The 56,190-nt window shown below is 71.4% G+C and carries 54 protein-coding genes (2 of these 54 cut by a window edge); 33 read left to right on the top strand and 21 right to left on the bottom strand.

Annotation, left to right across the window (positions count from 1 at the left end; all coding sequences use genetic code 11):
* Positions 1-577: the 3' portion of a class A beta-lactamase gene (gene bla / locus ABZU76_RS27645; protein ID WP_354874529.1), read on the top strand. Its footprint begins 314 nt before the window's first position; 577 of the gene's 891 nt are visible here — the last part of the coding sequence; its start codon lies off the left edge, out of view; its stop codon occupies positions 575-577.
* Between the two features lies 1 nt (position 578).
* Here bla and ABZU76_RS27640 read toward each other — a convergent pair whose 3' ends face one another.
* The 4 genes from ABZU76_RS27640 to ABZU76_RS27625 are packed head-to-tail and all read right to left on the bottom strand — an operon-like array spanning position 579 to position 3,237.
* Positions 579-944: an RNA-binding S4 domain-containing protein gene (locus ABZU76_RS27640; RefSeq protein WP_220239383.1), complete on the bottom strand. Its 366-nt coding sequence runs from the start codon at positions 942-944 to the stop codon at positions 579-581.
* A gap of 25 nt (positions 945-969) precedes the next feature.
* Positions 970-1,599, bottom strand: a complete 630-nt coding sequence (locus tag ABZU76_RS27635) for a TetR family transcriptional regulator (protein WP_354874527.1) — start codon at positions 1,597-1,599, stop codon at positions 970-972.
* Between the two features lie 46 nt (positions 1,600-1,645).
* Entirely contained in the window at positions 1,646-1,837 is a 192-nt protein-coding gene (locus tag ABZU76_RS27630) for a ferredoxin (protein WP_220239385.1), read from the bottom strand.
* On the bottom strand, positions 1,837-3,237 hold the full coding sequence (locus ABZU76_RS27625) for a fatty acid desaturase (protein WP_354874525.1): 1,401 nt from the start codon (positions 3,235-3,237) through the stop codon (positions 1,837-1,839). The genes ABZU76_RS27630 and ABZU76_RS27625 overlap by 1 nt, the downstream gene beginning before the upstream one ends.
* 410 nt (positions 3,238-3,647) lie before the next feature.
* On the opposite strand from ABZU76_RS27625, the gene ABZU76_RS27620 reads away from it, so the two are divergent.
* From ABZU76_RS27620 to ABZU76_RS27545, 16 genes are all read left to right on the top strand, one after another.
* Positions 3,648-4,379: a GON domain-containing protein gene (locus tag ABZU76_RS27620; protein ID WP_354874523.1), complete on the top strand. Its 732-nt coding sequence runs from the start codon at positions 3,648-3,650 to the stop codon at positions 4,377-4,379.
* Positions 4,380-4,455: 76 nt separating this feature from the next.
* Positions 4,456-5,247, top strand: coding sequence for a class I SAM-dependent methyltransferase (locus ABZU76_RS27615; RefSeq protein ID WP_354874521.1), 792 nt, complete (start codon positions 4,456-4,458; stop codon positions 5,245-5,247).
* A gap of 40 nt (positions 5,248-5,287) precedes the next feature.
* Positions 5,288-6,025, top strand: coding sequence for a TetR family transcriptional regulator (locus tag ABZU76_RS27610; RefSeq protein ID WP_354874519.1), 738 nt, complete (start codon positions 5,288-5,290; stop codon positions 6,023-6,025).
* A gap of 239 nt (positions 6,026-6,264) precedes the next feature.
* Positions 6,265-6,720, top strand: a complete 456-nt coding sequence (locus ABZU76_RS27605; RefSeq protein WP_354874517.1) for a Fur family transcriptional regulator — start codon at positions 6,265-6,267, stop codon at positions 6,718-6,720.
* Positions 6,713-8,947, top strand: a complete 2,235-nt coding sequence (gene katG / locus ABZU76_RS27600; protein WP_354874515.1) for a catalase/peroxidase HPI — start codon at positions 6,713-6,715, stop codon at positions 8,945-8,947. Before ABZU76_RS27605 ends, katG begins: the two co-directional genes overlap by 8 nt.
* Before the next feature lie 284 nt (positions 8,948-9,231).
* Positions 9,232-10,272 (top strand): LacI family DNA-binding transcriptional regulator, encoded by a 1,041-nt coding sequence (locus ABZU76_RS27595; RefSeq protein ID WP_354874513.1) that lies wholly within the window; start codon positions 9,232-9,234, stop codon positions 10,270-10,272.
* A gap of 142 nt (positions 10,273-10,414) precedes the next feature.
* Entirely contained in the window at positions 10,415-11,386 is a 972-nt protein-coding gene (locus ABZU76_RS27590; RefSeq protein ID WP_220239393.1) for a sugar ABC transporter permease, read from the top strand.
* A gap of 3 nt (positions 11,387-11,389) precedes the next feature.
* The gene (locus tag ABZU76_RS27585; RefSeq protein WP_220239394.1) at positions 11,390-12,217 is read left to right on the top strand and encodes a carbohydrate ABC transporter permease; all 828 of its coding nucleotides are present in this window, start codon (positions 11,390-11,392) and stop codon (positions 12,215-12,217) included.
* A 65-nt stretch (positions 12,218-12,282) separates the two neighbouring features.
* A complete protein-coding gene (locus ABZU76_RS27580) occupies positions 12,283-13,560 on the top strand; it encodes a sugar ABC transporter substrate-binding protein (protein ID WP_354874510.1) in 1,278 nt (425 codons plus the stop codon).
* A gap of 22 nt (positions 13,561-13,582) precedes the next feature.
* Entirely contained in the window at positions 13,583-14,764 is a 1,182-nt protein-coding gene (locus ABZU76_RS27575) for an ADP-ribosylglycohydrolase family protein (protein WP_354874508.1), read from the top strand.
* Positions 14,761-16,113 carry an ADP-ribosylglycohydrolase family protein gene (locus tag ABZU76_RS27570; protein ID WP_354874506.1) on the top strand — a complete coding sequence of 451 codons (1,353 nt, stop codon included), beginning with the start codon at positions 14,761-14,763 and terminating at the stop codon, positions 16,111-16,113. The genes ABZU76_RS27575 and ABZU76_RS27570 overlap by 4 nt, the downstream gene beginning before the upstream one ends.
* The gene (locus tag ABZU76_RS27565) at positions 16,110-16,994 is read left to right on the top strand and encodes a ribokinase (RefSeq protein ID WP_354874504.1); all 885 of its coding nucleotides are present in this window, start codon (positions 16,110-16,112) and stop codon (positions 16,992-16,994) included. Before ABZU76_RS27570 ends, ABZU76_RS27565 begins: the two co-directional genes overlap by 4 nt.
* Positions 16,991-18,976 (top strand): SUMF1/EgtB/PvdO family nonheme iron enzyme, encoded by a 1,986-nt coding sequence (locus ABZU76_RS27560; protein WP_354874502.1) that lies wholly within the window; start codon positions 16,991-16,993, stop codon positions 18,974-18,976. Before ABZU76_RS27565 ends, ABZU76_RS27560 begins: the two co-directional genes overlap by 4 nt.
* Positions 18,973-20,181 (top strand): CoA transferase, encoded by a 1,209-nt coding sequence (locus tag ABZU76_RS27555; protein WP_354874500.1) that lies wholly within the window; start codon positions 18,973-18,975, stop codon positions 20,179-20,181. The genes ABZU76_RS27560 and ABZU76_RS27555 overlap by 4 nt, the downstream gene beginning before the upstream one ends.
* Entirely contained in the window at positions 20,178-21,017 is an 840-nt protein-coding gene (locus tag ABZU76_RS27550; protein ID WP_354874498.1) for a CoA ester lyase, read from the top strand. Before ABZU76_RS27555 ends, ABZU76_RS27550 begins: the two co-directional genes overlap by 4 nt.
* Before the next feature lie 73 nt (positions 21,018-21,090).
* Positions 21,091-21,321, top strand: coding sequence for a hypothetical protein (locus tag ABZU76_RS27545; protein ID WP_220239402.1), 231 nt, complete (start codon positions 21,091-21,093; stop codon positions 21,319-21,321).
* On the opposite strand, the gene ABZU76_RS27540 is transcribed toward ABZU76_RS27545, so the two are convergent.
* The 3 genes from ABZU76_RS27540 to ABZU76_RS27530 form a co-directional block, all read right to left on the bottom strand.
* On the bottom strand, positions 21,318-21,734 hold the full coding sequence (locus ABZU76_RS27540; protein ID WP_354874496.1) for a DUF6010 family protein: 417 nt from the start codon (positions 21,732-21,734) through the stop codon (positions 21,318-21,320). The two genes, ABZU76_RS27545 and ABZU76_RS27540, sit on opposite strands and share 4 nt — an antisense overlap.
* 103 nt (positions 21,735-21,837) lie before the next feature.
* A complete protein-coding gene (locus ABZU76_RS27535) occupies positions 21,838-22,002 on the bottom strand; it encodes a hypothetical protein (RefSeq protein WP_354874494.1) in 165 nt (54 codons plus the stop codon).
* Positions 22,003-22,049: 47 nt separating this feature from the next.
* A complete protein-coding gene (locus tag ABZU76_RS27530; protein ID WP_354874492.1) occupies positions 22,050-24,014 on the bottom strand; it encodes a Na+/H+ antiporter NhaA in 1,965 nt (654 codons plus the stop codon).
* 113 nt (positions 24,015-24,127) lie between these two features.
* Here ABZU76_RS27530 and ABZU76_RS27525 point away from each other — a divergent pair, with 113 nt between their 5' ends.
* On the top strand, positions 24,128-24,628 hold the full coding sequence (locus ABZU76_RS27525; protein ID WP_354874490.1) for a CGNR zinc finger domain-containing protein: 501 nt from the start codon (positions 24,128-24,130) through the stop codon (positions 24,626-24,628).
* 45 nt (positions 24,629-24,673) lie between these two features.
* On the opposite strand, the gene ABZU76_RS27520 is transcribed toward ABZU76_RS27525, so the two are convergent.
* Together ABZU76_RS27520 and ABZU76_RS27515 are read right to left on the bottom strand one after the other, a co-directional pair.
* Positions 24,674-27,007, bottom strand: a complete 2,334-nt coding sequence (locus ABZU76_RS27520; protein ID WP_354874488.1) for an ABC transporter permease — start codon at positions 27,005-27,007, stop codon at positions 24,674-24,676.
* Positions 27,004-27,711, bottom strand: a complete 708-nt coding sequence (locus ABZU76_RS27515; RefSeq protein ID WP_354874486.1) for an ABC transporter ATP-binding protein — start codon at positions 27,709-27,711, stop codon at positions 27,004-27,006. Before ABZU76_RS27515 ends, ABZU76_RS27520 begins: the two co-directional genes overlap by 4 nt.
* A gap of 129 nt (positions 27,712-27,840) precedes the next feature.
* Between ABZU76_RS27515 and ABZU76_RS27510 the strand changes: the two genes are divergently transcribed.
* Positions 27,841-28,638 (top strand): histidine kinase, encoded by a 798-nt coding sequence (locus tag ABZU76_RS27510; protein WP_354874484.1) that lies wholly within the window; start codon positions 27,841-27,843, stop codon positions 28,636-28,638.
* Entirely contained in the window at positions 28,635-29,318 is a 684-nt protein-coding gene (locus ABZU76_RS27505) for a response regulator transcription factor (RefSeq protein WP_354874482.1), read from the top strand. The genes ABZU76_RS27510 and ABZU76_RS27505 overlap by 4 nt, the downstream gene beginning before the upstream one ends.
* On the opposite strand, the gene ABZU76_RS27500 is transcribed toward ABZU76_RS27505, so the two are convergent.
* The 4 genes from ABZU76_RS27500 to ABZU76_RS27485 all read right to left on the bottom strand — a co-directional run bounded on the left by ABZU76_RS27500 (position 29,315) and on the right by ABZU76_RS27485 (position 32,265).
* Positions 29,315-30,211 carry an LLM class flavin-dependent oxidoreductase gene (locus ABZU76_RS27500; protein ID WP_354874480.1) on the bottom strand — a complete coding sequence of 299 codons (897 nt, stop codon included), beginning with the start codon at positions 30,209-30,211 and terminating at the stop codon, positions 29,315-29,317. The two genes, ABZU76_RS27505 and ABZU76_RS27500, sit on opposite strands and share 4 nt — an antisense overlap.
* Positions 30,212-30,300: 89 nt before the next feature.
* Positions 30,301-30,999 carry an XRE family transcriptional regulator gene (locus ABZU76_RS27495; RefSeq protein WP_354874478.1) on the bottom strand — a complete coding sequence of 233 codons (699 nt, stop codon included), beginning with the start codon at positions 30,997-30,999 and terminating at the stop codon, positions 30,301-30,303.
* 88 nt (positions 31,000-31,087) lie between these two features.
* Positions 31,088-31,753: a GntR family transcriptional regulator gene (locus ABZU76_RS27490; protein ID WP_255637825.1), complete on the bottom strand. Its 666-nt coding sequence runs from the start codon at positions 31,751-31,753 to the stop codon at positions 31,088-31,090.
* Positions 31,754-31,764: 11 nt separating this feature from the next.
* Entirely contained in the window at positions 31,765-32,265 is a 501-nt protein-coding gene (locus tag ABZU76_RS27485; RefSeq protein ID WP_354874476.1) for a VOC family protein, read from the bottom strand.
* Positions 32,266-32,370: 105 nt separating this feature from the next.
* On the opposite strand from ABZU76_RS27485, the gene ABZU76_RS27480 reads away from it, so the two are divergent.
* The 3 genes from ABZU76_RS27480 (at position 32,371) to ABZU76_RS27470 (ending at position 37,474) form a co-directional block, all read left to right on the top strand.
* Entirely contained in the window at positions 32,371-34,533 is a 2,163-nt protein-coding gene (locus ABZU76_RS27480; RefSeq protein ID WP_354874474.1) for a thiamine pyrophosphate-dependent enzyme, read from the top strand.
* A 34-nt stretch (positions 34,534-34,567) separates the two neighbouring features.
* Positions 34,568-35,839, top strand: a complete 1,272-nt coding sequence (locus ABZU76_RS27475; protein ID WP_354874472.1) for a dihydrolipoamide acetyltransferase family protein — start codon at positions 34,568-34,570, stop codon at positions 35,837-35,839.
* A gap of 147 nt (positions 35,840-35,986) precedes the next feature.
* The gene (locus ABZU76_RS27470; RefSeq protein WP_354874470.1) at positions 35,987-37,474 is read left to right on the top strand and encodes a metallophosphoesterase family protein; all 1,488 of its coding nucleotides are present in this window, start codon (positions 35,987-35,989) and stop codon (positions 37,472-37,474) included.
* A gap of 520 nt (positions 37,475-37,994) precedes the next feature.
* Here the strand turns inward: ABZU76_RS27470 and ABZU76_RS27465 are convergent.
* Both ABZU76_RS27465 and ABZU76_RS27460 read right to left on the bottom strand, forming a co-directional pair.
* On the bottom strand, positions 37,995-39,080 hold the full coding sequence (locus tag ABZU76_RS27465; RefSeq protein WP_354874468.1) for a winged helix DNA-binding domain-containing protein: 1,086 nt from the start codon (positions 39,078-39,080) through the stop codon (positions 37,995-37,997).
* Positions 39,077-39,613 (bottom strand): DinB family protein, encoded by a 537-nt coding sequence (locus ABZU76_RS27460; RefSeq protein ID WP_354874466.1) that lies wholly within the window; start codon positions 39,611-39,613, stop codon positions 39,077-39,079. The genes ABZU76_RS27465 and ABZU76_RS27460 overlap by 4 nt, the downstream gene beginning before the upstream one ends.
* Before the next feature lie 61 nt (positions 39,614-39,674).
* On the opposite strand from ABZU76_RS27460, the gene ABZU76_RS27455 reads away from it, so the two are divergent.
* Entirely contained in the window at positions 39,675-40,649 is a 975-nt protein-coding gene (locus tag ABZU76_RS27455) for a WYL domain-containing protein (protein ID WP_354874464.1), read from the top strand.
* Here the strand turns inward: ABZU76_RS27455 and ABZU76_RS27450 are convergent.
* Positions 40,603-41,457, bottom strand: coding sequence for a lysozyme (locus tag ABZU76_RS27450; protein ID WP_354874462.1), 855 nt, complete (start codon positions 41,455-41,457; stop codon positions 40,603-40,605). The two genes, ABZU76_RS27455 and ABZU76_RS27450, sit on opposite strands and share 47 nt — an antisense overlap.
* A 233-nt stretch (positions 41,458-41,690) precedes the next feature.
* Between ABZU76_RS27450 and ABZU76_RS27445 the strand changes: the two genes are divergently transcribed.
* On the top strand, positions 41,691-42,578 hold the full coding sequence (locus ABZU76_RS27445; protein ID WP_354874460.1) for an RNA polymerase sigma-70 factor: 888 nt from the start codon (positions 41,691-41,693) through the stop codon (positions 42,576-42,578).
* Positions 42,579-43,051: 473 nt separating this feature from the next.
* Here the strand turns inward: ABZU76_RS27445 and ABZU76_RS27440 are convergent, their stop codons facing one another.
* The 3 genes from ABZU76_RS27440 to ABZU76_RS27430 form a co-directional block, all read right to left on the bottom strand.
* On the bottom strand, positions 43,052-45,442 hold the full coding sequence (locus tag ABZU76_RS27440; RefSeq protein WP_354874458.1) for an excinuclease ABC subunit UvrA: 2,391 nt from the start codon (positions 45,440-45,442) through the stop codon (positions 43,052-43,054).
* A 138-nt stretch (positions 45,443-45,580) separates the two neighbouring features.
* Complete coding sequence (locus ABZU76_RS27435) at positions 45,581-45,931, bottom strand: VOC family protein (RefSeq protein WP_220239425.1); 351 nt, start codon at positions 45,929-45,931, stop codon at positions 45,581-45,583.
* 160 nt (positions 45,932-46,091) lie between these two features.
* On the bottom strand, positions 46,092-46,739 hold the full coding sequence (locus ABZU76_RS27430; protein WP_354874456.1) for an FCD domain-containing protein: 648 nt from the start codon (positions 46,737-46,739) through the stop codon (positions 46,092-46,094).
* Between the two features lie 287 nt (positions 46,740-47,026).
* Between ABZU76_RS27430 and ABZU76_RS27425 the strand changes: the two genes are divergently transcribed.
* Positions 47,027-47,686: a hypothetical protein gene (locus ABZU76_RS27425; RefSeq protein ID WP_354874454.1), complete on the top strand. Its 660-nt coding sequence runs from the start codon at positions 47,027-47,029 to the stop codon at positions 47,684-47,686.
* A gap of 88 nt (positions 47,687-47,774) precedes the next feature.
* Positions 47,775-48,530, top strand: a complete 756-nt coding sequence (locus ABZU76_RS27420) for an SDR family oxidoreductase (RefSeq protein WP_354874452.1) — start codon at positions 47,775-47,777, stop codon at positions 48,528-48,530.
* Here ABZU76_RS27420 and ABZU76_RS27415 read toward each other — a convergent pair.
* A complete protein-coding gene (locus tag ABZU76_RS27415; RefSeq protein WP_354874450.1) occupies positions 48,505-49,044 on the bottom strand; it encodes a GNAT family N-acetyltransferase in 540 nt (179 codons plus the stop codon). The two genes, ABZU76_RS27420 and ABZU76_RS27415, sit on opposite strands and share 26 nt — an antisense overlap.
* 110 nt (positions 49,045-49,154) lie before the next feature.
* Here ABZU76_RS27415 and ABZU76_RS27410 point away from each other — a divergent pair, with 110 nt between their 5' ends.
* From ABZU76_RS27410 to ABZU76_RS27400, 3 genes are read left to right on the top strand one after another with little or no spacing between them, the layout of a single operon-like run.
* Positions 49,155-49,796, top strand: a complete 642-nt coding sequence (locus ABZU76_RS27410) for a GntR family transcriptional regulator (protein WP_354874449.1) — start codon at positions 49,155-49,157, stop codon at positions 49,794-49,796.
* 15 nt (positions 49,797-49,811) lie between these two features.
* Positions 49,812-50,714, top strand: a complete 903-nt coding sequence (locus ABZU76_RS27405; RefSeq protein ID WP_354874447.1) for an isocitrate lyase/PEP mutase family protein — start codon at positions 49,812-49,814, stop codon at positions 50,712-50,714.
* Complete coding sequence (locus ABZU76_RS27400) at positions 50,711-52,018, top strand: amidohydrolase family protein (RefSeq protein ID WP_354874445.1); 1,308 nt, start codon at positions 50,711-50,713, stop codon at positions 52,016-52,018. Before ABZU76_RS27405 ends, ABZU76_RS27400 begins: the two co-directional genes overlap by 4 nt.
* Before the next feature lie 100 nt (positions 52,019-52,118).
* Here ABZU76_RS27400 and ABZU76_RS27395 read toward each other — a convergent pair whose 3' ends face one another.
* Positions 52,119-53,741 (bottom strand): AMP-binding protein, encoded by a 1,623-nt coding sequence (locus ABZU76_RS27395; RefSeq protein WP_354874443.1) that lies wholly within the window; start codon positions 53,739-53,741, stop codon positions 52,119-52,121.
* 109 nt (positions 53,742-53,850) lie between these two features.
* Between ABZU76_RS27395 and ABZU76_RS27390 the strand changes: the two genes are divergently transcribed.
* From ABZU76_RS27390 to ABZU76_RS27380, 3 genes are all read left to right on the top strand, one after another.
* Positions 53,851-54,825: an NADPH:quinone oxidoreductase family protein gene (locus ABZU76_RS27390; RefSeq protein ID WP_354874441.1), complete on the top strand. Its 975-nt coding sequence runs from the start codon at positions 53,851-53,853 to the stop codon at positions 54,823-54,825.
* 380 nt (positions 54,826-55,205) lie between these two features.
* Positions 55,206-55,934 (top strand): DsbA family protein, encoded by a 729-nt coding sequence (locus tag ABZU76_RS27385; protein ID WP_354874439.1) that lies wholly within the window; start codon positions 55,206-55,208, stop codon positions 55,932-55,934.
* A 106-nt stretch (positions 55,935-56,040) separates the two neighbouring features.
* A protein-coding gene (locus ABZU76_RS27380) for a TetR/AcrR family transcriptional regulator (RefSeq protein ID WP_220239435.1) crosses the window boundary here: on the top strand, positions 56,041-56,190 show its start. Its footprint extends 429 nt past the window's final position; only the first 150 of its 579 coding nucleotides appear in the window; it begins with the start codon at positions 56,041-56,043; its stop codon lies beyond the right edge, outside the window.

The following is a 56,190-nucleotide window of genomic DNA, read 5'->3' as shown; positions in this document are numbered from 1 at the left end:
CCAAGCCGACGTCAACTCCGTCTCTCCGATCACCCAGGAGCACGCCGGCACCGGGATGAGCGTGCGGCAGCTGTGCGACGCCGCGATCCGGTACAGCGACGGGACGGCCGGCAACCTGCTCATGCGCGACGCCGGCGGGCCGGCCGGGCTCACCGCGTACCTGCGTGGCCTGGGTGACGCCACCAGCCGCATGGACCAGTACGAGCCCGACCTCAACCGCGATCCCCTCGACGACCCGCGTGACACCACCACCCCGCGGGCGCTGGCCGCCGACCATCGAACGATCGTGCTCGGCAACGCGCTCCCCGCCACCAAGCGCGCGCTCGTCGAGGACTGGCTGATCCGCAGCACCACGGGCGCGCAGGCCATCCGCGCGGGCGTGCCCGCCGAATGGCGCGTGATCGGCAAAACCGGTCACGGCGACTACGGCCGGGTCAACGACGTCGCCGTCCTCAGGCCACCGGGCGCAGCCCCACTGGTCTTCGCGATCATGTCGGACCGCACGGCCTACGACGACGAACCCCGGTACGCCCTGATCGCCGAAGCCGCGAAGTACGTCGCCTCTACGCTGCGCTGACTCAGCTCCAGCGCGAGCGGAAGTCGTCGAGCACCCGGCGTTCCCGTTTCGTCGGACGGCCCGCGCCGCGCTCGCGGTGCGCCACCGGGATCGCGGCCTCCGGGGGCGGCTTCGGTGTGCGGTCGATGATGCACTTCGCGGCTTCGGGCGCGCCGACGCGTTTCTGGATGACCTGGACGACCTCGACGACGCGGGTGGTCTGGCCGATGCGGGCGCGGACCTCGTCGCCGGGGACCACGGTGGTGGCGGGTTTGGCCGGGCGGTCGTTCACGCGCACGTGCCCGCCCCGGCACGCGGCGGCCGCGTCCGAGCGCGTTTTCGCCAGCCGTACGGCCCACAGCCAGCGGTCCACCCTGGTCGACTCCACGGGTCCATCATGCCCCAGTCGCGGGTCAGCCGCGGCGCATAGGCCGCGCCGCCGACGTGCCCAGCACGCGCCCGACCACCCAGGCCAGCGCGTCGGCCGTGCGGGCGGGCGTGTCGGACGGCTGCATCACGTGGCTGAGCACGGTGCGCACCACGAGGTCGATCACCACGGTGATCTGCTCGTCGTCCAGCGGCGGCCCGTACGTGCGCACGCGCTCGACCAGCATCGTCTTCGCCTCGGTGAGCAGCGAGCTCGCACGCGTGGTGAGCAGGGGCAGCAGTTCCGTGTCCGTGCCGTGGGTCGCCGACGCGATGGCGCGCAGCAGCGTGTTGTCGTCGGCGAGGTCGAGCACGGCGCGGATGGCCTCGTAGATCGCCTCGACCAGGTCGTCGGGGTGCCGGTCGAACGCGGTGCGCACCACGGCGAGGAAGCGGGCCAGCTCGTGGGAGATCATCACCTCGGCCAGCGCGGCCTTGGAGCCGATCTCGTTGTACACGGTCTGGCGGCTCACGCCCGCGGCCTCGGCCAGCCGCGCCATGGTGACCGCCGACCAGCCCTCGCTCGCGGTCAGCTCGATGGCCGCGGTGACGATCGGCTGCCGGTGCTGGCCGCCCTCGGGCGGTGCGGCCCGGAGTGCCCCGCTCATGATCGTCATCCTAGGCCGCCTCCCGTGTGGTCCCGGCGAGCTGGAGAACGCATCCTCAGTCCCGCACCTTCAGCGCGAGCACCGGGCACGCGTCGGCCGCGGCCGTCACGTCCAGGCGGTGCTGCTCGGCAGGGCTCTCCTCCAGAAGCACGACCGTGCCGTCGTCACCGACCTCGAAGAAGTCCGGCGCCATCGCCTCGCACATGCCGAACCCCGCGCACAGCTCGCGGTTCGCCTCGATCCGCATCACGCACCCACCCTTCCTGGAGCCACGAAATCGACCTTCTCGCGCACGCCGCAGTCGGGGCAGCACCACGAGTCCGGGATCGCCGACCACGGCGTGCCGGCCGGAAAACCCTCGCGCGGATCGCCGCGCTGTTCGTCGTAGACGTAGCCGCACCCGGGGCACATCCCGCCCTCGGCCGCGTCGCCGCGGGTGTCGACGGTGATCGGCTGCTCGGCCGTCACGCGGGTGCCGTACCGGGCCAGGACCTTGCCGCGTTTGCGCGGCCGGATGTTGGCGCGGGAGATGTCGCCGTCGAAGTGGGCCAGCACGCGCGGGTCCATCACCCGCCGCCACAGCGGCGGCACCAGCGCCAGCACGATCATCCCGGCGTACCCGGTGGGCAGTACCGGCGATTCGGCGAAGTCCCGCAGCGTTTGGTAGCGGCGCGTGGGGTTGGCGTGGTGGTCGCTGTGGCGCTGCAGGTGGTAGAGCAGCACGTTGGTCGCGATGTTGTTGGAGTTCCAGCTGTGGCTCGGGTCCACGCGCTCGTGGCGGCGGCGATCCGGCGGGCCCACGCGCCGGCGCAGCATCCCGTAGTGCTCCATGTAGTTCACGACTTCCAGCAGCGAGAAGCCCACCACGGCCTGGATCGCCAGGTACGGCAGGATCCCGACCCCGAGCCACACCAGCATCGCCGCCCACAGCACGGCCGACATCAGCCACGCGTTGAGCACGTCGTTGCCGATCCGGAACGGGTGCTTCGCACGCCGGGCGTAGCGCTTGCGCTCCAGCCGCCACGCCGACTTCAGCGAGCCGCCGACCGTACGCGGCCAGAAGCGGTAGAAGCTCTCGCCGACGCGGCTCGAAGCGGGGTCCTCGGGCGTGGCCACGCGGACGTGGTGGCCGCGGTTGTGCTCGATGTAGAAGTGGCCGTAGAAGCTCTGCGCCAGCGCGATCTTCGACAGCCAGCGCTCGTGGCTCTCCTTCTTGTGCCCCAGCTCGTGGGCGGTGTTGATGCCGATCCCGCCGATGCACCCGATGGACGCGGCCAGCCCGATCTTGTCCACCACGCTGAGGTCGCCGCGCCCGATCAGCCAGAACGCCGCCACGAACCCGACGTACTGGATCGGCAGGAAGAGGTAGGTGATCCAGCGGTAGTAGCGGTCGTTTTCCAGCCGTTCGAGCACGTCGTCGGGCGGGTTGCTGCGGTCGAGCCCCGCGACGAGGTCGATCACGGGCACGATCACGAGGATCACGATCGGCCCGATCCAGAACCACACGCCCCAGCCGGTGGCCGCGTGCAGCCCGATCGCCACGAACGCGAGTGAGGGCACCACGAGCCCGATCAGCCACAGGTACCGCTTGCGGTCCGTCCACGACTCGGTCGAACCGGCGGGCACCGTCCCCGCGACTTCGCTCATCTCGTCCTCCTCCGTCAACGACGCTGTCCGACGTGGTGGACAAGACGGTAGGTGATGTACACCTAGCTTGACAAGTTGAATCGAAATGTAAAGCCGCGAGCGCGGCCTGCTGCCGGGTTGTGACCGCCCTGTCCGCCTCGGGTGTACCGCGTTCACTGCGACCCGTCATCCGTTCGAAGTGAAATTCTTCGCGGCCCGTTCCGGTGCACCTGGGCTGAGTGCTCATTCGCGAGTATTTCGCCGCGTGGTTCCGGTGAATTGCCTCCGAACGCGTCAGTCCGGTTCTCGAATGTCGTAATTCGGCTTCGGTGGTGGCTCGGCCTCTTCGCGAGTGACCCGCATGGTCTATCGCCCGATTCGATTTCTCGCCGTCTAATCATTCAGCCACCTCCTCGAGGGAATGAGGTTTCATGTTCCGAAGAATTGTTGTCGCGGTTGCAGTTCTGGTTCTCACCGGGTTTGCCGTGACGCCTGCGTCGGCGCGGCCGGCGGCTCAACCGCCGGCGGCTGCCGGCACGAGCAGTTGTGCCGCGATCCGTGCCCTGCTGCCGATCGCGGGCGACGGGAACTATGTGCTGAACACCGGATCCCACCTCGTTCCCGTCTATTGTCACGACATGGCCGGCACGCCGCGGGAATACATCACGCTCACCGCCCCCAACTTCTCGCAATACACAGTCGGTGGCGTGACACTGGGCACGAATGTCCGCACCACGTTCACCCGGGTGCGGATCGACCCGGCGACCCTGCTGGTCGACATCAACGACGTCACGTTCGCCACCAGCACCGGATCTGCCGTGCAGCCGGGGCCCTTCGTCATCGAGTCCATGCCTTACGCGGTGGCCGGGTCGTGTGACCACGCGGCCAGTGGTGTCGGCCGGGTCGACCTCGGCGGCACAGCCTTCGTGCTGGCCGCCACGTGGGTCGTCGGCGGGTTCGTCCCGCAGGGCGGCGCCACACTCGGCGCCGACGGACGCAGCGCCGACCTCGCGGGTGGCGGCTACTGCGGCTCGATCACTCCGGCGCCCGCCATCTACAACCCCGTCAACCCCACCGTTCCCGACTTCCACCTCCAGCTCGCGTGCGGCCCCCACACGCTGGTCGACGTGCTGCTCGGCCGGGCGTGCGTGAACCTCACCTGAGCCCGCCGACCCGGGCGGGCCGTGCCACGCGGTTCGCCCGGGCGCGGGTGCCCGCCCGGCGGCGTAGGTTCGGACGATGAGCGACTGGTCGTCGGGAGAGGCCTACGAGCGGTACGTCGGCCGGTGGAGCCGCCGCGTCGCCGCGGCCTTCCTCGACGGCACGGTCGTGCCGCCCGGGGCGCGCTGGCTCGACGTCGGCTGCGGCACCGGCGCGCTGACATCGGCGGTGCTGGCCACGGCCGATCCCGCCGGCGTCCTCGGCGTCGACCAGGCCGCTCCGTTCGTGGCCCACGCCCGCCGCCTGGCCGCCGACCGGCGGGCGAGCTTCGTGGTCGGCGACGCGCAGGCGCTGCCCGTGGCCGGCGACGCGTTCGACGCCGCCGTGAGCGGGCTGGCGCTCAACTTCGTGCCCGACCCGCACCGGGCGGTCGCCGAGTGGGTCCGGGCCGTGAAGCCCGGGGGAGTGGTGGCCGCGTACGTGTGGGACTACGCCGAGGGCATGGAGCTGATGCGCTGGTTCTGGGACGCCGCGGCCGAGCTCGACCCGGTGGTTGCGGACCTCGACGAAGGTCGCCGCTTTCCGTTGTGCCGACCGGATCCGCTGAGTCGACTGTGGACGGACGCGGGCCTGGGCGGCGTGGTGGTGCGCGCGGTCGGTGTGCGCACCGCGTTCGCCGGCTTCGACGACTACTGGCTGCCGTTCCTCGGCGGGCAGGGCCCGGCGCCCGCCTACGCCGTGCGGCTGCCCGAACACCACCGCCGGGCCTTGCGCGACCTGCTGCGCGCCCGGCTGCCGATCGCCGCCGACGGCACGATCACCCTCACCGCGCGGGCGTGGGCCGTGCGGGGCAGCGTGCCGCACCGCTGACTCGCGGGAAATCCCGTTTTCTCAAGCTATTCTCGGTTTCGTGGGCGGACGGCGAGTCGACTGGGCGGCGTTGCGGACCCCGCGGGACGAGGCTCCCGCGGAGGGCCTGCGCGAGCGCAAGAAGCGCGAGACGCGCCGCCTGCTCGTCAACACCGCCACGGAACTCTTCCTGGCGCGCGGCTTCGACACCGTGCGCGTCGCCGACGTCGCGCAGGCCTGTGGCGTGTCGGAGAAGACCGTCTTCAACTACTTCCCGGCCAAGGAATCCCTCATCCTCGACCGGCCCGACGCGACCCTCGCCGCACTGCGCGCCGAGCTCGGCGACCCGGCCCGCACGCCCGTCGAGGCCGTGCTGCGCATCCTCGCCGGCGAGCTGGCCGCGGTCACCGGCTGGCTCGCCGACCAGCACGACCGCCGCGCCGCGAGAGCGGGGTTCCGCCGCTACGGCGAGCTGGTCCGCTCCACGCCGGCGCTGGCCGCCTACCAGCGTGACCTGCTCGACGAGCTCGCCGACGGCGCCGCGCAGCTGCTGGCCGTGCGCGCGGGCCTGGCCACAGCCGACCCGGAGCCGCAGCTCGCCGCGACGGCGCTCGTCGGGCTGTGGCGCGTGCAGTTCGGCAGCCTCGCCAAGCACGTCGACGCGAGTCGCACGCCGGCACGGATCCGCGGCGCCGTGACCACCGACGTGCTCCGCGCCGCCCGGCTGCTGGAGTCGGGCCTCGGCAGCTTCGCGCGCCCGCGGCGTCCGGCGGTGAAGGACACCTCGAAGGACGTCTGAACCGCCCGGCGAGTACGAAACTGGCACAGACCTCGCGCCGTGCGAGTGCGGCACCTGAACGTCCAGAGTGGGCGCCAACGGCGGAAACCCCCACGCTCACCCGGGGTTCGCGTGAAGTTTCTGTGACTGTAAATTTACGGCGACCCCGCAGCGTGTGACGGTGAGAGCGGGTCATCCGGTAGGTTCACGACGGCGAGTCATTCTTGATTGATTCCAGAAGCTGCGGCACACTGCCAGGCGTGCCAACGACTTCGGACTTCGAGCGCATGCTTCGCGGAGCGGCTCTGCGGGTGACGCGTCCTCGGATGGCGGTGTTGTCCGCGGTGCACGATCATCCCCACGCCGACACCGCGTCGCTCATCGGTGCCGTGCGCGCGGATCTCGGCGAGGTGTCCCACCAGGCCGTCTACGACGTCCTGGGCGCCCTGACCTCCGCGGGTCTCGTGCGGCGGATCGAGCCCGAGGGCTCGGTCGCGCGGTACGAGGCACGGGTGGGGGACAACCACCACCACGTCGTGTGCCGGTCGTGCGGTGCGATCGCCGATGTCGACTGCGCGGTCGGCGCCGCGCCCTGCCTGACCGCGTCCGACGACCACGGTTTCGTCATCGACGAGGCCGAGGTCGTCTACTGGGGCCTGTGCCCCGACTGCAACACCGTTACCCACACTGATTCCCGGAAGGATTCCCGTGTCTGACACCCCCAACGCCGAAGTCGGCGAGATGAACGTGGAGAGCGCGGGCGGGTGCCCCGTCCACACGGGGCGCTTCGCGCACCCCACCGAGGGCGGCAGCAACCGTGACTGGTGGCCGAACCAGCTGAACCTCTCGATCCTCCGGAAGCACTCGGCCGTGGCGAACCCCATGGACGAGGACTTCGACTACGGCAAGGAGTTCCAGACCGTCGACCTCGACGAGCTGGCGCGCGACGTCGACGCGGTCCTGACCACCTCGCAGGACTGGTGGCCCGCGGACTTCGGCCACTACGGCGGCTTCATGATCCGCATGGCGTGGCACAGTGCCGGCACCTACCGCATCGAGGACGGCCGCGGCGGCGCGGGCGCCGGCATGCAGCGCTTCGCGCCGCTGAACAGCTGGCCGGACAACGGCAACCTGGACAAGGCCCGCCGTCTGCTGTGGCCGGTGAAGAAGAAGTACGGCAAGAAGATCTCGTGGGCCGACCTCATGATCTTCACGGGCAACCGCGCCCTGGAGACCATGGGCTTCAAGACCTTCGGCTTCGCCGGTGGCCGCGCCGACGTGTACGAGCCCGACCAGGACGTGTACTGGGGCCCGGAGCGCACCTGGCTGGGCGACGAGCGCTACACCGGTGACCGCGAGCTCGAGGCGCCGCTGGCCGCCGTGCAGATGGGCCTGATCTACGTCAACCCCGAAGGCCCGAACGGGAACCCGGACCCGGTGGCCTCGGGCCGCGACATCCGCGAGACCTTCCGCCGCATGGCGATGAACGACGAAGAGACCGTCGCCCTGATCGCCGGTGGTCACACCTTCGGCAAGACCCACGGTGCCTCCGACGCCGACGAATTCGTCAGCGCCGAGCCCGAGGGCGCGCCGCTCGAGGAGCAGGGCCTGGGCTGGAAGAACAGCTTCGGCTCGGGCAAGGGCCGCGACGCGATCACCAGCGGCATCGAGATCACTTGGACCCCGACGCCGACCAAGTGGAGCAACTGGTTCTTCCACAACCTGTTCACCTACGAATGGGAGCTCGAAACCGGCCCCGGTGGCGCGAACCAGTGGAAGCCGGCGAACAACGCGGCCGCGAACACCGTGCCGGACCCCGAGACCGGTGAGCTCAACCGCGCGCCCGGCATGCTGACCGCGGACCTCGCGCTGCGCTTCGACCCGATCTACGAGCCGATCTCGCGCCGCTTCTACGAGAACCCGCAGGAGTTCGCGGACACCTTCGCCCGCGCCTGGTACAAGCTGACCCACCGCGACATGGGTCCGGTCCAGCGCTACCTCGGCGCGCTGGTCCCGGACGAGGCCCTCATCTGGCAGGACCGCGTGCCGGCCGTGGACCACGAGCTGGTCAGCGCCGCCGACGTCGCGGACCTCAAGGCCAAGCTGCTCGACTCGGGCCTCACCGTCGCGCAGCTTGTCTCCACCGCGTGGGCGTCGGCCTCGACGTTCCGCATCGGTGACAAGCGCGGCGGCGCGAACGGTGCCCGCCTGCGCCTCGAGCCGCAGCGCGGCTGGGAGGTCAACAACCCGGACGAGCTCGCGCAGGTGCTGACCACGCTCGAGGGTGTCCAGGAGGCCTTCAACGGCGCCCAGTCGGGTGGCAAGAAGATCTCCCTGGCCGACCTGATCGTGCTGGGCGGCGCCGCGGGTGTCGAGAAGGCCGCGAAGGACGCGGGCGTCGAGATCACCGTGCCGTTCACCCCGGGCCGCACGGACGCGACGGCGGAGCAGACCGACGTCGAGTCGTTCGTGCCGCTCGAGCCGAAGGCCGACGGCTTCCGCAACTACCGCGGCAAGGGCAACCGCCTGCCGAGCGAGTACCTGCTCCTCGACCGCGCGAACCTGCTCGACCTGAGCGCGCCCGAGATGACCGTGCTCGTGGGTGGCCTGCGCGTGCTCGACGCCAACTACCAGGCGTCGAAGCAGGGCGTGCTCACCTCGACGCCGGGTGCGCTGACCAACGACTTCTTCGCCAACCTGCTCGACATGGGCGTGGAGTGGAAGACGGTGTCGGAGGACGGCGAGGCCTTCGAGGGCCGCGACCGCGCCACCGGCGAGGTCAAGTGGACCGGCAGCCGCGTCGACCTGCTCTTCGGGTCGAACTCGGAGCTGCGGGCCGTCGCCGAGGTCTACGCCGCGGACGACGCCAAGGCGAAGTTCGTGAAGGACTTCGTGGCCGCGTGGGACAAGGTCATGATGCTGGACCGGTACGACCTGGTCTGAGCGTGACGTGGGGGCCCTCGGGCTCCCGGTGACGTCGGAGAAGGGGGCGGGGACTGCGGTCTCCGCCCCCTTTCTCGTGCCCGGAAAACCGCCGAACCGCAGGTCGCGGCTGTCGTGTGGACTCGCGGGTCACGGTGTGGTGTACCGCTGGTTGACACGGCGGCTCTGTGGGGTGCATTATCGTGATTAATCCCGTTGGAAACGTTTCCAACTCTCGGATCGCGAACTTGGAAACGTTTCCAAATCGTGAGCCGACACAGACCACTACCGAGGTTTGAGCGACGATGACGTCAACACGGGCCACGCTGATCCAGGTGGCCGAGCGCGCCGGGGTGTCCCTGGCCTCGACCTCCCGTGCGCTGCACGGGGTGGGCGCGAGCAGGGCGATGGTCGAGCGCGTCCGGGCCGCCGCCGAGGAGCTCGGGTACAGCGCCGACGCGATCGGCCGATCGCTGCGGATGAAGAAGACGTTCCAGGTCGCGTTCGCGGTGGCGGACATCGGCAACCCGGTCTACGTCGAGATGATGCGGGCGATCCACGAGGTGCTCGCGCCCCACGGCTACCGAGTGGTCGTCATGTCGACAGGGGACACCTCCGACTCGACGATCGAGCTGGTGCGCAGCCTGGGCAGCGGCTTCGTGGACGGCATGATCGTGAGCCCGCTGCGCACCGACGACGGCCTGATCACCGAAATCCAGCAGGCTCCCGTGCCGGTCGTGGTGATCGGGCGCGCGATGGACGACCGCGGCATCAGCTCCGTGTCCACCGACTCCGCGGGCGGGATCGGCGAAGCGGTGCGCCACCTGCGCGCCATCGGGCGCCGCCGCATCGGCTTCCTCAACGGTCCGGCCGACACCACGCCGGGTGCCTCGCGCCAGCGCGGTTTCGACGCCGCGGTCAACGCCGGTGACCTCGTGGCCGAGCGCATCGAGCGCGAGACCGCCGAGGACTTCACCGTCGGCGCCGGCCTCGAGGCCGCCCGCCGGATCCTGGCGCGCGTGCCCGAGGGCGCACCACAGCTCGACGCGCTCGTCGCGGCCAACGACCTGCTCGCCATCGGCGCCATCCGCGCCGTGCGGGAGCTGGGCCTGTCCGTGCCCGAGGACGTCGCCGTGACCGGCATGGACGACACCGAGATCGGCCGCGTCTTCCAGCCCAGCCTCACCAGCGTGTCCCTCGGCGCGAGCGAACGCGGGCGCGCCGCGGCCCGTCTGATGCTGCAGCTCGCCGACGACCCCGACCAGCCGGCCCAGCAGGTGTCGGTCGGCGCGGAGCTCGTGGTGCGCGAATCCACCACAACGGCCACCGAACGGGGTGAGCGATGACAGTGCGGCTTGTACACATGCGGCTTGTGCCCATGAAAAAAGGCCCGGTTGCGGCCCGGTCCTCCGCAGGCGAACGGCCGGCGCCCGGGACGACCGACCCGACTGTGACCACCGGGACGACCGGGACCGAGCGAGGTGACCGATGACGACCCCGTCGCTGACCGAGCCGAAGCGCGGCACCGCGCAGCCCCCGGCCCCGCGGTCCAAGAAGCGCGTGAAGCCGATGGCGCGCACGCGCCGGCGTGAGGCGATCGCGCTGGTGCTGCCGTCGTTGATCCCGATCCTGGTGCTGAGCGTGGCCCCGCTCGTGGTCGGCGTGTTCCTCGCGTTCACCAACGCCCGGCTCGTGCGCCACCCCGACTACAGCTTCGCAGGCCTCGACAACTTCGCGCGCCTCGGCGGCAACGCGTTGTTCTGGGACTCGCTGCGGATCGGCATGATCTGGACCGTCGGCGTGACGTTGCTGCAGCTCGCGGCGGCGATGGGCCTGGCGCTGCTGCTCAACTCCGGCCTGAAGCTGCAGGGGCTCACACGGGTGCTCGCGCTCGTGCCCTGGGCGATGCCGCCCGTGGTCGTGGCGATCATGTGGCAGATGATCTACTCCGCCAACGGCGGGCCGCTCAACGCGTTCCTCGGCGCGGTCGGTCTGCCGAGCGACATCAACTGGCTCGGCGACTTCTCCACGGCGCTGCCGGCGGTGATCGTCGTCGGCGTGTGGGTCGGGATGCCGCAGACCACGGTGACGCTCCTGGCCGGGCTGCAGCAGATCCCCGGCGAGCTGCTGGAAGCCGCGGCGGTCGACGGCGCGAGCGCGTGGCGGAAGTTCACGGCCGTGACGTGGCCGGCGATGCGCCCGATCGTCACGTCGATCACCTCCCTCAACTTCATCTGGAACTTCAACTCGTTCTCGCTGGTCTACGTGCTCACCGCCGGTGGGCCGGGCGGCAAGACGATGGTCCCGGTGCTGTTCATCTACCTGGAAGCCTTCAAGAACCGCGAGATCGGCTACGCCGCGGCGATGGGACTCGTCGTCGTGATCGTGGTGGTACTGATCCTCGCCGTGTACCTGCGGTCGCAGTTCCGCACCGAAGACCGCGCGGAAAAGGGGCGCTGAGCCATGCGCTTGCTCGTTCGTCCGGCCCAGTACGTGGCCCTGGCGCTGTACATTCTGTTCCTCGGGTTCCCCCTGCTGTGGCTGATGTCGGCCTCGGTGAAGTCCTCGGGTGAGCTCAACTCGCTCACGGTCAGCCTGCTGCCGCAGGAGTGGCACTGGGAGAACTACACCGAAGCCCTGACACGTCAAGGACTTCTGCACTCGGCGTGGAACAGCCTGCTCGTGGCGCTGGCCTCGACGGTGCTGTCGATCATCATCTCCGTGCCGGCGTCCTACGTGCTGGCCCGGCTCAAGGGCAAGGTCCGCATCGCCGGCGTCGGCTGGATCCTGGTGAGCCAGGTCTTCCCGGTGGTGCTGATCATCCTGCCGCTGTTCCTGATCCTGCGGACGCTCGGGCTGGCCGACAACCTCGTCGGGCTCACGCTCGTGCACACCACGTACATGCTGCCGTTCGCGTTGTGGATGCTGCAGGGGTACGTGGCCGCGATCCCCACGGAGCTCGAAGAAGCGGGCGCGATGGACGGCGCGAGCCGGTTCACCGTGCTGCGCACGATCGTCTTCCCGCTGCTGGCCCCCGGCGTGGTCGCGACGGCGATGTTCAGCTTCGTGTCTTCGTGGAACGAGTTCTTCTTCGCCTTGGTGTTGTTGCAGTCGCCCGAGAACTACACGCTGCCCATCACCTTGAACACGTTCGTGGGCGGCGAGGGCAGAACCGCCCTCGGACCGCTCGCCGCCGGGGCCGTGCTCGCCGCGATCCCCAGCATCGTCTTCTTCAGCATCCTGCGGAGGAAGCTCACCAGCGGGCTCATGGCCGGGGCGGTGAAGGGATGACCCCTGACCGCCCGAACCCCGCGAAACCCTTGATCCCCCAACAGAAATCCCCGAAAGGTCGGTCGATGAAGACACGACGCCTGCTGGCCGCGGCCAGCCTGATGGTCACCGCCTTGCTCGTCGCCGCGTGCGGCAGCGGCAGCGGTGACGCGAGTGGCCCCGTCACCCTCACGTTCCAATCCCTGTCCGACCAGCCGGCCGCGATCGCCGAGACGCAGAAGATCGTCGGCGCCTGGAACACCGCGCACCCCGACGTGCAGGTCAAGATCGTGCAGGCCGGCTGGGACAGCGTCTACGACAAGCTGATCACCCAGTTCAACGCCGGCACCGCGCCGGACATCGTGCACTACGAGGCGGCGGGCATCGAGCCGTTCGCGGAGGACGACTACCTCGCCGACCTCACGCCGTACCTGTCGCAGGCCAAGCACGACGACTTCCAGAAGGGCGTGCTGGACTCGGTGACGTTCGGCGGCAAGGTCGTCGCGTTCCCGACCGAGGTGCAGTCCTATGTGGTCTTCGCGAACAAGAAGCTGCTGCAGCAGGCCGGGGTCGCCGTGCCGACCGGCAAGACCATGACGTGGGACCAGCTGCGCCAGATCTCCAAGGCCACGACCAAGGGCAGCACCTACGGCCTCGGCTGGGGCCTGTCGAGCCCGACGGCGGCGTTCGTCGCTCTGGCCCCCGGCTTCGGCGGCAAGTACTTCCAGGGCACCGGTGACCAGGCCAACCTGACGGTGGGCGAGGGCGAGACGGCACTGCCGAAGCTCGTCGACGAGATGGCGTACCAGGACCACTCGATCCTCCCGGTCACGCTGACGCAGTCGGGTTCGAAGGCGCTGGCGCCGTTCTACGCGGGCCAGACCGCGATGACCGTGCAGGGTTCCTACCAGGCGGCCAACATCGCGAAGGACGCGCCGAAGGGCTTCGACTGGGTCGTGCTGCCGCCGCTGGCCGGCCCCGCCGGTCCCGCGCAGGCCGCCAGCCCGCAGACGCTGTCGGTGAACAAGGACTCCGCGCACGTCAAGGAAGCCGCCCAGTTCATCGACTACTTCACCAACACCGACAACCTGGCCGCCATGAACGAGGCCGACGCGCTGATCCCGCCCACCAACTCCGCGCGCCAGGCGCTGGCCACGAAGCTCGCCGGCAAGACCGGCTGGGACCAGATCCTCGCCTCGGGCCAGTACATCACTTCGGCGCCGTATCTGTTCGCGAGCAAGTACCCGCAGTGGAAGGACACCATCGCCACCCCGGCGTACCAGCAGTTCCTGGCCCAGAAGATCGACGCCAACGGCTTGACGACCCAGCTGCAGAACGGCTGGAAGAGCGTCACCACCAACTGAAGTAGAACTGGAGCGGATTCTCTTGACCTGGCTGGAAGACCGGGCCGTCGCGGTGATCACCGGCGCGGCCGTGGGTGACGCCCTCGGCGGGGCCGTCGAAGGGTGGACCCCCGAGCAGATCGAGGAACGCCACGGCGGCCGCGTGACCGGCATCGTGGGCCCGTGGTACCCGAACTGGCGCGACGCGCGTCCCATCGCGCCGTACCACAAGGGCGACGGGCACATCACCGACGACACCCTCATGACGCGGGCCCTCGTGGAGGTCTACGCGAAGCGCCGCGAACACCTCGACGCGTTCGCGGTGGCCGAAGACCTCGTGCCGTTGATGATCGGCGAACCGCAGTGGGTGCCGGAGCTGGAGTCCACGGCGCTGCTGCTGCAGCGCGTGTTCCTCGCGGAGAAGTGGATCGTCACTCGGCTCCACTACGGACACGTGGACCCGCGCGAAGCGGGTGTGGGCAACGTCGTCAACTGCGGTGCGGCGATGTACGTCGCGCCGGTGGGTGTGGTCAACGCGGGTGACCCCCGTGGTGCCTACGCCGAGGCGATCGACCTCACGGGCGCGCACCAGTCGAGCTACGGCAGGGAGGCGGCCGGCGTCCTCGCGGCGCTGGTCGCGGCCGCGGCCGCCCCGGGCGCGACGCTCGACGACGTGACGGCGTCGGCGCTGGAGCTCGCGCACGACGGGACCGCGGTGGCTCTGCGCGCGGTGATCGACGCCTTCGGCGGGACCACCGCGGCGCCGGTCACCGACGAGGAGGAACGCGGGCTGGCCCGCAAGGTGCGGGAAGTCGTGGCGCCGTTCGACTCCGTGGGGCCGGAGTACCGGCAGATGTCGCTGGACGCGCGGCGTCCGTCGCGGACCAAGTCCATCGAGGAGCTGCCCGCGGCGCTCGCCTTCGTGCTCGCGCACCGCGGCGACTTCCGCGGTGCAGTGCTCGCGGCCGTGAACTACGGCCGCGACGCGGACTCGATCGCCGCCATGGCCGGGGCGATCTGCGCGGCCCTCGGCGGCGCGGAGGTCGTGCCGGTGGAGTGGCTCGACCCGATCAGCGAGGCCAGCCGCATGGACATCGTCGAGACCGGCCGCGTGCTGGCCTCGGCGGCGGCCGACATCATGCGGGCCGACCGTGAGCGGGCGCAGGCTCGCGTCAAGGCGCTGGACGGCCTCGACGGGGCTCTCGCCGTGGAGGCGCGGGCGTGAGGCTGACCTGGGCCCAGCCCGAGGACCTGCTCGCCCACGAGCTCGTCCAGTCCTCCGTGGAGGGTCGCGACATCGCGGACGTGCGGATGCGCTGGGTGGCGGCGGGCGGCGACCCCGTCCCCGCTGTGAGCGGCGCCGGGCCGAACCCGGCGCCGCCCGCCCTGCGGGCCCTGGCGCGCACGCTGCTCGGCGAGCTCGCGGCGGTCCCGGCCGCGCCGGCGCCCGACGAGCCGGACGAGTGGGACGCGATCGTCGCCACGCTGCCGGCCGCGCCGGACCTGCCGCCGGACCTGCCGCCGGGCCTGCGCGACGGGCGGGTGCTCGGCGCGTGGACCGGGCGCGCCGCCGGGTGCCTGCTGGGCAAGCCGGTGGAGAAGATCCCTCGCGAGGGCATCGAGGAGATCCTGCGCGCCACGGGCCGGTGGCCGCTCGAGAAGTGGTTCACCGCCGTCGGCCTGCCCGAGGACGTCGCGGCGCGGTGGCCGTGGAACAAGCGCTCGGCGCCGACGTCGCTCGAGGAGAACATCCACGGCATGCCCGAGGACGACGACCTCAACTACCCGATGCTCGCGCTCACCCTGCTCGAGACGCGCGGGCGCGGGTTCACCACCGAGGACGTCGCGCAGCTGTGGCTCGACAACCTCCCGGCCGGCCGGGTGTTCACGGCCGAGCGGGCGGCCTACCGCAACATCCTCGACGCCCGCCCGGTGCCCGAGACCGCGACGCACCTCAACCCGTTCCGCGAGTGGATCGGCGCGCTGATCCGCACGGACGTGTTCGGCTGGGTCTCCCCGGGCGACCTGCGCGCGGCCGCGCGTCTCGCGTGGACCGACGCCCGCCTGAGCCACACCCGCAACGGTGTCTACGGCGCCATGTGGGCCGCGGCCCTGGCCTCGGCGGCGATGGTGTGCGACACGGTGGACGAGGTGCTCGACGCCGCGGCCACGGTGATCCCGCCGGGCAGCCGCCTCGCGGAGGCGGTGCGCCTCGGCCGTGCGGCTGCTTCGTCCGGTGACCTCCGCACCGGCCTCGACCGCCTCCACGCCGCTTACGGTGACCTGCACTGGGTCCACGTGCTCGGCAACGCGGCCGTGATCGCCTACGCGCTGGCCAAGGGCGCCGGTGAGTTCGGCCCGAGCGTTTCCATCGCCGTCACGGCGGGCTGGGACACCGACTCCGCCGCCGCCACGGTCGGCGGCGTGGTCGGCGCTCTGCGCGGCGTGCCCGGAATCGGCGAGCAGTGGGTGACGCCCTTGGACGGCCGCATCGCGACGTCGCTGCCGGGTGGCGAGCAGAAGATCACCGACCTGGCGGCTCGGACGGTCGCGCTCGCGGAGCGTGTGTCGTGAGGGGAAGTGTCGTGGTGGTCGGGTCGGCGAACGTCGACCTGGTCGTCGACGCGCCGCGGCCGCCGCGGGCCGGGGAGACGATCCTCGGCGGGCGGCTGCGGCGCAGCCCCGGCGGCAAGGGTGCGAACCAGGCGGTGGGTGCCGCGCTGGCCGGGGGAGCGCACACGACGTTCGTGGGCGCGCTCGGCGAGGACGAGGCCGGGGATCTGATCCTGCTGTCGCTGGGCGGCGCGGGCGTGCGGACCGACCTCGTCGCGCGGACGAAAGCGGCCACGGGCACGGCGTTCATCACCGTGTCGCCGGACGGCGAGAACGCGATCGTCGTCGCGCCGGGTGCGAACGAGCGCGTGCGGATCGGAGAGGTGGAGGCCGCGCGGATCGCGGCGGCCGACGTGGTCTTGGCACAGCTGGAGATCCCGCTCGCGGTGGTGCGCGCCGCCGCGGCCGCGCGCAAGCCGGGCGCGCTGTTCGTACTCAACGCCGCGCCGTCGCGGGAACTGCCGGCCGACGTCTGGGCCGCGCTCGACGTGCTCGTGGTCAACGAGCACGAAGCCGCCGACCTCGGCGGCCTCGAAACCCTGCTCGACCGCGTGCCCGCCGTCGTGGTCACGCTCGGCGGCGAAGGCTGCCTCGTCGCCGAACGCGCCCGGGAACCCGTGCGAGTGCCCGGGATTCGGGTGACCACAGTGGACACCACCGGGGCCGGCGACACATTCTGCGGAGTGCTCGCAGCCGGCCTCGCCGAGGGGCGGCCGCTCGCCGACGCCGCACGGCTCGCGTGCGTGGCCGGTGCGCTGGCAGTCACGCGGCCCGGTGCGCAGGCCGCCGTTCCCACCGCTGAAGAGGTCGCGGCTCTCGCGGCCGGAGAAAAGGTGCGATGACCACCCCGTTCGACCCGCTCGTGCCGCGCCCGATCGACCGGCCGGCCGAGGTTCCCCTGACCCCGCTCACCGCCGAGCAGCTCGCGGCGCTCGACGAAGCCAAGATCTTCGCCGCGCCGAGCGACCCCGCCGACCGGCCCGCATGGCGCGCCCGCCTGCGTGAGTGGCGCGAGGATTCCCGCCGGCGCCACGACTACACCGGCGAGGCCTACGAGCGCCCCGGTGCCGCGTGGGCGGCCCGGTGCCACACCGTCGCGCAGGTCTGGCTGTGGGACGAGCTGCTGTACTCCTTCGCCGAGCACAAGTTCACGCCTGAGGTGTTCCTCGCCGACGCCCGCGAGCGCTTCGGTGGCCTCGACGCCGTGGTGCTCTGGCACGCCTACCCCGTGATCGGCCTCGACGACCGCAACCAGTGGGACTACTACCGCGACGTCCCAGGCCTGGCCGAGCTCGTCAAGGCGCTGCACGACGCCGGCCTGCACGTGTTCGTGGACTACAACCCGTGGGACGTCGGCACCCGCCGCGGCGCGGACGACCTCACCGAGCTGGCGGACCTCGTCGCGGACTTCGAAGCCGACGGCGTTTTCCTCGACACGCTCAAGAAAGCCGAACCGGGTTTCGTCGAACGGCTCGAAGCCGCGCGCCCCGGGATCGTGCTGGAGGGCGAGTCGAAGCTGCCGGTCGAGCGCATCGCCGACCACACGGCGTCGTGGGCCCAGTTCTTCGCCGACTCGCCCGTGCCCGGCGTGCTGCGCGCGCACTGGTACGAGCGGCGCCACATGCAGCACCACGTGCGCCGCTGGCACCGCGACCACTCCAAGGAACTGCAGTCGGCGTGGCTCAACGGCGTCGGCGTGATGGTGTGGGAAGTCGTGTTCGGCGTGTGGGTCGGCTGGTCGGCCCGCGACGCCGCGACCGTGCGGCGCATGGTGACCGTGCAGCGCGCGGCCGGCGACCTGCTGCTGGGCGGCGAGTGGACCCCTCTTGCCGAGCTGACGCCCGAGGCTGAGGCCGCCGGCGTCTACGCGTCCGGCTGGGAGCTCGACGGCGTGACACTGTGGACACTCGTCAACCGCGGCGAGACGGACTACGCCGGTGAGCTGCTGCCCGCCGGGCCCGGCAAGGTCCTCGACCTGCTCGGCGGTGTGCCCGCCCGTGGCATCGGCGCGGTGCTGCACCTGGCGGAAGGCACTCCCGAACCCGCGTGGCTGCCGGAACTTCTCGACGCGGTGAAGTCCGCGCCGCACGACGCCCACTCCCGTTTCCCGCACCGGATCGCGGAACGAGTCAGTCCACAAAGGACCACTGGCGAACCCGAAGCGGACGCCGTCACGGTGCCGGCCGGGCCGTACGTGCTGACCGTCCGATACCAGGCTCGCGAAACCGGCATGTACCAGGGCGCGCCCTATGTCGACGAGTGGAAGCCCCTCCCTCCGCGGTTGCACGACGCCCGCACCCTCCAGCGTGACGGCTCGCTCGTGACCCCGGTCGCGGTGGCCGCCACCGAGGTCACCAACGCGCAGTTCGCCGAGTTCCTCACCGCCACCGGCTACCGGCCCGCGTACGGGCACCGGTTCCTCGCGCACTGGACCGACGGCGTACCAGGCAATCCCGATGAGCCCGTGACCTTTGTGGACCTCGACGATGCCCGCGCCTACTGTGCGTGGCGCGGCGGTCGGCTGCCCACCGAAGACGAGTGGCAGCTGGCGGGCGAGACCGGCGGCCTGACCGGTGACCATGCCGGGGAGCCTGCCGTGTGGAATTCAAGCCTGTGGAACTGGACCGAGAGCGAGCACTCCGACGGGCGGACCCGCTTCGTGATGATCAAGGGCGGCAGTGATTATCGGGCCGAGGGCTCCGAGTGGTACGTCGAGGGCGGCCGCCACGCGCCCGACGTCAGCGTGAAGCTGTTGCTGCCCGGTTTGGGTCTCGCGCGCGCCGCGACGGTCGGGTTCCGCTGCGCTTGGGAGGTGACGGCATGACGACGTCGCGGGATTCCGCCGGTGGCGCCCTGGCCGGGCTGCGGGTGGTGGACGCGTCCACGCTCTTCGCCGGCCCGATGGCCGCGATGCACCTTGGCGACATGGGCGCCGAGGTGATCAAGGTCGAGCACCCGAGCCGCCCCGATCCGTCGCGCACGCACGGCGTCGCCAAAGACGGGGTGAACCTGTGGTGGAAAACGCTCGGGCGCAACAAACGCACCATCACCGCGGACCTCAGCAGCGAAGGCGGGCGTGAGGTGTTCCTGGCGCTGGCCGCCGAGGCCGACGTGGTGATCGAGAACTTCCGCCCGGGCACCCTGGAACGCTGGAACCTCGGCTACGACGAGCTTTCCGCCCACAACCCGCGGCTCGTGCTCGCGCGCGTGACCGGGTTCGGCCAGTTCGGCCCGTACCGCTCGCGCCCCGGCTTCGGCACGCTCGCCGAGGCGATGAGCGGGTTCGCCGCCACCACGGGCGAGCCGGACGGCCCGCCGACGCTCCCGCCGTTCGGTCTCGCCGACGGCGTCGCGTCGCTGGCCACGGCCTACGCGATCATGGTCGCGCTTTCGGCCCGCACCACCAGCGGGCGCGGGCAGATCGTCGACACCGCGATCATCGAGCCGATCCTCGCGATGCTCGGCCCGCAGATCACGCGGTGGGACCAGCTTCAGACGGTGCAGCCGCGCACGGGCAACCGGTCCATCAACAACGCGCCGCGCAACACCTACCGCACCGCCGACGGGCAGTGGGTCGCCGTGTCCACCTCGGCGCAGTCCGTCGCCGAACGCGTGGTGCGGCTCGTCGGCCGCCCCGACCTGGCCGACCAGCCGTGGTTCGCCCGCGGCGCCGACCGCGCGCAGCACGCCGACGAGCTCGACGACGCCGTGGGCGGCTGGATCGCCCAGCGCAGCCGCGCCGAGGTCGTCGCCGCGTTCGAAGAGGCGCAGGCCGCGGTCGCCCCCATCTACGACGCCGCCGACATCGTCGCCGACCCCCAGTTCCGCGCCCTCGGCACCATCCACGAGATCGACGACCCCGAGCTCGGCCCGATGCGCATGCAGGGCCCGCTCTTCCGCCTTTCCGACAACGACGGCGTCATCGGCTTCACCGGCCGCCCCCACGGCGCCGACACCGACACCGTGCTGAAGGAACTGGGCTTCTCGGCCGAGCGCATCGCCGAACTGCGGGACGGGGGCGCGGTATGAGCGCGACCCCGCCGTTGACCTTCCTCTACGCCCCGGCCGACCGGCCCGATCGGGTGGAGAAGGCGCTCGCGTCGGAGGCCGACGTGGTGCTGGTGGACCTCGAGGACGCTGTGGCGCCGGCGCACAAGGAGGTGGCGCGCGAGAACGTCGTGCGGTTGCTGGCCGGCCTGCCCGAGGGGCGCCGGGTGCAGGTGCGCGTGAATCACCCCAGCACGCCGTGGCACGAGGCGGACGTGGCGGCGCTCGCGGGGCTGCCGGTGGCGGTCGGGGTGCGGATGCCGAAGGTGGAGGCGGCCGAGGAGGTGCTGGCGCTCGCGGCGGCGTTGCCGGGGCGGGAGCTGCACCCGTTGATCGAGTCGGCGCTGGGGGTGGAGCGGGCGTTGCAGATCGCGACCGCTTCGCCGCAGGTGGCGTCGATCGGGCTCGGGGAGGCGGATCTGCGGTCGGACCTGGGCGTGGACGACGAGGCCGGGCTCACGTGGGCGCGCAGCCGCGTGATCGTGGCGGCGCGGGCCGCGCGGCTGGCGCCGCCGGCGATGTCGGCTTACACCAACGTGCGCGACCTTGAAGGGCTGGCGGCGTCGTGCCGGGCCGGGCGTGCGCTCGGGTTCCGTGGGCGCACGGCGATTCACCCGGGCCAGCTCGCCACGATCCGCGCCGCGTTCCTGCCGAGCGCGGAGGAGGTGGCACGGGCCAGCGAGGTCGTCGCGCGCGTCGCCGACGCCACGGCGGCCGGAGTCGGGGCGATCGCGCTGGCCGACGGGACGTTCCTCGACGTCGCAATGGTCGAGCGTGCGCGCACGGTGCTGGCGCTGGCCCAGCCGGATCCCGCGTAAGCGATCTCGAAAACAGGAAAGCCCGCCCCGTCTTCGACTACTCTGGGCATCGACGAGTCCGGAGGGAGGGGCCATGACCGACGAGGAGCTCGTGGTCGAGTTCGCGCTGCGGCGCCTGGACAACCCCGACCTCGAACTGGAGGAGATCGCGGCGCTGGTCGTACGGCGGCTGGGGCCCGAGCGCATGCTGGAGTTCGCGTCGCAGAACCTCGCCACGCGCGGTGAGCTGCGCGCGGCGATCTTCCCCTCGGCCGTCGAGCACGTGCTCCGCGTGGTGCTGACCCTGCGTGGCCGCAGCGACTAGCCGCCCACCGCGGCGGCGGCCGGAGCCTTCCGGCGCAGCCACGCCCAGGGACTGCGCCCGCCCGTGAAGGCCCACAGCGCGATCACCGGGTCCGTCAGCGCGCACCCGAACGACGAGTCCGCCGCGAACGGCAGGATCGGCGCGCCCTTGAAGTGGTGGACGACGTCCCACGCCGTGTGCAGCAGCCACCCGATCCCGATGAACGTCCACGAGTCCAGCCCGCGGAAGGCGACCAGCGTCAGCACGGCGCAGAACACCAGTTCCCACACTCCCAGCCCGCCGCCGGACAGGTAGGCCGCGCCCGCGCCGGCGACCATGAGGGCGTTGAACTTCCGCCGGTGCGGCTCGGGGATCAGGGACGAGAGCAGCACGTACACCAGGCCGATCGCGATCGGCAGCAGCACTTCGGTCATGGTCGTCACGCTAGGAAGCCCGAGGCGCGCCCACTACCGGCCTCCGTGCCAGACAGCAGCGGATTCCCGCCAACCGACGGGAATCCGCTGCTGCGTACCGGGTTCAGCGCGGCTTCGGCGCGGTGTGCCGACGGTGTGGCCAGAAGGGCAGCGGAGCGCCCTGCCGGGTCACGTAGATGCCCGGGATGAGGCCGAGTGCCGGGCTCAGCGCGCCCGTGGTGTCGATCTCGGCCGGGGCGGTGGTCTTGGTGCTGGTGTGAGCGGACATGACTTCCTCCGGGTGTCTCGAGTGGACAGGTCTCTTGTGGACAGTGCTCAGGCCGCGGCGGCCTCGATCGCCGCCGCGGGGGCGAAAGCGGCCACGCGGCTGCGGGCGCCGGTGATCACGGTGGTCAGCGTCGCGAGGTCCTGCCGGCCGTCGTGGCGCTGGTCGTTGACGAAGAACGTCGGGGTCCCGGCCACGCCGCTGAGGTCGGCCGACTCGACGTCCCGCTCGACGTGGCCGGCGAAGCGGCGGCGCAGCAGGTCGTCGCGGAACCGGTCGACGTCGAGGCCCAGCTGCTCGGCGTAGCCGACGAGGGCGTCGAAGTGCAGGTCGGTCTGGTTGCCCAGCAGCAGGTCGTGCATCGGCCAGAACGCGCCCTGCGCGCCCGCCGCCTCGGCGGCCTCGGCGGCCAGCTGTGCGTGGGGGTGGATGTCGTGCAGGGGCAGGTGGCGCCACACGTAGCGGATGTCGCTGTTCTCAGCCAGCAGCTCGCGCGCGGTCGGCGCCGCCATGCCGGTCCACGGGCACTCGAAGTCGCCGTACTCGACCACGGTCACCGCGGCGTCCGCCGGTCCGCGCACGTGGTCGCGGCTCAGGTCGACCGGAGCGACGAGGTCGGTCAGCAGGGGAGCGTCGCCGAGCAGCGCGCGGGTCCGCACCTCTTCCGGCAGCGCGGCGGTGAGCTTCTGCACCAGGAAGGTCAGCAGCGTCGCGCCCGCCGCGGCGGCGAGGACACCGAGCTTCGCCTCCTCCAGCTCCCGCCCGGTGAAGGCGAGGTCGGCGATCAACAGCGACACGGTGAACCCGACGCCCGCCATCGCGCCGCCGCTCAGCACACCGGCCCAGCCGACCGGCGGCCGCAGCGCGCCGCCGCTGAGGCGGGTCAGCAGCCACGAGGTGCCGAACACCGCGACGGGCTTGCCCAGGACGTAGGCGAGGAAGATCCCGACGGTGATCGGCGCCGTGACCGCGCTCGCCAGCACCTCGGTGTTCACGGTGATGCCGGCGTTGGCCAGCGCGAACAGCGGGACGACGACGTAGCTCGTCACCCGGTGGAAGGCGTGGCGCAGCCGGGCGTTGGCCGACAGCGTCGCGCTCAGCCGTTTGCTCGCCGAGCTGGCCGTCTCCGCGGTGGGCTGCTCACGGAACAGGCGCACCAGCGTGGTCGCCTCCTCCAGCGAATCGCGCTTCGGCACGTACGCCGACGTCGCCAGCCCCACCGCCAGACCGGCCACGACCGGGTCGATCCCGCTGGTCAGCAGCGCACCCCACACCGTCAGCGCCAGCGCGGTGAACACGGGCTTGCGGTAGCGGTAGTCGAGCCTGCGGCTCGCCAGCACCCCGGCGTACGCGGCGGCGGCGATCCCGACGGCCATGAGGTCCACATGCCCGCTGTAGGCCAGCGCGATGACCACCAGTGCCACGATGTCATCCACCACGAACACGGTGAGCACGAACGTGCGGATCCGCTCGGGCGCGCCACGCCCGACCACGGTGAACACGCCCAGCGCCAGCGCGGTGTCGGTCGACATCGCAGCGCCCCAGCCGTGCGCGCCGGGCCCGCCGCCGTTGAGTGCCAGGTAGATCAGCACGGGCACCGCCATGCCGGCCAGCCCGGCGACGGCCGGAAGGATCAGGCGGCGCCGTTCGCGCAGGTCGCCGAGGTCGAACTCGCGCCGCGCCTCCAGCCCCACCACCAGGAAGAACAGCGTCATCAGGCCGCTGTTGACCCAGTCGCGCACCGGCAACGCGGCGCTCAGCGGCCCGATCCGCACGCTCAGCACCCAATTCCACACGGCGTCGTACGCGCCGGGCGCGAGGTTCGCCCAGGCCAGGGCCACCACGATCGCCGCGACGAGGATCCCGGCGCTGCCGGACTCGGTCCGCAGGAACGTCCGCAGCGGGCTCGACGACGACCCGGACATCGACATCCGGCCCATCGACATCTCGGACTGGCTCATCTCCGACATCGACATGGCTTCGCTGGTACGCGGGTGCATCGGCGTCACGTTCATGTCTAACCCTTAAAGTCGCTGGTGGTAGTTAGAACTCAAACATGGTAGAACTAACCTGTCAAGAGAGAGTTTGAGGGTTAGATCAATCGGAGGGCAGACCGGTGGAGAGAACGGTGGAGAACGACGAGACGCTGGTCCTCGACCTGCTCAACACCACGGCACTCGTCGACGGCACGCCGCACGACGACCTGGCAGAAGCGGCCGACGCCCTGCGCTGGCTGTCCGCCCACGGGCAACCCGCGACGGAGGGGGAGTGGCGCACCCTGCTCGACCTGCGCGCGACGCTGCAGGAGGTGGTGCGCGGCGACGCGGAACCGTCTTCGGTCGGGCGCTTCGTCGAGGGCGTCGGCTACCTCGCGACCCTCGGCGCCGACGGCATCGGCTGGACCCTCGACGCCCCCGCGGGCCGCGCCGCCGCGGCGCGCGCGGTCCTCACCTGGGACAGCCTCCGCGAGTCCGGCCGCCTGCGCCCGTGCGCCAACCCGGAGTGCTGCCTGTTCCTCATCGACCACAGCAAGGCCAACACCGCCCGCTGGTGCTCGATGGCCACCTGCGGAAACCGCCTCAAGGCGCGCCGGCACTACCGCCGCGACCGACAGTCCGAAGTGGACTGAAGCGGGCCCTCCCCCCCCCCCGGCGACAGGGCCCGCTCCAGGGCTTCATTCGTTGTGCAGCACCGTCGCGATCGGCAGCCGCGCCGCGCGTGCGGCGGGGATGAGCGCACCCAGCACGGCGATGACGACCCCGCCCAGCCCCAATAGCACGAGCATCGGCGCGCGGTAGACGTCGATCACGAACCCGAAGACGTCCGACTGGGCGGCGCGCAGCATGGCCGGCCCGACCAGCCGGTGCACGAAGAAGCCGAGCGGCAGCCCGAGTAGCCCGCCGACGATGCCCAGCGCCCCCATCGAGGTGATCATCATGACCGTCACCTGGCGCGGCGTCATCCCGATCGCCTTGAGCATCCCCAGGTCGCGGCGGCGTTCGTGGGCGTTGAGCACCACGGTGTTGAACACCCCCAGCGCCGCGACGATCGCGAGCACCAGCGTCAGGATCGACGCGCTGCTGACGAGGAGCACAGCCTGCGAAGACGTGCCGTCACGCGGGGGAGCGGCCTCCAGCCCGGGGTCGCGGGCGTGCACCGCGCCCACGAGCGCCTCGCGGTCGGCGTCGGGAGCCAGCTGCACGTCGTAGGTCTCCGCGCGGGTGCCCGGCGCGAGCACGTCGAGGGTTGACCAGTCGGCGTAGATCGTGTCGGCGTTGTTGGTCAGCGTGACCCCGACGAACGTCAGCTGCGTGCGATTTCCGCCCAGCTCCACCGTGATCGTGTCGCCGAGGGTGAGCCCGCGCTGGTTGAGGAACCGCGACGGCGCGGCGGCTTCCCCGGCGCGCGCCGCCCACCGGCCCTCGACGATCTCCGGGCCCAGCGCCGCCGAATCCCCGCGCGAGAAGACGACCGACGGGTTCTCCTGGCTGCCGAGCAGGTGCACCGTGCGCTCGGCCGAAGCGGCGACGCGGGCGGAACCGGGCACCGAGCGCAGCATCGCCTCGTCGGCGGAGTCGGTGAGCGCCGCGTCCGGGTGCGGGCCGGGCGCGTCGGCGGGCAGGGTGAGCCCACCGGTCAGGCCGGCGAGGAACTCGACGCGGTCGGGGTGCGCGGGCCGCATCGCGTTGTTGTACGCGTTCACCGACAGCGTGACGCCGATCGACAGCGTCACCGTCATGACGCCGAGCACGATCGCCGCCAGCGTCAGCGCGCTGCGCGCCGGGCGGGCGAACGGGACGCCGAGGCCGAGGCTGACCGAGCGCGGCAGCCGGGTGCCCGCGAGCCGGCGCTGCACGGTGAGCGCGCGCCCGAACCGGGGTCCGCTGCCGGCGCTGATCGCCGCGGTCGCCGGCAGCCGGCGGGCCCGCAGCGCGGAAACCAGCGCCGCCAGCACGACGACGAGCGGCAAGCCCACCAGCGCGACGACGTCGACCCACGCGTCGATCCCGGCGTCGCCCACGCCGAACGCGCTGAACGCGTCCGCGAGCAGCGGCTTGGCGACGAGGTTGCCGCCGATCGTCCCGACGACGCAGCCGAGGGCGGCGGGGGCGAGCACCATCAGCAGGTACACGGCCATCACCTGGTTCGGCGTGAACCCGAGCGACTTCAGCACCCCGATGTTGCGGAACCCCGACACCACCGCGCCGCTCACGACGTTGGCGACGATCAGCACGGCCACCGCGAGCCCGAGGATCCCGAACGGGACGAGGAACGGCACGTACAGGCCGACGTCGGAGTTGAGCCGTTCCTCGACGGTCAGGTAGGACTGCTCGCCGAGCACGGACCTCGCCGGCAACCCGGCTGTGACCGCGGTCTGGCCCGCGTCGACCTCCGCCGCCGTGGCGGCGTGGGTGAAGCGGTAGAGCACCTGCGCGGTGGTGGGCCGCAGTGCCGTCAGCTGGGCCGGCGTCACCCACGCGTCGGCGGAGGCGCTCACCGAATACGCGAATCCGACGACGGTGAGCACGGGCTTGCCCGGGATCTCGATCCGCGAACCGAGGGGCATGAGGTCGTCGGAGCCGCGCGGGAAGTTCAGCACGATCTCGCCGGGCGCGGTGGCCCATCGGCCCGCCCACACGTCGAGCCGGTCGACGGCGCCTTCGGGGTCCGCGCGCCCGACTGTGGTCAGGCTGCTCGCCCGCGCCGCGACGCTCTTCGCCGTGTCCAGCGTGACCTGCCCGAACGGCCCGGCCGACGCCTCGACGCCCGGCCGGGCGGAGGTGGCGGCGAGCTGCTCGCCCGACACCCGCGTGGTGTCGTAGGCGACGACGAGGTGCGCGCCGTTCTGCTCCGCGTGCGCCCGCTGGAACGGCCCCGACGCCGACACCAGCAGCCCGAGCGCGAGCACGATCGTGCCGGTCGACACCGCGACCACGACGCCGATCACGGCTGTCTGCACCCGCCGGCGCCGGACCGCGGCGCGCGCGACCCGCCACACCGCGCTCACGACGTGCGCTCCACACCCGAGGTCGCGGCGATCCGGCCGTCGACGACCTGGACCACGCGGGTGGCGCACTGCTTCGCGAGCCGCTCGTCGTGCGTGACGAGCAGCAGCGTCTGCCCGATCTGGTTGAGGTCGAGCAGCAGGTCCATCACCTGCTCGCCGGAGCGGCTGTCGAGCGCACCGGTGGGTTCGTCGGCCAGCAGCAGGGCGGGCCGGTTCATCAGCGCCCGGGCCACGGCGACGCGTTGACGTTCGCCGCCGCTGAGCTGCGCGGGGTAGATGTTGCGCCGGCCGGCGATACCGAGCTCGTCGAGTAGCTCCAGCGCGCGAGCGCGGGCCTGCGCGGCCGAGGTGCCGGTGAGCTGCGCGGCGAGGGCGACGTTGTCGAGCGCCGGGAGGTCGTCGAGCAGGTTGAAGAACTGGAAGATCATGCCGATGCGCCGGCGGCGGAACAGCGCGAGCCCCGTCTCGCTGAGCTTGCCGAGATCTTCGCCGTTGACCACGACGGACCCGGACGTCGGCCGGTCCAGCCCGGCCACCATGTTCAGCAGCGTCGACTTCCCGCTGCCCGACGGCCCCATCACCGCGACCGCCTCGCCGGCGCGGATCCCCAGCGAGACCCCGTCGAGGGCCACCGAATCGCTGTACTCCTTGCGCACGGCGGTCAGCTGCACCACCGGGTTCGCTCTGCTCTCGTCACTGGTCACAGCACGCAATCCTGAAGCAGCTTCGCCGCCGGGGCATCAGTCCGGGGAGGTAACCGCCGAACGTGGTCATCCTGGGGATGTAGGCGCCGGGTTGATGCGGCGGACGCGGCGGCCTGGGAGAGTCAAGGCGTGTGGGAACTCGGGGTCGCGGCCGTGGCGTGCCTGGTCGCGGTGGTGCTGGCCGTGCGGCTGATTCGCGCGCGGCGCGCGGCCGCCCGTGCGCTGGAGCAGCGCGGGTGGCTGCTGGAGCGGGAGCGGGAAAGCGCCGCGCAGCAGGCCGTCGACGCCGAACGCGCGCGGATCGCCCGCGAGCTGCACGACATCGTGAGTCACAACGTGAGCGTGATGCTCGTGCAGGCCGGCGCCGCGCGCCTGGTGGTCGAGACCGAGCCCGCGCTGGCGGCCGCGGCGTTGCGGGAGGTCGAGACCGCCGGGCGCGACACGATGACGGAGTTGCGGAACCTGCTCGGCCTGCTCGCACCGCCCGCCGACGGCGAGGAGCCACCCGACCTCGCGCCGCAGCCCAGCCTCGCGCGGCTGAGCCCGCTCGTCGACCGGATCGCGTTCGCCGGGCTGCCGGTGGAGGTGCGCGTGTCGGGCGAGCCGCGGTCGCTGCCGTCCGGAGTGGACTTGACGGCGTACCGGATCATCCAGGAGGCGCTGACCAACGCGCTCAAGCACGGTGACGGGGGGAAGGCCGAGGTGACGGTGCGCTACACCGACCACTACCTGCGGGTCGAGGTGGTGAACAGCGGGCCGAGCGTGCTCACGGGCGGTTCGGCCGCCGCGTCCTCCTCTCAGGGGGAGGGGCGTGGCTTGCTCGGGCTGAGGGAACGCGTCGCGGCCTTCGGCGGTGACCTCGACGCGCGGCGCCGCCTCGGGGGCGGGTTCCGCGTGCGCGCCCGGATCCCGCTGGAGCGCCCGTGACCGCCCCGCGCGTCGTCATCGCCGACGACCAAGGCCTGGTCCGCACGGGCTTTCGCATGATCCTCACGGCCGGCGGCATCGACGTGGTCGGTGAAGCGGCCGACGGGGTGGCCGCGGTGGAGCTGGTACGGGAGCTGCACCCGGACGTCGTGCTGATGGACATCCGCATGCCCGCCATGGACGGTCTCGAAGCCGCGCGCCGCGTCTTGGCCGACGACCCGCGCTGCAAGGTGCTGATGCTGACGACGTTCGACCTCGACAGCTACGTCTACCAAGCCCTCGCCGCCGGCGCGAGCGGGTTCCTGTTGAAGGACGTGACGCCGGAACACCTCGTGGCCGCCGTCCGGCTCGTCGACACCGGCGACGCGCTGCTGGCGCCCTCGATCACGCGGCGGCTCGTGGAACGGTTCGCCGCGGCCACCGCTCCCGCTCCGGCCGCGGCAGCTCCGCCGACGCACCGCGACCTGTCCGCGCTGACCCCGCGCGAGCTCGAAGTCCTGACGCTGCTGGGTCGGGGCCGGTCCAACACCGAGCTCGCCGCCGACCTCACCCTGAGCGAGGCGACGATCAAAACCCACGTCGCGCGCATCTTCGCGAAGCTGTCCTTGCGCGACCGCGCCCAAGCGGTGGTGGTGGCTTACGAAACCGGCCTGGTGTCGCCCGGGGACCCGCCGGCTTAGCCCTCGACCGCCTGCCGGACGGCCGGCACGACGTCTCGCGCGAAGCGCAGCACCTGGTCGATCGTCTGGTTCTCCGGCCAGAAGACGAACGTCGTGAAGGGCAGGTCGGTGGCCGAGCGCGTCAAGAACTCGGCCCACTGGGCCGCGTCGCCGCGCACGGGCTCGGCTCCGGCGGCGACCTGGAGGGTGCCGGGCGCGTCGGTGATCGTGCCGACGACCTGGCAGATCCGCCGCACGTCCGACGGCTGCCGGCCCGCGGCCGCCGCGGCCTCGTCCAGGATCGCGTGGGCCGGACCCCACTGCTCGTAGGGCAGGTAGGACGGGATCGGCGCGGCCCAGCCGTCGGCGACGCGGCCGGTCAGGGCCAGCGCCTTCGGTCCCTGCGCGCCGGTCCAGAGCTCGATCGGGTGCGCGGGCCGGGGCCCGGGCACGAGACCGTCCACTGTGTAGTGAACGCCGCGGTGATGGAGGGGCCGGCGGTCGGCTCGCCAGATCGCCCGCATGAGCTCGAAGGCCTCCTCGAGCGCGGCGTTGGCCTCGGCCCGCGAGCGCCGTTCGACGCCGAGGCGCTCGATCGCGTCCCAGTAGCCGCCCGCGCCGACGGCGAGCTCGAAGCGCCCGCCGGACGTGAGGTCGAGCGAGGCGGCGGCCTTGGCGAGCATCGCGGGCGGGCGCAGCGGCAGGTTCGTCACGTCGGGAAACACATGGATGCGGCGGGTGGCGGCCAGCAGAGCGCCCGCGAGCACGAAGGTGTCGAGGTACTCCGGCACGTACGGGTGGTCCTGGATGCCCAGGAACTCCAGCCCGTGCTCCTCCGCGGCCACCGCCTGCTCGCGATGCGCGCCGACGTCGAGCGTCGGCACGAGCGAGAACCCGAAAGCCAGGCGAGTCATGGCGGTACCTTCCGGTCGAGGTGGTCACGCATTCTGACTATCATCGAGAATGACCACTGTCGGGACGGAGCATACCGCGGGGAGAGGCTTTACTCCGGCGAGCCGAACGGTGCGTGCACCATCCAGACGCCGACAGCGGGCTCGTCACCCGCGTTGAACAGGCGGTGCGGGGTGGTCGAGTCGAAGCAGACGGAGTCGCCCGGGCCGATCTCGGTGGTGTCGAACCCGACGGTGACCCCGAGGCGGCCGCTGAGGACGTAACCGAACTCGTGGCCGGGGTGAGTCTGGCGCCGGCCTTCGGGGCACGACGCGCCGCCGACGTCGTAGGTGATCTTGAGGAAGTCGGCGCCGGGCACGTCACGCGGCGTGAGCCGCTCCCACGTGATGCCGCCTTCGAGCTTGAGCGTGCCGCGGGTCTCGCCCAGCTGCACCAGCGGCGCGCTGATCAGCTTCTGCAGCACCGGGAACTCGCCGGCCGCCACGGATCCGCCGTTGCTCGACGACAGGGCCGGCCGTGCCTTCTTCGGCTCTGGAGCCTCGGCCCGCTCGCCGGCGGGGTAGAACAGCTCGTCCACGGAAAGGTTCAGGTGCTGCACCAGCGCGTACAGCGACGCGACCGACGGCCGGGCCTTGCCGTTCTCGATCTGGCTCGCCAGGCTCACCGACACGCCCGCCTTGCGCGCGAGCTCGCGGGCGCTGATGCCCACCTCGGTGCGCGCCTGCCGCAGTCGTCCCCCGATCCCCGCGAGAACATCCGCCTGATCGCCTGCCGCCTGTGACGGTCGCACAGCATCGTCTCCCTCGAGGTCGAGGCGGTCACCTTCGTTCAATCGCAGTGGACACCAGGCCGGGTGTTCAGTGACCGTTAACCTCGCTTCAGGACGGGACGGGAACCGCGAACACCTCCGGGTGCCTCACCAGCTCCACCCGCGTCCGGCGGATGTGCAGCTCCAGGATGCGCTCGGCCGACGCGTGATCGCGCTGGCGCAGCGCCTCGATGAGCAGCCGGTGCTCCGCGCGGATGATCCAGCTGCGGCGTTCCCCGGCCAGCCGCGTGAAGGCCCGGCGGTAGTGCTGCGTGGTGTCCCACAGGCGGTTGAGGATCGCGGCGAGATCGTGGGCGTCGTGGTGGCGGTAGACCGTCCAGTGCAGCTGCCGGTCGAGCACGAGGAACTCTTCGACGTCGTCGGTCCGCTCGATGCGGTCCTCGAGCGCCTCCAGCTCGTCGATGTCCTCATCGGACAGCCGGGGCGCGGATTCGGCCAGCAGCAAGGGTTCCAGGCGCTCGCGCATCTTGTACGACAGCTCGCACTCGCGCACGTCCATGGACGTGACCCACGCGCCGGAGTTGGCGCGCAGGGTCACCAGCCCTCGGGACTCCAGGATGCGCAGGGCTTCGCGGACCGGTAGACGGCTGGTGCGCAGCTCCTCGGCCAGCTCGTCCTGGATGATGCGCGTGCCCGGGGCGAGGCGGCCGTCGAGGATCCGCTCTCGCAGCTCGTCGGCGACGCGCTGGCTCGCCACGCCCGCGGGTACGGCCACGCCGGTTCCTCTCAATCGAACGCCTCCGGACGGTGGTCGAAGGCCTTTCCGTTCGGATAGGACACTAGCTCACACTGCAGGCCCCACGGTGACAGGAAGTACACCCACCGCTGCCCTTCGCTCGCGCCGCTGCTGGCGGTCGGCTCCCCGAGCACGCGCAGGCCGCGGCGGTGCAGATCGGCGACGGCGGCGTCGAGATCCTCCACGTACAGCGCGATGTGGTGCCCGCCGACGTCGGAGTTGCGCGGCGGTACGGTGTTGCGCTCCGGCGCCTCGTACTGGAACACCTCGAAGATCGCCTTGCCACCGAGCCGATAGAAGTGCAGGCGCCGCATCACCGCTTTGTCGTCGACGCCGAGGTGCTCGCTCATCCAGTCGTCGTCGTGCTCGTAGGGCCCGAGCCGGTACAGGTATTCGCAGCCCAGCACCTCGGTGAAGAACTCGTGGGCCTGGTCGAGGTCCGGCACCGTGAGGCCGAAGTGGTCGACGCCCGTCACCCCGGGGATCGGCATGAGCACACCTCCAATGGATCCATTCGCTTGCTTTTCATGGCTACTTGACGGCATAGTCTCCGTCAAGCCTTTCGCAATGGATCCATTCGAAGATGAGGAGCCCTGATGGCCACTCACGAGTCACTGGTCGCCGGCGCGCCCTGGATCCGCCTGCGCGCCACGCCGGAGGACTGGGACGAAGCCGCACCGGACCTGCTGTTGAGCCTGCTCGGGCGGGCGCAGTGGATCCGGTCGTTCGAGGAGTACGTGCTGGAGCTCGCGGGCCGGGGCCTCGTGCACGGCCCGGCGCACTCGAGCATCGGCCAGGAGGGCGGCGCGGTCGGCTCGATCTCCCCGCTGCGCAGCGACGACTTCGTGAACGGCTCGCACCGCGGCCACCACCAGTTCCTCGCCAAGGCCTTCGGCCACGTCGCCCCGGAGCCCACCGGGTTGCCGGCGATCGACGACGAGGTGCGCACGGTGCTGCGCCGCACGCTGGCCGAGATCTGCGGCCTGGCCGAGGGCTACGGCAGCGGGCGCGGCGGGTCGATGCACCTGCAGTGGCGCGAGGCCGGCGCGATGGGCACCAACGCGATCGTCGGCGGGGGAGTGCCGCAGGCCGCGGGCTTCGCGTGGAACCAACGTCACACCGGCACTGACGCCGTCACCGTCACCTACTTCGGCGACGGTGCCGTGAACATCGGCTCGGTGCTCGAGACGTTCAACCTCGCCGCCGCGTGGAAGCTGCCCGTCTGCTTCTTCATCGAGAACAACCAGTACGCGGTGTCCACGCCGGTCGACACGGCCACAGCCGAGTCCCGGCTCTCCGCACGCGGCCTCGGGTTCCACATCCCGAGCTGGCAGGTGGACGGAATGGATCCACTCGCCGTGCACCTGGCGATGAGCGAGGCCGTGGCCCACATGCGCGCGGGCAACGGCCCGACCATCGTCGAGGCCGAGGTCTACCGCTACTTCCACCAGAACGGCCCGTACCCGGGCAGCGCCTTCGGCTACCGCACGAAGGAAGAGGAGAAGTCCTGGCGCGACCGCGACCCGATCGACCTGTTGCGCGGCCACGTCGTGCGCCGCGGCCTCGCCGACGACGACCAGCTCAAGGCGTTCGACGAAGAGATCACCCGGACGCTGCACGAGATCGGCGACAGCTTCCTCGAAGACGGCCCGGACGGCAAGCGCCGCATCAAGGAGTCCGCGTGGCCGGACCCGGCCTTCGTCGACGTCGGCGTGCGCGGAGATCTGTCCGAACTGGACGGAAGCCGTTACGAGGAACCCGAGTCCTTCAGCGGGGCGGTGAAGGAGCGCCGGTTCATCGACGCCGTCAGCGATGTCCTCGCCCGGCGGCTGGAGACGGACGAGCGCGTGGTCGTGCTCGGCGAGGACGTCGACCGGCTCAAGGGTGGCACCAACGGCGCCACCAAAAGGGCCATCGAAACGGCACCCGAGCGCGTGCTGGGCACCCCGATCAGCGAGAACGCGTTCACCGGACTCGCCGGCGGCATGGCCATCGACGGCCGCTCGCGCCCGATCGTCGAGTTCATGTACGCCGACTTCATGTGGGTCGCCGCCGACCAGCTGTTCAACCAGGTCGCCAAGGCGCGCCACATGTTCGGCGGGACCGGCAGCGTGCCGTTCGTGCTGCGCAGCAAGCTCGCCGCGGGCACCGGCTACGGCTCGCAGCACTCGATGGACCCGGCCGGGATCCTCACCACCGCACCGGGGCTGCGGGTCGTGGCGCCGTCGAACCCGTTCGATTACATCGGCCTGATGAACACCGCCCTGGCCTGCGACGACCCGGTCGTGGTGCTGGAACACGTGGACCTCTACGCCACCACGGGCACCGCGCCGGTCGACGACTTCGACTACCGCATCCCCGTCGGCAAGGCCGCGCTGCGCCGCACCGGTGACGACCTCACCGTGATCAGCTACCTGTCCATGGTCGGGCACTGCCTTGAGGCCCTGGACGAGACCGGCGTGAGCGCCGACCTGATCGACCTGCGCTGGCTCGACCGCGCGAGCCTCGACTGGGACACGATCGAACGCAGCGTCCGCAAGACCAACCGCGTGCTGATCGTGGAGCAAGGCGCCATCGGCACTTCGTACGGCGGGAAGCTCGCCGACGAGATCCAGCGCCGCCTGTTCGACTGGCTCGACGCGCCGATCGAGCGCGTCACCGGCGGCGAGGCGTCGCCCAGCATCAGCAAGGTCCTCGAACGCGCGGCGATCGCGCGGACCGAGGAAGTGACCGCGGCGCTGCGGCGCCTGTCCGACTGACCGCAACTGCGACCGGCAGCGAGGAGTTCCAACGATGGCAACGCTGTTGCGGGTGCCCGAAGTCGCCACGGGGTCGACCGAGGCCGTGCTGAGCGAGTGGCTGGTGCCCGAGAACGAGGCGTTCGACGCCGGCACGGCGCTGGCCGTGCTGGAGACGGACAAGGCAGCCGTGGAGGTCGAGGCCGAAGCCGGCTCGACCGTGCTGCGGCAGCTGGTGGACCGCGGGACGACGGTGGAGGTCGGCACGCCGATCGCCGTGCTGGGTGCCGTGGGAGAGGACGTGAGCGGGCTGCTGGCGGAGCTGGGAGGTTCGGTTGCGCAGAACGGTTCGGCCCGGTCCGAGCCGGCCGAGTCCGAGCCGGCGCCGGCCGCGTCGAACGGTTCGCGTGAGCGGATTTTCGCGAGTCCCCTGGCGCGCAAGATGTTGAAGGAAGCCGGGATCGGGCTCGAGGAGGTGGCCGGGACCGGGCCGAACGGGCGCATCGTGCGCAAGGACGTGGAGGCCGCGATCGCGCGTGCGGACCGGCCGGCACCGGCGACGCCGCAGCCCGAGCCGACGCCGGAACCGGCACGCGAACAGCTCGCGGCCGAACCGGCTCCCGTCCGCCGTGAACAGGCGGCAGGCGCGGCCTTCACCGAGATCCCGCACACCCGGATCCGCCGCGCGATCGCGAGCCGGCTGACGATGAGCAAGCAGACCGTGCCGCACTTCTCGGTCCGGCGCACCGCGCGGATCGACGCGCTGCTGGCTCTGCGCAAGCAGCTCAACGAGGTGTCGCCGGCGCGGATCTCGGTCAACGACCTGATCATCCGGGCCGTGGCCGTCGCGCACACCGAGGTGCCCGACGCCAACGTCATCTGGACCGAGGACGCGCTGCGCAAGTACGACTCGGTCGACGTCGGCGTCGCGATCGCGTCCGAACGGGGCCTGGTCACGCCGGTCGTGCGCGGGGTGGAGAAGCTGGCGCCGAGCGCGATTTCGCGCCAGGCCAAGGGTTTCGCGACCCAGGCCGACGAGGGCAAGCTCAAGCAGCAGGACCTCGAAGGCGGCTCGATCGCGGTGAGCAACCTCGGCATGTACGGCGTGGACGACTTCACGGCCATCATCAACCCGCCGCAGTCGGCGATCCTCGCGGTGGGTGCCGGGAAATCCGGTGCGGTCGTGGTGGACGGCGAGCTGACGGTGGCGACGCAGCTGGCGCTCACGCTGGCGGTCGACCACCGCGCGATCGACGGGGCGCTGGCGGCCTCGTGGCTGGGCGTGCTGGTCGACGCGCTCGAACAGCCGCTGCGGCTGGTCGCCTGACCCGGCCCGGTTCCGCCCGCCCGATGTTCCGGCGGGCGGAACCGGCTCCGGTCGATCACTTCGGCGGTGGCCGACTTCCGAGTGTCGACACTCGCGCTTCGCCCACGCGCGGTTTTCCGTTCAACGGGTGGCTTTAGCTTGCAGCGCATGCCTGCTTGCGATTTCACCCGCCGCGACCTGTTGCGCTGGACCGCGTATGCCGCCGCTGCGGCGGGTTCGACCACGTTGCTCGACCCCGCCCGCGCGCTGGCCGCGACCGACTCCCAAGGTGCCGGCCCGGTGACGCCCGTCAACCTCGAACTCGTGACGCTCGCGGAGGACCGCGCCGTGATCACGTGGTACACCGGCCGCGCCGGCACCGACGACGGGCTCGGCCGCATGGTCCCGGCCGACTCCGACGGCGAAGTCCGCTACGGCACCAACCCCAACCGCCTCAACCGGGTGGCGCACGACATCACGGGCCACACGCCGTACCACTACGTCGAACTGCACGACCTCGAGCCGGGCCAGACGTACTACTACCAGGCTCGTTCCAACGGCAAGCTCGCCGCGCCCACCGCGTTCACGCTCATCGCCGGCAACGCCGTGGGCACCACGGACCGCGGCCTCGGCACGACGGGACCGTTCGAGTTCACGACGCCGCAGCCACCCGAGGGCAGCCACGTGTTCTCGGTGGTGCTGTGCAACGACACCCACATGGGCGAGACGCAGGCCGGGCTCGTCGGCGGGCAGCCGCAGTACATCGGGATCTCGCAGGTGCCCGGGCTGCCACCGTACCCGGAGGTGATGCTGGAATCGCTGGTGCAGGACGTGAAGCGCTTCGACCCGCGCTACCTGCTCGCCGCCGGTGACATCTCCTCCGAGGCCGTGCCGACCGACCTCAGCCGTGCCGGGCACCTGCTCTCGCACTTCGGCCGCTACCAGGAGGACTACTTCGTCACGCGCGGCAACCACGACCGCGCGCACATCGGCGACGCGTACTCGACCTGCCGCGTCGGGCAGTGGCAGGGCAACGACTGCTTCCACGACGCGTACTTCCCGCACACCGAGCGCACGTACTTCTCCCGCGACCTGTCCGGCCTGCACGTGATCGGCCTCGACACCTACGACAAGCCCGGCAACGGCGGCGACGCCGGCGGCCTGTCGCCCGAGCAGCTCGACTGGTTCCGCACCGACCTCAAGAAGCACCGCGACCAGCCGACGCTCGTCTTCGGCCACCACCCGCTCGTGATGCAGGACTCGGCGTTCCCGATCACCGCGGGCAGCTCCGTCGACGCCACCCAGGCCGCGCAGATCCTCGACTGGTACTCGCAGACGCCGGGCGTGTTCCTGCACCACGCGGGCCACACCCACCGCAACCACCGCACGATCAGCCCGAAGGCGCCGCGCGTGACGCTGCAGGAAGTGGCCGCGGCCAAGGAATACCCGGGCGGGTTCTCCATCCTGCGCCTGCACACCCGCGGCTACGCGCTGAACTTCTACAAGTCCCGCAGCGCGCTCGCCCGCCAGTGGAGCGAGCGCAGCCGCCAGGAGATCATGGGCTACTGGCCGCAGTTCGCCTTCGGCAACACCGTGGGCGACCGCAACACCGTGGTCAAGCGCGACCTGACCGGGCTGAAGCGGCCGCACCACTGACGGGGTCGGTGCCACTGCCGGGTTTCCGGCGGTGGCACCGTCGTTTGTGGATTGTGGTTCAGTGTCGGCCGGGACCACCCCGGCTGCTGTCGCCACCGTGGTCGTCGTGCCGGCCGCCGTGATCGTCCCCGGGCTCATTGTGGCGTCCGCAGTCGTCACCCGGCTCGAGGTGACGACCGTGGTCGTCTCCGGGCTCGACGTGGTTGCGGTGCGTTTCCGGGTGAGTCGTGGAGGTCGACGCTGCGGAGGCAGTCGCCGCCGCGGTCCGGTCCTCGGGATGCGGATTGTCTTCAGCGGACACGAAAGCGGCCGGCCTGGCCGCGGGCTCCGGCGACCCCGCGGCCGCTCCGCCGCCCACGACCGCCGTCACAATCCCGGCTGCCGCCACCGTCGCCGCGGCCACCCCGACGACCCGGCGCCGGGTCCGCCGCGTCCTGTTCTGCGGTGAGTTCGTCATGCCCTCGATCGTCACGCGGCCCCGGGGCCGGTCACCATCGTCCGGTGGTCCTAGTACCGCGGGTCACCGGCTTTCGACCCGGACGCCGCGGTGCTCCCCGTCGGACAGGAACAGTGCCACCGCCGCACCTTCGTCGCACACGGTCGTGCGCTCCGTGCGAGTCAGCCGGCGCAGCGGCGTCACCACCACCGTGCCCTCCTCGACGGTCCACGTCGCCGTGACGTGGCCGTCCACGAGGAGGACGCGGGAGCCCGCGACGGAGAGGTTGCGGTGGGCGTCATCGACGATGCGGGTGCGGTCGGAGTAGCCGAGCAGCGCGTTGTCGAATGCGGGGAGGAAGCGGACGGGCGCCGGGGTGTCCGGGGCGGGGCGCGGGGCGTCGGGGAGGTCCAGCAGTTCGCGGCCGCGGTCGTCGCGGAAGGACACCAGTTCGTCGCGCACCGAGGTGACGGCGGCGGGCAGCCCGGCGAGGCCGGACCACACGCGCAGGTCGGCGGTGGCGGCGGGGCCGTAGGCGGCGAGGTAGCGGCGGACCAGTTCGGCGCCGACGACGTCGTCCGGGGGAGCCGGGACGTCGCGGCCCAGCCAGGCGGACAGCGGCAGGTACCGCACGCCCGCCTTCTGCCGCCACACCCCGCGCGGCGGCAGCTGCACCACGGGCACGAGCGCGGCGACCAGCATCTCGCCCAGCGCGCGTGGCCCCGGCGCGGGCCAGCGGTCCGCCACGGCCCGCGCGAGCTCGGGCATGGACCGCGGTTCGCCGTCGGCGAGGACGGCGAGGCCCGCCGCGGCGAGCTCCGCGAGGTCGACGCCGTCGAGCTCACGCCGGTAGACGCCGAGCACGCGCTGGCGCAGCATCGCGTCGTGGCGGGTGCGCCAGGCGAGGGCGTCGTCGGCGGTGACGAGGTGGACGGTGCGGCGCATGAGATGGGTCCGGACCACTTGCCGCCCGACGAGGAGGTCCGACAGTTCCGCCGGCTCGAACGCCCGCAACCGCGACCACAGGCCCGTGAACGGCTCCTGCGGCTCCTGCGCCTGCAGCCCGCACAGGTGCGCGACGGCGTCGAGCGCGGGCAGATCGGCGCGCTCCAGCAGCAGCTGGCGGGCGAGTGTCGCGCGGTTGAGCGCGCGACTGTCCAGCACGGTCACGACGCCTCGAGCGTTTCGCGCAGCAGGTCGGCGTGGCCCGCGTGCTGCGCGGTCTCGACGATCACGTGCAGCAGGACCCCGCGCACACTGCGCTCGGCTCCGGCCTCGTGCCACGGTGCCTCCGGCAGCGAGTGCGCCGCCGCCAGGTCGGGCGCAGCGGCGACGATCTCCTCGGTCCGCGCCGCGACCTCGTCGTAGCGCTTCAAGATCGCGGCGAGCGTGTCACCGGGCTGCATGCTGAACTCTGCCTGGTGCTCGATCGCCCACTTCGGATACTCGCGCGCGGTCCCGGCCGCGAAATCGGCCCACGTCACGCCGTCGGGCAGCTCGTAGCTCATCGCTGAAGCGCCTTCGACCGCGAAGCGCAGCCACTGCTCCTCCATCGACGCGACGTGCTTGACGAGCCCGCCGAGACACAGCTCGCTGACGGTGGGGCGCTTGCCCAGCTGCTCGTCGGTGAGGTCGCGGACGCTCGCCTTCAGCGTCTCCCGAGCGTGGGCGAGCTGGACGAGGAGTTCGGTCTTTTCGGTCATGACGTCATCGTCGCAGGGGTAGCGGACAGGAAGTGGCCGCTTCTTCCGTCAAGATGAAACCGTGCCGAAGACTTCCGCCCGCCTCCTGGCGTTGCTCTCGCTGCTGCAGGCGCGCCGCGACTGGCCGGGCGCGGCGTTGGCCGAGCGGCTCGCCATCAGCCCGCGCACCGTCCGCCGTGACGTCGATCGCCTGCGGGAGCTGGGATATCCGATCGTCGCGACCAAAGGACCCGACGGCGGCTACCGCCTCGATGCCGGCGCGCAGCTGCCACCGCTGCTGTTCGACGACGAGCAGGCCGTCGCGCTCGCCGTCGCCCTGCAGCTGGCGACCACCGCCGGCGCGGGCATCGAGGAAGCGGCCGCGCGGGCGTTGACGACGGTGCGCCAGGTGATGCCCGCCCGGCTGCGGCACCGGATCGACAGCGTCCGCGTGACCGCGCTGGCCCGGCCGGGTCCGCAGGTCGGCGGCGACGTCCTCGCCGCGCTGGGCTCCGCCGTCCACGCGAACGAGGTGCTGCGCTTCGACTACCCGCCCGGCCCCGCGCCGCGGCGCGTCGAACCGCACCACCTCGTCGCCCGCGGCGGCCTCTGGTACCTCGTGGCCTGGGACCTCGACCGCGGCGACTGGCGCGTGTTCCGCGCGGACCGCCTCACGCCCCGCACTCCGACCGGCCCGCGGTTCACCCCGCGCGACCTGCCCGGCGGCAGCGTCGCCGCCTTCGTCACCAGCCGATTCCAGGGCTCCGCCGGCGGCTGGCCCTGCCGCGGCTCGGTGCTCCTCGACCTGCCCGTCGCCGCGGTGTCGCGCTACGCCGCGGACGCCGTCGTCGAGGAGGCCGGCCCGGACCGGTGCCGCCTGGAGCTGGGCTCGTGGTCGTGGGCCGCCCTGGCCGCCGCCTTCGGGCGGTTCGACGCGGACCTGGAGGTCGTCGGACCGCCCGAGCTGGCGGAGGCGTTCGAGGTGCTCGCGCGCCGCTTTCACGCCGGGGTCAGGCCGCGGCGGACGGTCCGCTCGCCAGCGCCTGGACCCGGTTGAACGGGCCGTTGTAGTAGTTCTGGTCGCCCGGCAGGCCGCCGGTGCGGGAGAACTGCCAGATGCTCTGCTTGTCCCAGCCCGCCGGCAGCTCGCCGATCTGCGGTGCGTAGCGCGCGAGCCACAGCGGATCCGTGTCGCCGAAGCGGTTCGTGTTGCCGGTACAGCGTTTCCACCACGTGGTCGACGTGTAGATCAGTGCGCTGCGGCCTTCCTTCGCGAGGTAGGTGCGCGTGAAATCGGCGATCCAATTGGTCATGTCGGCCGGGCTTTTGCCGTAACAGGCGTCGCCGTAGGGGTTGTACTCGATGTCGAGCGCGCCGGGCAGCGTTTTGCCGTCCCCACGCCAGGCCCCGCCGTGCGCGATGAAGTACTCGGCCTGCTCCGCACCGCCGGACACGTCGGGCCGCGCGAAGTGGTAAGCGCCGCGGACGATCCCGGCGGCGTGCGCGCCGTCGTACTGCCCGGCGAACTGCGGGTTGACGAACCCCGTGCCCTCCGTCGCCTTGACATAGGTGAACCGCGCGCCCGACCCGCTCGCCGCCTTCCAGTCGACGGCGCCCGTGTGCCCGCTCACGTCGTGGCCGAGCGTCTGATCGACGTCGGCCCGGGCCAGGTCAGGACCCCCGTGCACCCCTTCGTGCGCCGCGATCTGCGCGCCCGCGTAGGTGTCCCCGGCGAGTGAGTAGTCGGCTGCCGGAGCGGCCGAGGCGGGCGCCGTCAGCAGCCCTCCCGGCACCAGCACCCCGGCGACGATCAGCAAAGCCCGCCGCCATCGGCCGCCACGGTCGTTTCCCGGCACTGTTCGCATTCCGGCTCCGATCCTGTCACTGGCAGGTCCGTGATCATCGTGCCTCCGGTGTGGACACTTCGCGAGCCTTCTGTCACTCGATCGTGGAATGCTCCACTGTGGACAGACAGTCGGTCCGGCAAAGTAGCACCACCTCACAGCGGCCATCGCGGTGGATGATCACCGGCCGGTTCCGGGGCGGGCGTAAGCTGGCTGCGTCAGTCGCACACGTCGTCGGAAGGGCTGCCGGGGGTATGGAAGAGAGCGGAAGCGCCACTCTCGACGATGCGGCCGAGGTCTTCGCGCAGGTGCGCCCGCGGCTGTTCGGCATCGCGTACCGCATGCTCGGCAGCGCGGCCGACGCGGAGGACGTGCTGCAGGAGGTGTGGCTGCGCTGGCAGAAGGCCGACCGCTCGGTGGTCGAGAACCCGGCCGCCTACCTCGCGACCACGACCACGCGCCAGGCGATCAACGCCACGCGCACCGCGTACGCGCGGCGCGAGACCTACATCGGGCCCTGGCTGCCCGAGCCCGTCGACACGACGGCCGACCCGCAGCTCGGCGCCGAGCGGGTCGCCGCGCTGGAGGTCGCCGTGCTGATGCTGCTGGAGAAGCTCACGCCGACCGAGCGCGCCGCGTACGTGCTGCGGGAGGCGTTCGACTACCCGTACTCGCAGATCGCCGAGATCATCCAGACCACCGAGGTCACGGCACGCCAGTACGTGAGCCGCGCCCGCAAGCACCTCGCGGCGGAGAAGCGCAAGCCCGTGAGTGAGGCGGAGCGGAAGAAGCTGCTCACCGCGTTCCTCGCCGCCGCGCAGGCCGGGGACATGCCGGCGCTGGAGCAGCTCTTCGCCTCCGACGTGGTGAGCTACTCCGACGGCGGCGGCGTCGCCCGCGCCGCGCGCTCGGCGATCTTCGGCCCGGCCACGCTCGCGAAGGTCATCCGCGCGTTCCAGCCGTTCTTCTGGACGGACGCCGACATCGTCTTCACCCAGGTCAACGGCGAGCTCGCCGCGGTGCTCAGCCGCAACGGCGCCGTGTATGGCGTCATCAGCTTCACCTCCACGGAAGACGGCATCGACAAGATCCTCTGGATGCTCAACCCCGGCAAGCTGACCGCCGCCCTGCCCACGGACTGACGGACTGACGCGCTGCCGTGCGGCGTGTCGTCCTCGGTCGCTGACCCGGATCGATCTGGCCCGTGCACCGCTGACCGCCCGAGCCCGAGTGCAACCAACCCCGAAGACAGACCGCGCGCCAGGAGACAGACCCCACCCTCCCTGGGGGGCCTGCCCGCTTTCAGCGTATCGGTCCGCACCGACAAAATCGGGTGGTGGAGCCGGCCAGGGGACTGGCCATCCACAACTCGCGTTGCTTGTGGACAACATCCGGAGCTGCGGGTTATCGGCTTGGTGCGGTCAGCTGGGTCACCTACACGAGCGCTTTTCGCCACTCCGCCGACAACTCTGGGCGCCGGCTCGTCACCCTGCCGACGCCGCGCTCACCGTGCACGTGGCCCGTGCGCCGGCTCGTCACCCACCGACGCCGAGCACGCCACCGTGCACCGGCTCAGGAACCCTCGCGCTGTCGAAGGGTTCCTGAGCCGCGTGGATCAGGCGCCGACGTAGTCCGCCAGGTGCTCGCCGGTCAGTGTCGCGCGCTTCGCGACGAGGTCGGCCGGCGTGCCCTCGAACACCACGCGCCCGCCGTCGTGGCCGGCGCCGGGGCCGAGGTCGATGATCCAGTCGGCGTGGGCCATCACGGCCTGGTGGTGCTCGATGACGATCACGGACTTGCCGGCCTCGACGAGTCGGTCCAGCAGGCCCAGTAGCTGTTCGACGTCGGCCAGGTGCAGGCCGGCGGTCGGCTCGTCGAGCACGTAGACGCCGCCGTCGGCGCCCATGTTCGTGGCCAGCTTGATCCGCTGGCGCTCGCCGCCCGAGAGCGTGGTGAGCGGCTGGCCGAGCGTGAGGTAGCCGAGCCCGACGTCGGCCAGGCGCTGCAGGATCTTGTGCGCCGCAGGGAGTTTCGCCTCGCCGTCGCCGAAGAACTCCTCGGCCTCGGCCACCGACATCGTGAGCACCTCGCTGATGTCGCGCCCGCCCAGGTGGTACTCCAGCACCTCGGCCTGGAACCGCTTGCCCTCGCACACCTCGCACGGCGTGGCGACGCCGGCCATCATCGCGAGGTCGGTGTAGACGACGCCCGCGCCGTTGCAGTTCGGGCACGCGCCCTCGGAGTTGGCGCTGAACAGGGCCGGCTTCACGCCGTTGGCCTTCGCGAAAGCCTTGCGGATCGGCTCCAGCAGGCCGGTGTAGGTGGCCGGGTTGCTTCGCCGCGAGCCGCGGATCGCAGCCTGGTCCACGGTCACCACGTCGTCGCCGCCCGAGACCGAGCCGTGGATGAGCGAGCTCTTGCCCGAACCCGCCACGCCCGTGACGACCACGAGCACGCCGAGCGGGATGTCGACGTCCACGTCTTGCAGGTTGTGCGTGTTCGCGCCGCGCACCTCGAGCGCTCCCGACGGTGTGCGCACCGACGGCTTGAGCTTCGCGCGGTCGTCGAGGTGGCGCCCGGTGCGGGTGCCGGACTTGCGCAGGCCCTCGACGCTGCCCTCGTACACGACCTCGCCGCCGCCGCTGCCCGCGTCGGGGCCGAGGTCGACGACGTGGTCGCCGATCGCGATCGTCTCCGGCTTGTGCTCCACGACGAGCACCGTGTTGCCCTTGTCCCGCAGCTGCCGCAGCAGGCCGTTCATGCGCTGGATGTCGTGCGGGTGCAGGCCGATGCTCGGCTCGTCGAACACGTAGGTCACGTCGGTCAGCGACGACCCGAGGTGGCGGATCATCTTGGTGCGCTGCGCCTCGCCGCCCGAGAGCGTGCCCGACGGCCGGTCGAGCGAGAGGTAGCCCAGCCCGATCTCGACGAACGAGTCGAGCGTGTGCCGCAGCGACGTCAGCAGGGGAGCGACCGACGGTTCCTTCAGTCCGCTCACCCACTCCGCGAGGTCGCTGATCTGCAGGGCGCACGCGTCGGCGATGGAGAGCTCGCCGATCTTCGACGAGCGCGCCTCCGCCGACAGGCGCGTGCCTGCGCACTCCGGGCAGATGGTGAAGGTGACCGCTCGCTCCACGAACGCGCGGATGTGCGGCTGCATCGCGTCGACGTCCTTGGACAGGAACGACTTCTGGATCGCGGGCACGAGGCCCGAGTAGGTGAGGTTGATGCCCTCGACCTTGATCTTCGTCGGTTCCTTGTACACCAGGTCGTTCAGCTGTTTTTTCGTGAACTTCTTGATCGGCTTGTCCGGGTCGAAGAAGCCGCTGCCGCGGAAGATGCGGCCGTACCAGCCCTCCATGCTGTAGCCGGGGATGGTGATGGCGCCTTCGTTGAGCGACTTGTTCTCGTCGTAGAGCGCGGTGAGGTCGATGTCGTTGACCTTGCCGCGGCCCTCGCACCGCGGGCACATGCCGCCGGTGATGCTGAAGGTGCGGCGCTCTTTCACTGTCCGCCCGGCGCGTTCGAAAGTCACCGCGCCGCCGCCGCTGATCGAGGCGACGTTGAAGGAAAACGCTTGCGGCGAACCGATGTACGGCTTGCCGAGGCGGCTGAAGAGGATCCGCAGCATCGCGTTGGCGTCGGTCGCCGTGCCCACAGTGGACCGCGGGTCGGCGCCCATCCGCTCCTGGTCCACGATGATCGCCGTGGTGAGGCCTTCGAGCACGTCGACGTCGGGCCGGGCGAGCGTGGGCATGAAGCCTTGCACGAAAGCGCTGTAGGTCTCGTTGATCAGCCGCTGCGACTCCGCGGCGATCGTGCCGAAAACCAGCGAGCTCTTGCCCGAGCCGGACACGCCGGTGAACACGGTCAGGCGGCGTTTCGGGAGCTCGACGCTGACGTCCTTGAGGTTGTTCACGCGCGCGCCGTGCACACGGATCATGTCGTGGCTGTCGGCGCCCTGCGGCGCGGACGAGGGCCGGGCCTTCGCCGTGGCCTTGGTCATCGGGTCTCCCTCTGCTGGGACGGGGGCCGCGCGTGCGGCGTCGACGGGGTCGGTGGAGCGGCTGGCGTCGATTCAACCAGCTCGACCGGGGCGCTCGTGGCCGGTCGGGCGCCCCGGTCGCCCGGAGCGGGCGGCGGCTCAGCGGTCCTGGACCAGGCCCAGCACGTTGCCGTCCGGGTCGGTAAAGGTGGCGACGAGGCGCCCGCCGCCGACGTTCTTCGGCTGCTCCCGCACCACGGCGCCCGCCGCGGTCACCTCGGCCAGCTTCGCCTCGATGTCATCGACGTGCCAGTAGGCCACGGGCGAGGGCGAGGCCTGCGGGCCGCCGTTCGGCACGAGGCCGATGTGCTGGCCGGCGGTGTCGAAGCCGACGTAGTACTCGCTGTCGGCCTGCGGCGCGATCCCGAGCAGCGCGGTGTAGACCTCCTTGGCCTTGCTCAGGTCGGAGACGGAGTGCAGCACGGTCTTGATGCCCTGCGTGGCGGACATGGTGGCTCCCGGGGTTCGTAGGTTCGAGCGGTTCGAGTGCGTGTCTTCGACGCTAACCGCGACGCCCGCGTGAGCGCTTCTCGATTCCTGCTCGGTTCACCCTCGCAACGGTGTGTTCCCGGGTGCGGACGGTGCGTGGACCGGCCACAGTGGACGCGCGTCAGAGGCCCTTCACGAGCACGTCGTGGGTTGCCTTGAGGTGGGCGGCGAGGCGGTCGGCCGCGAGGTCGGCGTCGCGGGCGAGCACGGCGTCGAGCAGGCCGCGGTGCTCGGCGTCGACGTCGCGTTCGCCGGCCGGCTCCGCGACGGACCAGCGGCGGTAGAGCTCGCCCTTGTCGCGCAGCCGGTAGGCCATCGCGAGGATGCGCTGGTTGCGGCAGCCTTCGAGCAGTGCGGTGTGGAACGCGCCGTGGGCCTTGCCGGCGGCGACGGAGGGCTGCGGGGCGTCCGCGCGCGGGGTGACGAGCAGCAGGTGGTGGGCACCGACCACGTGCGCCTCCCACGCCGCGTCGCCCTCGCGCACCGAATGTTTCAACGCGAGCGTCTCGATCTCCAGCCGGGCCTCGGTGAGGTCCCGAAGGTCCGCCTCCGACAGGGCAGCGACGCGGAAGCCCTGCATCGGCCGCTCCTGCACCAGGTCGCGCTCGGCGAGGCGCAGCAGGCTCTCGCGCGCGACGCCGACGCTGCACTCGAAGCGTTTGCACAGCTCCGCCGTGCGCAGCGGCGAGCCCGGTTCGCGCGCGCCGGAGAGGATCTCCTCGCGCAGGCTCAGGTACACGCGCTCGTTGCGGGTCTCCTTGTCGGGCACCTGCCCATCCTACGAATGTTCGAGCCCGGCGCCGGGGTGGCCACGCTCGTCCGATCAGGTCATTATTCGAGCATGAGGTTAATATTCGAATATCTGGCATAGCCTTGATCTTGACGGACACGAGGAAGGAACGGATCACCCATGACCGCCCAGGCTGACTCCCGGACCTACGACTTCGACGCGAACGTGGCGGGACGTGCGGCGCCTACTACCCGGACCAGAAGCGGCTGGAGCAGCGCAGCGACCTGTCCTACCGCCTGCTGCCGCGCGAGCGGGACCTGTCGGACGTGCTGTTCGCCCACATGACGCCGATCCGCGCGTTCGCGCTGGCCGACGCCAACGTCGCGTATCCGCGCGAGACGATGCTCGACCTCGAGCGCGCGGGCGTGATCGGCCGCTACGCCGACCACGCGGTGTCCATGGTCGGCTCGATCTCGCAGTACGACGAGCTCGCCACGGAGACCGCGCCGAGGATCGTCGACGAGTTCGCCGCGATGGGTGTGGACCTCGTGCTGGTCGTGCCGTTCTGCCCGCAGTGCCACGTTGCCGGCGGGGTCCTGGCGCGCGCGATCGAACGTCGTGGCCTGCCGACCACCAGCCTCACCACGCTGCACCGCGCGGCTTCGGCGGTCAAAGCCCCTCGTGCGACGTTCCTCGACTTCCCGCTCGGCTGCCCGTGCGGCCGGCCCCGCGAGGCCGAGCAGCAACGCGCCATCGTTCGCGCCGCGGTGGAGACCGGCGCCGCCGTGGACCCGGCCGACGAGTGGTCGCTGCGCCGGCTGCCGTTCCAGTGGGCTGCCGACGGCGGCCGGGACCGGGAAGCGCTGGTGACCGATCTGTACCGCGTCGACAACGAGATCCGGGGGAGCGTGCGGGCGAACCTCAACGCGCACGTCATGACGCTGGAGGGGCAGGAGAAGGAGTTCACGATCCGCTGCGCCTGCTGAGGTCTGTCCTCTGGGGACGGTGTTCGGCGACCGCTTCGGCCGCTGCCCGCTTGACCTGGAGCGCGCACCAGCTCCTAGCGTCGGCGGGATGGAAACGAAGGTGCTGGTGACGGGCGCGACCAGCGGCCTCGGACTCGCCATGGCGACCGCGCTCGCCGGAGCCGGGGCGCGCGTCGCGGTGAGCGGACGGTCGGGGCAGCGGGCGCGCGAGGTCGCCGCCGAGCTGCCGGGGGCGTTCGGGGTCGAGCTGGACGTGCGCGACGAGACGTCGGTGGCGCGCGCCGTCGAGGAGACGTGGTCGCGGCTCGGTGGGCTCGACCTGCTGGTGAACAACGCCGGGCTCGGCATGCGCACGGTCAACCCGCGGTTCATGACCGAGCCGCGGGGGTTCTGGGAAGTCCCGGTCGAGGGTTTCCGCCAGGTGGTCGAGACGAATCTGACGGGCTATTTCCTCGTGGCGCGCGAGGTCACGCCGAGGATGCTGGCCGCGGGCGGCGGGCGGATCGTGAACATCGCGGTGAGCGAGACGACCATGAGCAGGGCCGGGTTCGTGCCGTACGGCCCGTCGCGCGCGGGCAGCGAGTCGCTTTCGCGCGTGATGGCGGCGGACCTGCGCGGTACCGGCGTCACGGTGAACCTGCTGCTGCCCGGCGGCGCGACCGTCACGGGGATGCTGCCGGACGCGCCCGCCGGCCACCGCTTCCTGGAGCCGGAGGTGATGGGGCCGCCCATCGTGTGGCTGGCCTCGGCCGACGCGGCCGGGGTGCACGACGAGCGCATCGTCGCCGCGGAGTTCGAGGAGTGGCTGAGCGAGCGTGTCAGGCGCGGAACTGCGCCGGAGTGAACGAGAAGACCGCGTACTCCCGGCCCGCGTGCGTGAAGTCGCCGACGTGTTTCATGCCGAGGTGCGTGTGGACGGCCAGCGACTTCTCGTTGGCGCGCTCGACGAACAGCACGCCCGCGGTGTGGTCGGCGAGGTGTTCGGCCACGGCGGCGAGCAGCAGCCGCACCACGCCCTGGCCGCGGTGGGCCGGCGCGACCGTGACGGGGCCGTAGAGGAACACGCCCTCGGTCAGGCCCGCGGCGCGCGCGACCTCGACGGTGCGCCCGGGCGGGCCGTCGCCGGCCGAGCCCGCAGGTGACGTCAGGGCGACGCCGGCCGGTTCGCCGTCGTCCTCGGCGAGGTAGACGCCGGTGGTGGTGTCGAACCCGGAGAGCTTTTCCTCGTCGAAGCTGCCCTGCACGAAGCCCTGCGCGGCGCGTGCTTCAGGGGGCAGGTCGAGTCCGCGGGCGCCGTCGAGCAGCGCGAGGACCGCCGGTCGGTCCGCCGGTCCGGACTTGCGCACCAAGATCGTCACGGCTCCACCCTAGCGAGCGTGGCCAGAGCCACGCGACAATAGTGTCGCTTACATTGTTGACAATCCAGGCGACAGGCTCGTATCCTGGGTGGCAGCACGAAGGGACGGCCATGAAGAGCGAAGAGGTCGAGCTGCACCTGCGGGAGCGGCTGTTGCGCGGGGACTTCACGCCGGGCAGCCGGCTGCCGGAGGTGAAGCTGGCCGCAGAGCTCGGCACCACCCGCAACGCCGTCCGGTCGGCCCTGCTGGCGCTCGAGTCGCGCAAGCTGGTGGAGCGGATCCCCAACGTCGGCACGGTCGTGGCGAAGGTCGACTTCGGCCGCCTGGAGGAGATCTACGACGTCCTCGAGGTACTGGAAGGCCTCGCCGCGCGGCTCGCGGCACAGCAGGCCGAACCGCAGGACTGGAAGGCGCTGCAGGAGCTTTTCGCGCCGAGCCGGCTCGACGACGCTGCCGCCAGTGGTGACCTCGAGACGTTCCTCGCGGCCATCGACGCCTATCGCGACACCGTGATCCGCTTGGCGGAGCAGGATTTCCTCGCCGAGACCCTCGCCGGCATCCAGGACCAGGCGCACCTGCTGAGGCGCCGGATCCTCATGACCCCGGGCCGGATGGAGGAGAGCCTCGCCGAGCACCGCGACATCATCGAAGCCCTCGTACGCGGTGACGCCGTCCGAGCCGAAGAGCTCAAGCGCCACAACATGAAAACCGCCCGCAAGCGGTTGCGCCGCTACCGCGATTTCCTCGTCTGACGAGAAGGAAGTTCCATGCCGAACACACCGCACGAGCGCAGGAAGGCGTTCAAAGCCCTCCTCGCCGGACCCGGGCCGCTGGTGCTGCCAGGAGCGTACGACGCCTTCAGCGCCCGCCTCGTCGAAAAGGCCGGTTACCCCGCGACCTACCTGGGCAGTTTCGCCGCCGCCGCGTCGGCGTTCGGGCTGCCCGACGTCGGGCTCCTCACCTTGAACGAGATCGCCGAGCAGGCGCGCCGCGTCGTCGACGCCGTCGGCATCCCCGTGCTCGCCGACGCGGAGAACGGTTTCTACGACGCCCCGAACGTCTGGCGCGCCGTGAAGGTCTTCGAGGACGCGGGCGTTGCCGGCGTGCACATCGAGGACAACCTGGGTGGCAAGCACACGTCGATGCCCGCCGGGCTGCTTTCGGTGGAGCAGATGGCGAACAAGGTGCGCGCGGCGGTCGACGCCCGCACCGATCCCGACTTTCTCGTGATCGCCCGCTCCGACGCGGCGTGGGTCGAGCACGACCTCGAAGGCTGCGTGCGCCGGCTCGAGGCCTACGCCGCGGCCGGTGCGGACCTGGTGTTCGCGCCCGCCATCCCGGCGACCGACCTCAAGCGCGTGCGGGACCGGATCCCGGTGCCGGTGATGGTGCCGGGGGATCTGCTCGACGTGCCGGGTTCGGACGAGCCGTCGAGCACGATCGCGCAGTACGGCGAGGCCGGTGCCGACGTGGTTCTGTTGTGGTACACGGTGATCGGCGCCGCGTCGAAGAACGTCACGGCGGTGCTCGGCGCGCTGCGGGAAGGCAACGACGTGGCCGCGGTGAAGCACCTCGTCACCGAGCAGCACGCGTTCGAAGCCGTCATGGGCTACGACGAGTACGAAAAGCGCAGTGCGCGGTACGCGAGTGCACAGGAGGCGCCGGCGTGAGCGGCGAGACCGTCTACACGGGAGCGCGCCTGATCACCGGCGAGCAGGTGCTCGACGACGCGGCGCTGGTCGTTCGCGACGGGGTGATCCGGCAGGTCGGCGCGGCGGCGGACATCGTGGCGGAAGGCACGGTGGCGGACGGCGCGGTGGCGGACTGCACCGTGGTTTCCTTGCGCGGCAAGACGGTGATCCCCGCGATCGTGAACCCGCACGGCCACATCGGGTACATGCGCGGCACCACGTCGGACGCGAGCTTCTACTCGCGCGCCAACGTCGTCGATCACCTGCACCGGCTCGCGTACTACGGCGTCAGCACGTTCCAGTCGCTCGGCACCGACCGCGACGACACCGAGCTCGCCGTCCGCGACGACCAGCGCGCCGGCACCCTCGGCGAGCGTGACGTCGCGCAGCTGTTCACGGCGGGCGCCGGAATCGTCGCGCCGACCCCGGGCGACACCAATGGCGGGCCGTTCTTCGCCGCCGACGCTGTGCACGAGGCGACCGGCCCCGACGAGGTGCGCGCGTTCGTGCGCGGCCTGGCCGAGAAGCGGGTCGATGCCGTGAAGTTCTGGCTCGACAGCCGCCACGGCACCAAGGAGAAGCTCGGCCCGGAGATCTACGAGGCCGTGATCGACGAGGCGCACGCCCACGGCATCACCGTCGCCGCGCACATCTACACGCTCGACGAGGCGAAGGCCGTCATCCGCGCGGGCGCCGACATCATCGCGCACCTGCCGCGCACGGGCACCGACGACGAGCTCGTCGCGCTGCTCAAGGACAACAACGTCGCGGTGTTCACGTCGATGGCCATCCAGCGCCCGCCGGGTGAGGACTGGCTGGACGAGCCCGCGTTCGCAGACATCCTCCCGCACGACGCGGTGGAGACCCTGCGCGCGACGATCCGCGAGAAGGCGCCGGAACCGCTGTTCGACACCGGCGCGGCCTACCGCGGCATGGAGAAGACGCTCGTCGCCCTGGCCGACGCGGGCGTGCGGCTGGTGTTCTCCGCCGACACAGGCCTGCTCGCGCAGATCATCGGCTTCGCCGAACACCGTGAACTGGAGGCTCTGGTGGCGGCCGGGTTGTCGCCGCTGGCGGCGCTGCGGCTGGCCACGGAGGTGTCGGCCGAGCTGCTGAGGCTGGCCGACCGCGGTTCGCTCACGGTGGGCAAGCGGGCGGACTTCGTCGTCCTGGACGAGGATCCGCTGCAGGACATCACCGCGACCCGCCGCATTGCCGACGTGTACCTCGAAGGCACTCGTGTCGACCGGGAAGGGCTGCGCAAGGGCTGGCAGCACGCCTGACCGACGCGATACGCGGAAGGCCGGTGCCCCGACGGGTACCGGCCTTCCGCCGTGGACAGTCCTGGGGGACGGCGTGGTCCGGCCATGCCGTCCACTGTGGTCAGCCGCCGATCTTGCGGGCGCTGTCCGCCCAGTACCGGTCTCGCAGGCGGCGCCGCATGATCTTGCCCGAACCGGTCTTCGGCAGCTCGTCGACGAATTCGACCGAGCGGGGCTTCTTGTAGCCGGCCAGGTGTTGCGCGCACACGGCGATCACATCGTCCGCCGTCACCGCGAACCCGGCGCGCACCACCACGATCGCCTTCAGCGCCTCGCCCCACGTCTCGTCGGGCACGCCGACCACGGCGACCTCCGAGACTCCCGCGACGGTCGACACCACGTTCTCGATCTCCGTCGGGTAGACGTTGAACCCGCCGGTGACCACCATGTCCTTCTTGCGGTCCACCAGGTACAGGTAACCCTCGTCGTCGAACCGGCCGAGGTCGCCGGTGCCGGTCCACCCGTCCGGACCGAGGATCGCGGCCGTCGCGTCGGGCAGGTGCCAGTAGCCCATCATCGTCTGGTCACCGCGCACGGTGATCTCGCCGATCTCGCCCTGGCCGACTTCGGCGCCGGTGTCGTCGACGAGCTTGACCTCCACGAACGGGCTGACCCGGCCCGCCGACCCCAGCCGCGCCGGGATCCCGCCGGCCGGGTCGAACGCGTGGTCTCGCGCCGAGAGGCACGCGATCGGGATCGGCAGCTCGCTCAGCCCGTAGAACTGCACGAACACGTCGCCGAACACCGCACGGGCGCGGGCGAGCCGGTCCGGGGCGATCGGCGAACCGGCGTACACCACGGTGTGCAAGGAGGAGTAGTCGCCGGGCCGCTGCTCGGCGGAGAGGACGAGCAGGTTCAGCATCGTCGGCACCATCGGGAGGATGGTCACGTGGTGGGATTCGATCAGTTCCAGCACCACCGCGGGGTCGAACTTGGCGCAGGTGAGGTGTGTGGCGCCGCGCACGAAGTACGCCGGCGCCACGTATCCGCTCAGGTGGCTCAGCGGCGCGACGTGCAGTACGAGATCGTCGTCGGCCGCCGGTGGCAGCTCGAGGAGTTCGTTGCGCACCATGGCCGCCCAGGCGGCGTGGCTGAGCGTTGCGCCTTTCGGCAGGCCGGTCGTGCCGCTCGTGTAGAGGATCGCCGCGGGGTCGCCGGCGTCGGGCTTCACCGGTCGAGCGGGTTCGGCCGCGCGCAGTTCGTCCAGTGTGGTGTCGCCCGGGCCGCCCGCGACCGCGACGACGTACCGGAGGTGGGGGAGTTCGGCGCGGATCCCGGCGAGCTGCCCGGCCCACGCGGCATCGGCGAACACGACGGACGCGGCGCAGTCGTTGAGGATGTGGACGACTTCGCGCACGTGCAGGCGGGTGCTGAGCGCCGTGCGCACGAGTCCGCTTGCGAACAGGGCGTGTTCGGATTCGAAGAACTCGAGTCCGTTCGCCAACAACAGCACACCGCGGTCACCTCGGTGCAAGCCCAGCGCGGTGAGCCCGCCGGCGACGCGATGCACGCGGTCGCCGAGCTCGCGGTAGGTGAGCGCGGTGTCGCCGTCGCGCACGGCGACGCGCGAGCCGAACTGGCGATAGGCCCGTTCGTAGAGCTCCGCGATCGTGACCCGCGCGCAGACCGGCCGGTGCACCAGACCGTCCGCGCCGGGGATTTCCGTGGCTGTTTCGTCGAGCATCGTCGCCCAACCTCCTCTGCCGATCATGCGTTGGACTGATCGGTCTGAATAAGTCTCTGAGCACGTAATTATGCTTGTACCGATCGGTATAAACAAGTACTGTCCATTCATGGAAACCGGCGAAGTGCGCGCCCTCGTGGTCACGGAACCCACTGGCCCCAGTGGCCTGCGGCTCGGCACACTGCCCGCGCCTGGAGCCGACGCGGAAGTAGTGGTCGACGTGCGCGCCGCGGGCGTGACGTTCCCCGATCTGCTGCTCACCCACGGGCGCTACCAGGTGCGGCCCGACCCACCGTTCGCGCCGGGACTCGAGGTCGCCGGGACGGTGCGCCGGGCCGCCGCCGGATCGGGCTTCGCGCCGCGCGACCGGGTGGTCGCCTTCACTGGCCACGGAGGCGGCTACGCGGAGGCGGTCGGCGTCCCGGCCGCGAATGTCGTGCCGCTGCCGGGGAACCTCGATTTCGCCGAGGGTGTCGGGCTGATGGTCAATTACCAAACCGCGTACTTCGGCCTCGCCGAGCGCGGCCGGCTGGAGCCGGGGGAGACGGTGCTCGTCCACGGTGCGGCGGGCGGCGTCGGCACGGCGGCGGTGCAGGTGGCGCTCGCGCTCGGGGCCCGTGTGCTGGCGGTCGTGAGTGACGACGCCAAGGCCGCGGTCGCCCGCCGCGCCGGCGCCACGGAGGTACTCCGCGCCGACGGGTGGGCCGAGCAGGTCCGAGAGCGCACCGGCGGGGTTGACGTGGTGCTCGACCCCGTCGGCGGCGACCGCTTTGACGAAAGCCTGCGGCTGCTGCGCCCCGGCGGCCGGCTGCTCGTCGTCGGCTTCACCGAGGGGCGGATCCCGCAGGTCGCCGTCAACCGCCTGCTCCTGCGCAACATCTCGGCAGTCGGCGTCGCCTGGGGCCACTACGCGGCCCACGATCCCGGCCTGATCCACCGTGTCGGCGCCGCGCTCGCGGTGCTCACGAGCACCGGCCGCGTCCGCCCGGTGCTCGGCCGCACCTATCCCTTCGCCGACGGCGCCCAGGCCCTGCTGGACCTCGAATCCCGCCGGACGAAGGGGAAAAGCGTCTTGACGTTCTGACAGGCGTGCGCAGCGCCCCACGAACTTCGCCTTCCCGGCGCCGTTCTCGAGGAACGACTTCATCCCGATCGCGCGGTGTTCGGTGGCGAGGAGCGCGGCGACACCTCCGATTCAAGATCGGGGCCGGAGCGAAGGTCGGTGTCGAGACCGCCGCCGAACGCGAAACCGGTGATCGCGCTGACGGTCGGTTTCGGCACCGTCGCCAGTGCACCGAGCGCCGCGGAAACTCGGCGAGCGCGTCGGACGTCGCACCTGCCTGTATCAATCGGTACAAGGACGCGTCGGTCTGGGGAGCGGACTTCGGCTGTGTCTTGGCCCATGGCGCCTCGGCCCGGAGTGGACCGGGTGGTACGGGAGCGTCCGGCGGGTACGCTCACCGCATGAGCGACCCCGATCTGCACTTCTACTTCGACCCCGTCTGCCCCTTCGCCTGGATGACGAGCAAGTGGGTGCGCACCGTCGCGCGGCTGAAGCAGTACGACGTCGAGTGGCGGTTCATCTCGTTGCGCCTGCTCAACTCGCACATCGACTACGCGGCGCACTTCCCGCCGGAGTACGAGGAGTCGCACACGTCGGGGCTGAAGCTGCTGCGCGTGGCCGCGCGGATCCGCCGCGACCACGGACCCGAACCGATCGGCGCCTTCTACGAGAAGCTGGGGCAGGAGACGTTCGAGCAGGACGCCGTCCCCGGTGGCACGGCCGCCGCGGTGCACCGAGGCGTGCGCGACCTCGCGACCATGGCACTCGACGCCTGCGGGCTTCCGCACGAGTACGCCGACGCGCTCGAGGACGACACCTGGGACGCCGTGATCCAGGCGGAGACCGACGTCGCCCTGACGCTGACGGGCAAGGACGTCGGCACGCCGATCCTGCACTTCGAGCCGCCGCGCGGCACCGCGCTGTTCGGCCCGGTGATCAGCCGGCTGCCCTCTGACGACGAGGCGGTCGAGCTGTGGGACCACGTCGTGGCGTTGTCGCGTTTCCCGGGTTTCGCCGAGCTCAAGCGCAGCCTGCGCGAGCAGCCGCAGCTGCCGGCCTTCGGCGTCAGCGCGGGCGAAGCCGGCAAACAGGAGGACTGGCACGGCGGGAGCCGTCGGCAGAAGAAGTGAGACGCCGGTCGACCTGCCGGGACCTCGCCCTTGCACTGGGGCGGGGCCGCCGGCGGATATCCTTGGAACGTTCGGTCCACGAGGGGTGAAGGCGGGCGTTGGCGAGATGACGGTGACGGGATTCGAGGCGAACCGCGCACGCGTGATCGGCATCGCGGCCGAGCTGTTCGCGCGGAACGGTTACCACGGCACCGGGATCGCCGAGCTCGGCACCGCCGCCGGTCTCGGGCGGGGCGCGCTGTACCACTACATCGGC

This window comes from Amycolatopsis sp. NPDC005232, from assembly GCF_040607795.1.
Lineage (GTDB): Bacteria > Actinomycetota > Actinomycetes > Mycobacteriales > Pseudonocardiaceae > Amycolatopsis.
This window is presented reverse-complemented; position numbering and strand designations above follow the sequence as displayed.

Excerpts from the sequence above, each read along its gene's own strand:
- ABZU76_RS27635 (WP_354874527.1), bottom strand. The coding sequence starts at position 1,599 with ATGACGATCATGAGCGGGGCACTCCGGGCCGCACCGCCCGAGGGCGGC.
- ABZU76_RS27630 (WP_220239385.1), bottom strand. The coding sequence starts at position 1,837 with ATGCGGATCGAGGCGAACCGCGAGCTGTGCGCGGGGTTCGGCATGTGC.
- ABZU76_RS27625 (WP_354874525.1), bottom strand. The coding sequence starts at position 3,237 with ATGAGCGAAGTCGCGGGGACGGTGCCCGCCGGTTCGACCGAGTCGTGG.
- ABZU76_RS27620 (WP_354874523.1), top strand. The coding sequence starts at position 3,648 with ATGTTCCGAAGAATTGTTGTCGCGGTTGCAGTTCTGGTTCTCACCGGG.
- ABZU76_RS27615 (WP_354874521.1), top strand. The coding sequence starts at position 4,456 with ATGAGCGACTGGTCGTCGGGAGAGGCCTACGAGCGGTACGTCGGCCGG.
- ABZU76_RS27595 (WP_354874513.1), top strand. The coding sequence starts at position 9,232 with ATGACGTCAACACGGGCCACGCTGATCCAGGTGGCCGAGCGCGCCGGG.
- ABZU76_RS27590 (WP_220239393.1), top strand. The coding sequence starts at position 10,415 with ATGACGACCCCGTCGCTGACCGAGCCGAAGCGCGGCACCGCGCAGCCC.
- ABZU76_RS27585 (WP_220239394.1), top strand. The coding sequence starts at position 11,390 with ATGCGCTTGCTCGTTCGTCCGGCCCAGTACGTGGCCCTGGCGCTGTAC.
- ABZU76_RS27580 (WP_354874510.1), top strand. The coding sequence starts at position 12,283 with ATGAAGACACGACGCCTGCTGGCCGCGGCCAGCCTGATGGTCACCGCC.
- ABZU76_RS27560 (WP_354874502.1), top strand. The coding sequence starts at position 16,991 with ATGACCACCCCGTTCGACCCGCTCGTGCCGCGCCCGATCGACCGGCCG.
- ABZU76_RS27555 (WP_354874500.1), top strand. The coding sequence starts at position 18,973 with ATGACGACGTCGCGGGATTCCGCCGGTGGCGCCCTGGCCGGGCTGCGG.
- ABZU76_RS27550 (WP_354874498.1), top strand. The coding sequence starts at position 20,178 with ATGAGCGCGACCCCGCCGTTGACCTTCCTCTACGCCCCGGCCGACCGG.
- ABZU76_RS27545 (WP_220239402.1), top strand. The coding sequence starts at position 21,091 with ATGACCGACGAGGAGCTCGTGGTCGAGTTCGCGCTGCGGCGCCTGGAC.
- ABZU76_RS27540 (WP_354874496.1), bottom strand. The coding sequence starts at position 21,734 with ATGACCGAAGTGCTGCTGCCGATCGCGATCGGCCTGGTGTACGTGCTG.
- ABZU76_RS27535 (WP_354874494.1), bottom strand. The coding sequence starts at position 22,002 with ATGTCCGCTCACACCAGCACCAAGACCACCGCCCCGGCCGAGATCGAC.
- ABZU76_RS27530 (WP_354874492.1), bottom strand. The coding sequence starts at position 24,014 with ATGAACGTGACGCCGATGCACCCGCGTACCAGCGAAGCCATGTCGATG.
- ABZU76_RS27500 (WP_354874480.1), bottom strand. The coding sequence starts at position 30,211 with ATGACTCGCCTGGCTTTCGGGTTCTCGCTCGTGCCGACGCTCGACGTC.
- ABZU76_RS27485 (WP_354874476.1), bottom strand. The coding sequence starts at position 32,265 with ATGCCGATCCCCGGGGTGACGGGCGTCGACCACTTCGGCCTCACGGTG.
- ABZU76_RS27480 (WP_354874474.1), top strand. The coding sequence starts at position 32,371 with ATGGCCACTCACGAGTCACTGGTCGCCGGCGCGCCCTGGATCCGCCTG.
- ABZU76_RS27475 (WP_354874472.1), top strand. The coding sequence starts at position 34,568 with ATGGCAACGCTGTTGCGGGTGCCCGAAGTCGCCACGGGGTCGACCGAG.
- ABZU76_RS27470 (WP_354874470.1), top strand. The coding sequence starts at position 35,987 with ATGCCTGCTTGCGATTTCACCCGCCGCGACCTGTTGCGCTGGACCGCG.
- ABZU76_RS27460 (WP_354874466.1), bottom strand. The coding sequence starts at position 39,613 with ATGACCGAAAAGACCGAACTCCTCGTCCAGCTCGCCCACGCTCGGGAG.
- ABZU76_RS27450 (WP_354874462.1), bottom strand. The coding sequence starts at position 41,457 with ATGCGAACAGTGCCGGGAAACGACCGTGGCGGCCGATGGCGGCGGGCT.
- ABZU76_RS27445 (WP_354874460.1), top strand. The coding sequence starts at position 41,691 with ATGGAAGAGAGCGGAAGCGCCACTCTCGACGATGCGGCCGAGGTCTTC.
- ABZU76_RS27440 (WP_354874458.1), bottom strand. The coding sequence starts at position 45,442 with ATGACCAAGGCCACGGCGAAGGCCCGGCCCTCGTCCGCGCCGCAGGGC.
- ABZU76_RS27435 (WP_220239425.1), bottom strand. The coding sequence starts at position 45,931 with ATGTCCGCCACGCAGGGCATCAAGACCGTGCTGCACTCCGTCTCCGAC.
- ABZU76_RS27420 (WP_354874452.1), top strand. The coding sequence starts at position 47,775 with ATGGAAACGAAGGTGCTGGTGACGGGCGCGACCAGCGGCCTCGGACTC.
- ABZU76_RS27410 (WP_354874449.1), top strand. The coding sequence starts at position 49,155 with ATGAAGAGCGAAGAGGTCGAGCTGCACCTGCGGGAGCGGCTGTTGCGC.
- ABZU76_RS27405 (WP_354874447.1), top strand. The coding sequence starts at position 49,812 with ATGCCGAACACACCGCACGAGCGCAGGAAGGCGTTCAAAGCCCTCCTC.
- ABZU76_RS27395 (WP_354874443.1), bottom strand. The coding sequence starts at position 53,741 with ATGCTCGACGAAACAGCCACGGAAATCCCCGGCGCGGACGGTCTGGTG.
- ABZU76_RS27390 (WP_354874441.1), top strand. The coding sequence starts at position 53,851 with ATGGAAACCGGCGAAGTGCGCGCCCTCGTGGTCACGGAACCCACTGGC.
- ABZU76_RS27385 (WP_354874439.1), top strand. The coding sequence starts at position 55,206 with ATGAGCGACCCCGATCTGCACTTCTACTTCGACCCCGTCTGCCCCTTC.